Raw genomic sequence first — 56,877 nt, 5'->3', positions numbered from 1 at the left:
CGACTTGTCGGGCAGCTCCCGGCTGAAATAGGTGGCCGCGCCGATCCCGGAGATCCCGGCTCCGATGATCACCACGTCGAACTCCTCGACGGCGTCCAACACCTCAGCTGTCATGGCGTTTCCTCGCTGTTCCTGTGGCGGTTGCCTCACTGTCGCCAGCCAGGACCGCCTGCGAGAACGACAGCGGGCACCTCTTTCGCCAGGACTCGGTGCACGATGCACAGGCGGACCGGGCAGCTGCGCCCCTACGGTGTCCGACGTTCGGGCGGAGGCCCCGGTCGAGCCCGGGGCCCGGCCCTTCCGGGAGGGCGGTCGGAGACGACCGTCCAGCGGCGTCTTGCTGCCGCTGCCATTGCGGGAGCAAGTCCGGGGTGGTAGAGGTTTCCCCCTGCTGTTTAGTGGTACTAAACAGCAGGGCCGTGGTCATGCGGGGAGACCGAACCCGCTGTCGTGACGACCTCGCCGCGTGCCGGGACCCACAGGTGTATCGAGCCGCGGGGTATCGCCGCCGTCGCTCCCACGATCGCCGCCGTCGCTCCCACGATCGCGGCCGAGCGGAAGCGGCCGACGACCCTGAACCCGCACGGGGCCGCGTCTTCTCGGGCGGCAGGAGCCGCCTCCTGCCGCTCCGGCTCAGCCACCGCGAGGGAGTCGCACCTGTTCGTTCGCGCAGGCGTACCGCTCCACGCACGCACTCCTTCACCCACCCACGACGAGCCGGTACCGGCCCGTGAGCCGAAAGGTGATCGCGATGACCGACCTCTCCAAGACAGGGCACGCCGAAGCACCCGGCGGTGAAGCGGGATCGGGCAACCCGCTCCACCGTGGGCTCGGCGTGTCGCAGATCGTGTTCATGGTCGTCGCCGCGGCGGCACCGCTCGGCCTGGTGGCCGGCGGGGTGCCGCTCGCCTTCGCCGTGAGCGGCAGCCCGGGGATGCCGCTGTATTTCGCGCTGTCCACCGTGCTGCTGCTGGTCTTCGCGGTCGGCTTCACACTGATGGCCGGACGGGTACGCGACGCGGGCGCCTTCTACGCCTACGTCCAGGCGGGGCTCGGCCGCATACCCGGCCTCTCGGCAGCGACCCTCGCGCTCTTCTCCTACACGCTGCTTCTCGTCGGGGTGAACGCCTATGTCGGGGTCGCGACGAGCAACGTCATCGAACGGTACGCCGACGTCGGCTCCCCGTGGTGGGCCTGGGCGCTCGTCTCGCTGGGCGTCATCGCCTTCCTCGGCTATCGCGACATCGAGCTCAGCGCCAAGGTGCTCGGTGCCGTGCTGGTGCTGGAATTTCTGCTGCTCCTGGTCATGGACGTCGGCATCGTGGGCCACGGCGGCGCCCACGGCCTCACGGCCGAGCCGGTGTCGCCCTCGATCGTGGGCACCGGCTCCCTGGGCCTCGGCGTCATGTTCGCCCTCTTCGGGTTCATCGGCTTCGAGGCGACGGCCGTGTTCCGCAACGAGGCGAAGGACCCCGACGTCACGGTCCCGCGGGCGACGTACGTCGCGATCCTGGTGATCGGAGCCTTCTACTCGTTCACCGTGTGGGCGATCGTGGTGGGTTCCGGCGTCGACGCCGTGGTCGGAGCCGCGCAGGCCGACCCCGAGGGCCTGGTCCTCACGCTGACGCGGAGCTACGTGGGGTCCGTCTGGGCCGACGCCATGCAACTTCTGCTGATCACAAGCCAGTTCGCTTGCGTACTGGCCTTCCACAACGTCGTGACGCGCTACCAGTTCGCGCTGTCTCGGGCCGGCGCGCTTCCGGCGTCGCTGAGCGTCGTCCACCCCCGGCACCGCGCGCCGTCGGCGTCCTCGGCCGTCGCCTCGGCGGTCGCGTTCGTCACCACGCTCGTCGTCGCCTCGCTCGGCCTCGACCCGATCGGGGACCTCTACGCGTGGTTCTCCGGCGCCGCCACGCTCGGCATCGTCCTGCTGATGGCGGCCACCAGCCTCGCCGTCATCGGCTTCTTCCGGCGCGCCGACGGGCGGCAGCCGGTGTGGCGTACGGTCGTGGCCCCTGGCGTCGCCTTCCTCGGCCTGGCCTGTGTGGTCTGCATGATGGTCGCCAACTTCGCGCTCCTCGTCGGTACCACTACGGGTGCCTGGGTGATCGGCGGGCTCGTCGCCCTCTCGGCCGTGGCCGGCGCGGTGCAGGCCCTCGTCCTGCGCGCGCGCCGACCGGCTGTCTACGAGCGACTCTGAGCGACGTGCCGGTCAGCTCATGAGCGCAAGGGCGCGGCCGGTCTGTGCACCGTGCACCGCCCTCGGAGGAAGCCGGTGCCCAGTGTCGTTCTCACCACGGCCGTGGCCTGTGACAGTGGGGTACCAGGCAACCGCCACCGGTGAAGTCCGGTTTCGCCGGCCACCGTGTCGTGGGCGGGCCGACCGAGGCGCCCAAGGGAGTGACGTTGAAGAATCGGACTGTCGTGGTGGGGCTCGGTGCCACTGGCCGGGCCATCGCCTCTTCCTTGCTGCGACGCGCGGACGTGGAGATCGTGGGAGCGGCGGACCGGGACCCCCGCGTGGTCGGTCAGGACCTCGGAGTGCTCCTCGGCGGCGTCGCGAACGGTGTCGTCGTCGTGAGCGACCCGGCCGAGCTGCCCGCCGCCGACCTCGCGATCGTGGCGACCGTCTCGGATCTCCACAGGGTGGCCGACGTCCTGCTGCCGCTGCTGGAGCGTTCGTACAACGTTCTGAGCATCTGCGAAGAGCTGGCCCATCCATGGCGGAGCCACCCCGATCTGGCCCGGCGGCTCGACGACACGGCGAAGGCGCACGGCGTGACCGTCCTGGGCAGCGGGGCGAACCCGGGCGTCCTGATGGACACCCTTCCTCTCCTCCTGACCGCACTGACCCAGCGTGTGGAGAGCGTGCGGATCCGCCGGCGGACGAACATGTCACGCTACGGCGCGATCCTGTCGAAGTTCGGCCTCGGTCTGACCATGCGCGAGTTCGCGACGGCTCGCAGCCGGGGCGAGGTCGTCGGGCACCACGGCTTCGAGCAGGCCATCGGGGCGCTCGCGGCAGGGCTCGGATGGGATCTCGACTCGGTGGACGTGGGAGAGGTCGAACCCGCTGTCGTGACGACTTCGCCGCGCGTCGGGGACCACATGCGTATCGAACCGGGGCAGATCGCGGCGGTCACTCACGCCGCCCGGGGCGTGCTCAAGGGCGAGGTGGTGATCGATCTGGAGATCACGTTCGGGTTCTTCGAGCCGGCCGATGAGGTGGCCGCGGGCGACGATTACCGGATCGTCGGGGAGGAGCAGATCGTAGACCTCCGTTCCTCCGTGGGCTTCGATTCCTTCCTCAGCACCGTCGCGGCAGCGGTCAACGCCTCCACCGCGGTCGTCGAGGCGCATCCCGGTCTCCTGACCATGGGGGACCTGCCCGCCCGTTCGGTCGCGGCCAAGGGAGAGCGGCGAGCGGGCCGGGCCTCACTCGGGGCCACGACTTCTCAGGACTGAGACGGAGACGCAGAGGACGGAGAACCTCCTGTTCGCCGTCTTCACGCGTCTCGCCGAAGAGCCGCCCGTCACCGTCGATCCGCCGGACGGGAACGGGGGCTCGGGCGCGCTGCCGAGCACGCCACGACGCGGAGTACGAAGTGGGGCGGACGCCCCACCTGGAAGGAGATCGGGACAGCATGAGGACCGACAGCACGAAGTACACCAGCTTCACCGGCTGGATCGACCCGCCGGACGACGTGCGGCCCGCGCTGGACGGTGATCTCACCTGCGACATCGCCGTCATCGGCGGCGGGATGGGTGGCATGGCGGCCGCCCTGCGCCTCGCGGAGCGCGACCAGGACGTGGTCCTGCTGGAGGCCGAGTTCTGCGGCTACGGCTCGGCCTCGCGCAACGGCGGTCAGATCGCCGGGGCGCCGGGTGGCGACCTGCGGATGCTCAGCCTCCAGTCCCCGAAGAAGATGCCGGTCATGGCCAAACTGGCGGAGCACGCGGGCCGCTATGTGGAAGACCTCATCACGAGGCACGACATCGACTGCGACTACGTGGCGAACGGCCTGGTGTGGGGTGCGGTCTCACCCCTCATGATGCTCAGGGTGCGTACCCAGGCGGCGATCCTGCGCGCCTTCGGTGGGGGCGGAACCGTCGGCAGCAGGGAGGAGCTCGGCCTCCCCGCCGGCTTCGTGGGCGGGATGCGGGAATCCATCGGCGGGATGCTGAACCCGGGCAAGCTCGCTCGTGGTGTGCGCCGCGCGCTGCTCGCGTCCTCGGCCAAGGTCTTCGAGCGGACGCGGGTGAGCGATGTCCGGCGCACAGGCGGCATCGTCGAGATCACGACACCGCACGGCACCGTGCGGGCCAACAAGGTGCTGCTCGCGACCAGCGTCTACGGCGGTGAGTGGGACATCACGCCCAAGAACCTCGCGACGCCGCTGTACGTCATCGAGATCGAGTCGGAACCCATCGCGCCGGAGCGGCTCGCCGCGCTGGACTGGACCAGTCGGTCCGGCATCATCACCCAGCACCAGTTGATGACCCACTACCGGCTCACCGAGCGCAACACCATCGTCTGTGGGGTCCGCAAAGCGCAGCGAGGCCAGACCTACCCGCTCCCGGACCGGCTCCCGGACCCCGCTGTCGTGCGGGACATGGGGAAGGATCTGGCCAACCGGTTCCCGTCGCTGTCCGACGTGGCCATCGAGCGGGCCTGGGGCGGTTGGATCGGCATCAGCCCGGACTGGCTGTCGGTCGCCGGGCAGGTGGGTGACAACGTCTTCTACGCGATGGCCTGCAACGGCCACGGCCTCTGCCAGGTGCCGTACGTGACCCACCAGCTCGCCGACTACATCGTCGACGGTCAGATGTCGGACGACCTCGCCGGCATCTGGTCGGACGCCCCGAAGTACTCGCCGTCGATGTCGCTGCTGATGCAGCCGTTCGTCCTCCGGGCCATCTGGGGGCTGGACCGGTTCAACGACTTCTTCAACGGCAGCAGGACACGGGCCCGGCGGGCGCTCCGTCGTGCCAGGCGCGGGGGTTCCTGAGGGTTGGGGCGACGCCTGCTCCGTGACGGCGCGGTGTGAGATCGCCATCCGCTACGACAACACCGCCGGGTCCTGCGAAGCAGCCGTCGCCCTCGCATCACTCCTCATGCGGACCCGGCATTCGACGCCGGGACCTAGGCGGGTTCTCGCGCGGCGCGCGGCAGGGGAGGCGACAGGACCCAGAGGACCTCGCTCACCGTCGTACCCGGATTGTCGAACTCGTGAAGCGTCTGGCCGGAGAACGAGGTGGACACCCCGGCCGACAGCATCCGGGTCTCGCCCCCGACGATCAGACGGGTCGAGCCGCTCAGCCCCATCGCGAAGATCGTGGCGGTGTCGAGCCGATAGGGGCCTCCGGTGCCCCCGCCTGGCTCGATCACGGAGCGGAAGACCTGGAACGCCGTGGTGTCGGCGGGCGTGAGCAGGTACTCGGCCACGCCCTCACCGCCCATGTCGATCCGGCTTCCGCCGGCCACGACGTGTTCGTCGGGGCACCCGAACAGCTCCCCGACCCCGATCCGCAGCACCTCGCAGACGCGCAGCAACGTGGGGACGGACACGCTGGTGAGCCCACGCTCCAACTGGCTCAGAAAGCCCTTGGTGACCTCTGCCCGGTGCGCGACCTCCGTCAACGACAACCCGCGGTCGAGCCTGATCTTCCGGAGCCGCGCACCCGTGGACGCTTCGAGGGCGGCGGCGCCGCGTTCCGCTCCTTCTGCTGTCCCGCCGTCACCGATGGACATGGTGTGCTCACCGCCCGTCCCGAGGCCGAGGTCGTGTGCCTGTCAGGTGACGGGCCGACCCGGACGAGTCCTCTCCGTGGCACGAGGCTAAGGCATGCGCGCCAGGGGCGGTCGGTGCGCCCCTGCGCAGGGGGAGGGGGCGATGGTGTCGAACCCCTTGTGGTGCCGACGAGAGCGTGGTAAATCTGCCGCCGTTTAGTGGGAGTAAACAGCGGCCGAGGGCCCGCGCCTGCGTCGGCGGCCAGGTGGCCGACGAGCCCCTCACCTGTCTGGGACACGGCATGTCGGGAGCCTCGGCTCCCCGAGAGCAGAGGGACACTGAGAACATGGAAGAGCTGTGGCCCCCGCCCTCGCGTGAGGTCGCCGATGCGATCAGGTCCCTGTGTCAGCGCCTGCTGACGGAAACGGATGCCCTGATCGACTCCTTCGCAAGGCCCTCTCTCGTCGCCCAGAACGATCCCGCTCTCCTCGCGGACGCATCGCTGGTCGAGGAGGATCGCGCGCTCAACCGCTCTGAGGTGGTCCAATGGTTGACCGCAAACGTTCAGCAACCGGGGCGGAGGGTAGAGCCCTACGTCAGCCCGAGGACCACGGCGTACATCAACGATCTCGTCTCCCGGGGCATCGCGCCCGACTTCGCCGGTGCCTGGCGCGTGGCCTTGGGGATCGGCTGGCGGCGATGGCTGGAGGAATGCGTGGCGGACTGCGCGGACCCCGAGCATCTCGTGGGGGTCCTGGACGTGACGGCGCAGTCGCTGGTGCAGTACGCCCTCGACTCCGTCGCTGCCCTGCGGCAAGCCGGCCTCGCCGCGGCGATGGGGAACACGGATGCAGAGGGGATCGCACTGATCCAGCTGATCGCCAGTGGGGCGCCGATGGCGGAGGACCTCGCCGAAGGACGCCTGCGCTACCGGATGGCGCGGTGGCACGTGGGCCTCGTCCTCTGGGTCGACGATCCCCAGGAGGCCGACGCCCTGGACGAGGCGATCGCCGCCGTGCGCTGCTCCGCCGGAGGTCGAAGCGCCCTGGTGGCACGCGCCAGCGCCACGTCGCGGTGGATCTGGCTCTCGGGGGAAGCCGTCCCGGACCTTCACCACGTGGAGAAGGACCTCGCGGCGACCGACGCGGTCCGTGCGGCGGTGGGAAGGCCGGGACGCGGTCTCGAAGGATTCCGCTCCAGCCACCAGGACGCCCTCGCGGCGCAGGCGCTCGTGATCCGGCTGGGTTCCGACCGGCGGTTCACCGCCTACGCCGACGTCGAGCTGATCGACGCGCTCACGAAGGATCGGCCCGGCGCACGCCGGTTCGTCATCAACACCCTCGGGCCGTTGGCCGAAGCCGACCCGGCGCTGCGGCAGGCACTGCTCACCTACGTGCAGTGCGGCTTCAGCACCACCCGGGCGGCCGCCGACCTCTACGCGCACCGCAACACCGTCGAACGGCGGGTCTCACGCGCCAACGAGCTCTCGGCCGTCAAGGTGGAGGCCAACCCGACCCACGTGGCGGCGGCACTCCTGGTGCTGGACATCGCGCCTGACATCGTGACGGTCGTTCCGAGCTGAGCTCACACCACGCAGCTGCGGTGCTCGAGCTTCCTTGCCCAGGGAAGAGCCCGGAAGGGCGAGACGGGGAAAGGCGGGCAGAACCGCCCGGGCGCCCGGACGGTGCCTGGGCGGCCTGCCTTCGCCAGTGGCATTCCTTCCGGAACGTTTGCGATCGACGGCGAGGGCGACGCTGACACCGCCGCCCAGAGGCCGACGTCGCATGTCGGCCTCTGGGCGCAGAGCGCCCAGGTGCCCTCCGCGCGTGCGTCAGGGGTCGCACGTAGCGTCCACGATGCACGTCATGCACAGTGACCTTGAGTCCGTTTTGTTCCCGTCAGGCTACTGACCTGCGGTTTTCCTTAACCTGTTTTGGCTCTACATGTTTGCGATGACGCATCACGTGGAGTGAGTGGCGATCCTTGAGCCTACTGGAAAGGGACGCTGACCTGCGTCTTTGCCGAGCGTGCATGATGTGCGTTACGTGCGTTACGGGCGATATCTTGACGCATATCTGACGCACGTGACGCACGGTTGACGCACGGACGGGTCGGTTTCTGACGTGCCGTCATGCGTGATGGGCGACCGCCGAGTGGAGCCCCCGGCTGTATGGCGGTGGGCACCTTGAAGGGGGCGGGGAGATCGGCTGCCGAGCTGTTGGCCGCCCCCGCCCATCCGCCTCTGGGCAGTAACGTTCCGTGACACTCGGTGGAGTGTCCGGTGCGTGTCGTCTCATGGGCGGTAGGGGGCGGGGGAGGCCGACGCATCCGGGGGTTTCTGCGGTGGATCAGAGGTCGAGGACCAGGCGGTCGCTTCTGGCTCGGGAGACGCAGATCATCATGGTGTTTCCTGCGGCGTGTTCCTGGTCGGTCAGGACCGAGTCGCGGTGGTCGATCTCCCCGGACAGTACGGTGGTCTCGCAGGTTCCGCAGATTCCTTCCTCGCACGACGTCATCACCGACACACCGGCATTGCCGACTGCCTCAAGAATGGACATGTCCTCGGAGACCTTCAGCGTCGTGCCGGACTGGGCGAGTTCCACCTCGAAGGTCGTCAGCGGCCCGGCGGTGACGTCCTTCTTCGGGGCGAAGCGCTCCAGGTGCAGAGATCCGCTCGGCCACTTCTCGCAGCCGGCCTCGACCGCCGCGAGCAGCGGTTCCGGGCCGCAGCTGTAGACGGCTGTCTTCCGTTGCGGCTTGCCGAGCAGCGAAGGCAGGTCCAGGAGCCCGTACTCGTCCTGCGGCCGCAGGCTCACCCGCTCTCCGTACGTCCGGCGCAGGGTCTCGCCGAACGCCATCGAAGCCCGCGTACGGCCGCCGTAGACGAGGCGCCAGTCGGCGCGGCTCGCGTGGACGGCCGCGATCATGGGCAGGATCGGGGTGATCCCGATTCCTCCTGCGATGAACAGGTAGTTTTTCGCCTTGACGAGCGGAAAGTGGTTGCGGGGCCCGCGTACGCGCACCGGCTCGCCCTCCGTGAGTACGTCGTGCACATGGCTCGATCCGCCCCGGCTTTCCGGTTCGCGCAGCACAGCGACCTGAAGCCGGGACCGGTCCGCCGGGTCTCCGCACAGTGAGTACTGCCTGACGAAGTCGGCTCGCAGTATCAGATCGATGTGTGCTCCCGGCTGCCATTCCGGCAGCGTACGGCCTTCGGGGTCGCGCAGCGTCAGCAGCACCACACCTTCGGCTATCGTCTCCTTGCGTTCCAACACGAGGTCGAGTTCGACCTCGGTGCTGAGAGTGATCATGCTCGGCCTTTCATTTCTTACGGGTGGCGATTCGGTGGTCGGCTTTCTTTCCTGGCCGATCAGGAGGGGAAGCAGCGGCCGAATGCGCGGAGCAGTCGAGGGGGGCCCTGCAGCTTGATCTGGCGCCGCACCAGTGCCCAGGCGAGCATCGTCGGTTTGGTGAGGAAGCGCAGCCAGGTGGCCGTGTCGGCGGTGATCTTGAGGTCTGGCTCGCCGTGATGTCCGTCGGTGATACCGAGTTCGCGGTCGCGGATGGTCACGGTGATCTGCCGGGACTCGTCGCCGGTGAAGGTGAAGTGGTAGGTGGCGGACATGTCCTTGGCCTGTTCGCGCTGGAAGATCAGCGGCATGCCTTCCACCAGGCCGTCGATGCTGTTCGCGCGCAGGCTCATTGCCACGTGCTTCGTCTGCTTGTTGGGGAACTTCTTGGCCACGTGCTGCTCGGCGTCGGAACCGGGGACGACGTAGACGGTCTCTTCCTTGTCCACCAGGGGGCGCACGACCTGGGTGAGGTGTGATTTGCGATTGTCCAGCCAGGGTCCGATGACGTCTTCGCCGGCCGGGCACACCGACATGCAGTAGGCCGCTTTGTAGTTGGCGCCGAAGGACAGGCTCTGCCACATGGACGCGCTCTCGCTGTCGCTCACGCGCGAGCGGTAGTCGTGGGCGTCACGGCTTTCGGCGACCTGTTCGGCCCAGTCGCCGAAGCCACCCATGAACTCACGGTAGTTGTGCGTGTAGCAGGCGGAGAAGTTGAAGTGGCCGTCGGACGCGATCGCCCCGGTCGGGCAGGCTGTCACGCACAGCTTGCATTCCAGGCAGGGGTTGTACTCGATGGCCTGGGAGACGTCGCTGACTTCGGCGTCGATGAGGATGGTGCCCAGCAGGATGAAGTTGCCGAACTTGGGGTGGATGACGTTGCGGTGGATTCCCATCTTGCCGAGTCCGGCCGCCACGGCGACCGGCTTGTGCGAGACGACCCATGTCTTCCTGGGGAACTTGTCCATCTCCATCGGGAAACCCATCGCGGGGTTGATGGCGCGCACGCCCATTGCTTCCAGCTTGGCCACCATGTGCCGGCCGACCTCGTTGGTGTGGTCGCCGGTGTGATGGAACTCCAGGTTGGCCACCGAGCGCGCGGGAGTGCGGATGTTCTCCCGGTTCATTCGGGTCACGAAGCTGATCAGCACGCGGACGCCCGGCAGGGCGGCTTCCAGGTCCGCTCGCTGGTCGGCGATTTCCGGCCGGTCGATCTCGACGAAGCCGACGTCGTCCGCACCCGCGTCGAGACACAGCTGCCTCAGCCAGTCCGCATCCAGCGGCTCCGCGGGCCGGGCGACGCCGTGGTCGTGCCGCTGGCGGACCTTGAGGACGGTGGGATGGGCGTCGAGCTTGTTGTTGCCGGCCATCGTGCCTCCTTTCCTGTTCTCTCATGTCGTGTCAGGTGCGCGGTGGCCGCTCGTGCGACCCCGTCGGGCACCTCGGCGTGGGGGAGGGCCTGAGGTGGCAGACCCCTGGAGCGCGCGACGGCTCAGGCGGCTGCCGCCAGCTTCTGGATGCGCGGATGGTTCTCCAGCACCCATCGCACGGTCTTCGGCCGGCGCCCGAGCAGGGTGTGCAGCTGGTCGGTGACGCCGCGGTACCCGCCGCCGCCGATCAGTCGGGTCAGGGTCTTCATGTGCTCAGCGGTGTGCGGAAGTTCAGCCAGGGCGGTGTCCACGTAGGTCTCGTTCCAGCTTTCGACCTCTTCGGGGACGTACGTGACCGGACGTCCCAGCGCGGCGCCGAAGTCCTCCGCGAACCCGTGCATGTCCTTCCACTCCGGACCGTTGAGCTCGTACGACTTCGAGATGTGCGGCGCAGGGTCGGCGAGGATCCTCGCGCACACCTCTGCCACGTCGTAACCCGCGATGGGTGCGAGCCGGTGGTGGCCGAAGGGCAGGCGCAGTTCGCCGTTGGCCAGCGGCTCCAGCGCGAGCCAGGTCATCAGGGGGTTCTCGACGAACATGGCAGCCCGTACGTGGACGGTCGGGAGGCCGGACCACTCCAGCACCTGTTCGGCGATCCAGTGGGCCCGCTGTTGCGGCGACCAGTCCGTGACGAGTCCGCCGAGCCATGAACGCCGCTCCGCCTCCGGCGCGGTCATCCTCTCGAAGCTCATGAACGACTGCTCGTACTCGGACATGTTGACGAAGACCTCGATGTCACCTTGTGCCCGCGCCGCCGCGGCCATCAGGCTGACGGCGTCGGCGTAGTACGGCGACAGGCTCATGCTGAAGTAGACGCCTCGGCAGCCCTGCAGCGCGGCTGTCACGTCGGCGATGGTGAGCAGGTCTCCGACGAAGACATCGGCCCCGGCCCGGCGGAGCGCGTGCGCGCGTTCGTCATCCTGTCGCACGAAGGCGCGTACCGGGTGGCCTTGTTCGAGCAGCATGTCGACCATCGTTCGGCTCACGCCGCCGATATGGCCTGCGGCTCCGGTGATCAGGACGGGCTTGCGCTCTGACATCAATGCGTTCCTCTGTCTGGTGGGGTGGGGAGCCGGCTGCTGCGCGGAACACCGGGGGCGTGTGCCTGGGCGTTCGCGCCGTCGCTCAGCGCGGCGGCGGGCCGGCGTGGCGGTCGGAATCGTGGGGTCGACCGTCGCCGGCCATGGTCGATGAGGGCGAGGTCGTGGTGTTCGGCGCCCGCCTGCGCGCGGGCTTCGGGTCCGGATCCGGTCGGACCGTGCCGGGCAGGCGGATTCTGCGGAGTGTCATCGGAGCGATGCGCTGTCGACGCGGCCGAGGAAGTCCAGGAGTGCGGCGTTGACCTCGGCCGGACGCTCCTGCTGCGTCCAGTGCCCGCAGCCCGACAGCACCACCACGTCGTGCAGTTGGGGCGCGACAGCGGTCAACGGGTTGCCCGAACCACCCTCGCCGCGGAACATCGCGCTCAGCGAGCTGCCGCCGTCCGGACCGCGCAGCGAGGTGACCATGTCGCGGTCCCCCACGATGTACAGGGCGGGGACGTCGATCTGGCGCCCCCGGAAGGGCGCGAGCAGTTCGTTGTTGCGCTCGATGTTCCGGTACCAGTTGAAGGCTCCGGTGAACGCCTGCTCGCCGTGGAGGGCGAAGTCCTCGGCGTACGCCCGTATGTCCTCCTCCGTCAGCCACGTCGGGAGTGCGGGCGCCTGCGGCATGGTGTCCAGCAGACCGAGGCCGTCGGGTATGACCAGCGGGCGGGGCTCCTTGCCGAGCGGGTTGTCGCCGGAGGCGCCGACCAGGAGGCGGCGGAGGGATTCCGGGATGTCCTTGGCGAACTCGGCGTCGGCGACTCCCGGTTGCTGGAAGTACACCTGGTAGAAGCCGTCGCCGTACTGGGTGCGGGTGATCGAGGGCGGGACCATCCCGCCGGGAAGGATCGGCGGGATGCTGAGCCCGGCCACCGCGCGGACCTTGTCGGGGCGCAGCATCGCGGCGGTCCAGGCGACGGGTGCGCCCCAGTCGTGGCCGATGACGACCGCCTGCTCCTCGCCGAGCTCTTCGATCAGGGCGATCACGTCGCCGACGAGGTGGAGCAGGGTGTACGAGTCGACGTCCGGCGGCTGCTCGCTGCGGGCGTAGCCGCGCTGGTCGGGGGCGACGACCCGGTATCCGGCGGCCGCGAGCGCCGCGAACTGGTGGCGCCAGGAGTACCAGCTCTCCGGCCAGCCGTGCAGCAGCAGGACCAGCGGCCCCTGCCCCTGCTCGGCGATGTGCAGTCTGACTCCGTTCACGTCGATGAAGCGGTGGGTGAGCGAATATTCCACAGGGATTTCCCTTGACGTATGAGGGTGCGTGCTCAGTTCTTCAGCTGCGCGTACAGGGCTTCGAGGTCGGCGGACAGTTGCGACTTGACCCAGCGGGTGGTGTCGTCGGCCAGGACCTCGTGGGCTCCTGCCTCGATGCCGTCGAGCGCGGCCACGGCGACGTCGCGAGGGTCGGCCTTGGACACGTCGAGGCCCGCCGTCATGTCGGTGTCCACGTAGGCCACGTGGAGTCCGGTCACCGTGATGCCGCGCGGCCGCAGCTCCAGGCGCAGCGAGTTGGTCTGCGACCACAGGGCAGCCTTGGAGGCGCTGTAGGGCGTGCCGTCGGCCAGCCAGGACAGGGCGGAGTGGACGTTGAGGATGCGCCCCCCGCCGTTGCGCTCGATGATCGGCGCGAAGGCCCGGGTGACCAGCAGCGGCCCGTAGAAGTTGGTCTCCAGGTCCCTGCGCACGTCGTCCATCGGGGAGTCGAGGTACGAGGCGCCGACCGAGGCGCCGGCGTTGTTGATCAGGACGGTGACGTCCTGGGCCTGCTGGGCGGCGGCCGTCACGGAAGCGGGGTCGGTGACCTCAAGAGCCAGGGGAACGGCATCGGGGTGCGTCACCGTGCGGGGGTCACGGGCCGTGGCGTAGACCTTGCCCGCTCCGCGTCGGTAGAGCTCTTCAACCAGCATCTTGCCGATGCCCCGGCCGCCTCCGGTGACGAGGACGGCGGCGCCTTCGATTGCTGTCACGTCTATCTCCAAGAAGTAGGAAACCGATCGGTTTCACCACCGTAAACCGATCGGTTTCTTGACGCAAGCGCCGCCGCCCTTCGGTGGCGGCGCAAGGACCCCTCCAGTGCCGCCGACGGGCAAGTCGCGCCTCGGGCCGCGAGTTGGCCTGGTGTCCGGTGGGGATTGTCTGGGTGACATGGCGTCGGTCATCTCGCCGAGGCGGTCCCTGGCGCTTCTTGCCGCGGCGGAACCGCCGGCAGGACGATGTGGGACGGCCCGGTGGCGCCGTGGAAGATCTACTGCTGGGCCACGCAGGCCGTGGTCTCGTGCCGCACCGGGCACCTCGCCGCCGCCGTCGTGGTCGACCTGGTTGCGCAGTCCGGCGACGCGGCAGGACCGCGCTCTGTCGGGCTCCCGCCGGGAATGCTCGCAGCCGAGCTCGGGAGGTCATCCCGGGCGGACGCGGGAAACCGCTCGGCGAGTAGTTCTCCGCAACCGTTGTTCATCAGACCGTCGAGATCCGGCACAAACCCAGCGACGCTGCTCACGAGCCCGTGGAGGTCAATGCAGTGACGTCGCATCAGGAGCGTCACCCGTGCGTGAGGGATGAGGGCGCGGTGACATCGAGCTCGATCACGCCACCGCGCGTCCCACAGTCGTCCTCCGGATCGGACCACTGGGCATTGCCGAATTGACTGCCGTCGATCAGGCCGACGGAGCCGTTCGGGCCGGGAAGGGCGGCGGTCCACCGTACGGTGTCGTCACCGTCGCGTCGCTCTTCATGCGTCCACGGTTCTCACACGCCCTCGGAGGCGAACCGGCCCCGGGTGTCCTGAATGACCCTCGGGGGGCAGGTGTCAGCCGGCCAGGCGGTTGAGCTTGCGGATCTGCCTGTCGAAGACCCCGGCGGGAGCCATGCGGCGCAGCATGCGCGCGCGACCGGCCATGGGGCCGGCGGTGTAACGCAGCTTCGGCTTCGGGTCGGTCGCCGCCGCGACGATCGTCTTGGCCACGACGGCGGGGTCGTCGCCGTCCTTGATCGCGTCCACCATCAGGCGGTCGAAGGCGTGCCGCTGCTTGTCGTAGACCGGCAGGGGCGTGTCGGGCCGGGGGCTGTTGGACTCGAATCCGGTGCTGGTGTAGGCGGGTTGGACGAGAAGCGCTCGGACGCCCTGCTTGCGGACCTCGTGGTCCAGGGACTCGGTGTACCCCTCGATGGCGTGCTTGGACGCGGCGTAGACGGCCATGTATGGCGAGGGGAGGAAGCCGACCACGGAGGACACGTTGATGATGCGTCCACGCCCCCGGGCGCGCATGTGTGGCAGGACCGCCTTCACCATGCGCATCACCCCGAAGACGTTGACGTCGAAGACCGCCTGGGCCTGTACGACGGAGTTCTCCTCGGCCGCGCCCATCAAGCCCGTACCGGCGTTGTTGACCAGGACATCGATCCGTCCGAACCGGTCGACCACCTGCTGGACCACGGCTGCGGCCGACGCGTCGCCCGCCACGTCGAGGTCGAGGAAGGTGACGCCGTCGAGCGGTGTGACGCGGGATGTGTCGCGGCTTGTGCCGACCACCTCGAACCCCGCTTCGACCAGCGCGAGCGCGGCTGCCTTCCCGATGCCGGATGACGCGCCCGTCACGAGGGCCACCGGTCGATGTGTGCTCATCATGTACTCCCGGACACATAGAAAACCGATCGGTTTCCTCAACGGTAAACCGATCGGTTTCAGAGTGCAAGGGCGGAGGCGGGCCGGGCGGCGCAGGCCGACGGCCGGCGGCGGTCTACCCTGAGGGGTGCATCGCTCACGACGCCCGCTCGGGGAGGCGACGCGTCAGCGCACGCCTGCCGCGTCGAGGATGGTGGCCACCGTGGGGGCGATGAGCCCCGTGAGGTTGTCGGCTCCGATCCCCGCTCGGGCACTGGCGCCGTCGAAGACGAGGCTGAGCTGCCGGGCCAGTAGGTCGGGGTCGCCGGCACCGCCCTGCTCGGCCTCGGTGCGGAAGAAGGACGTCAGTCCTCCCTTGACCCGGCGGGCCACTTGGCTCGCCGGGTGACCCTGGTCCTTGAGTTCGATCTGCACAGCCAGGTACCGGCAGCCCCGGAACTCGGGCGCGCCTGCCTGCGCCTCCACCTGCTCGAAGACGTGCAGGATCCGCTCGCGCGGCGAACGATCGTCGTCCGCCGCGGGCAGGAGGGTCGCTACGAAGGCGGAAGCGCGCTCCTCCAGGCTCGCCGCCAGGAGTTCATCCTTGCTCTCGAACAGCTGGTACATGGAGCGTTTCGACACCCCCGCCGCCTTACACAGCGCCTCGATACCGATGCCGACGCCGTCTCGGTAGGTGAGCGTGGCTGCCGCCTCCAGCAGCCGGTCTCGGGGACTTGGCTTCACTTCGGTGCTCATATGGTGAGGTTAACTCGATTCCAGCCGGAAGAAAACCGATCGGTTTACGGAACTGGATGGAGCGATCTTCGGAGTCGCCCACAGTCGAGCGGGCGTGTGGGCGTGGTGGGCGTGGCGCGCCGCGAAGAGGTGACCCCCGCCCACCATGACCGCCCTGCCGCCGACATCGGCCCCCGTCCCCGCAACGCCTCGGAGCGTCCGGGCTCAGTGGGCGATCACGGGCTCACCCTCCGACGGCGCCAGAGCCCGGTTCGGTATCAGCAACGCCGAGAGCACTGCGCCGATCACGAAGATCCCGGCGCCCCACGCCAGGGTGGCCGTGTAGCCCTCGACCCCGGCCTGCGCCGCGGTCAGCGCGCCGGGCTTGTGCGAGGACAGGTAGTCCGCCGTGGCTGAGGAGGCGATGGTGGTCAGCAGCGCCGTGCTGATCGAGCCTCCCACCTGCTGGCTGGTGTTGATCAGCGCTGAGGCGACCCCCGTGTCCTCGTGGTGCACGCCTGCGGTCGCCCCCTGGAACGCGGTGGTCATCACCGCGCCGATGCCGAGACCCAGCAGGATCATCCCGGGCATGATGTGGGCAACGTAGGTGCTGTCCAGGGCGAGCCGGGCCAGCAGGGCCATGCCGGAAGCGGAGACCAGGAACCCGGCGGTGATCACGAGCTTCGGTCCGAGCCTGGGCAGCAGCAGCGACGGCGCCGTGGTCGACGAAGCGACGATGCCCGCGACCATCGGCAGGAACGCCAGACCGGCCTCGATCGGCGAGTAGCCGATGCTGGCCTCCAGGTAGTAGGTCAGGAACAGGAAGATCGAGAACATCCCCATGCCCAGGACGAACACCGCCAGGAACGCACCACCGCGGGTCCGGTCCAATATCACTCGCAGCGGCAGCAGCGGATGCGCGACCCGGGACTCCAGCCACACGAACACCGCGAGCAGCACCACGCCGCCCACCAGGGAACCGAGGCTGACCGGGTCGGTCCAACTGGTGGATTCGACGTGCGCGAAACCGTAGACGATGGCGAACAGCGCGGCGCTGACCGTGAGGGTGCCCGGGATGTCGATGCGGGGCCGCTCGGTGACCGCAGGCTTAGCCAGGAGCAGCAGCGCACCGAGGAGCGCGACGCCCGCGAAGATGACGTTCACATACATCACCCAGCGCCAGGACGTCCATTCGGTCAGCATGCCGCCGAGCAGCAGCCCGACCGCGGCACCTGCACCGGACAACGCACTGAAGACGCCGAACGCCTTCGGCCTCTCGGACGGCTGGGTGAAGGTCACGCTGAGCAGTGAGAGGGCCGCGGGTGCCAGCAGCGCGGCGAAGAGACCCTGTGCCACACGCGCCCAGACAAGGACTTCGAAGCTGCCGGCCGCGCCGCCGACCACGGACGCGCCCGCGAAACCGACTAGACCGGTCACGAAGGTGGTACGCCGACCGAACAGGTCACCGAGTCGGCCGCCGAGCAGCAGCAGGCTGCCGAACGCCAGGGCGTAACCCGTGATCACCCACTGCCGGCTGCCGTCGCTGAAACCGAGGTCGTGCTGGGCTGCGGGCAGCGCGATGTTCACGACGGTCGCATCGAGCGTGACCATGAGCTGTGCCGTGCCCAGCACGACAAGCACCCACCAGCGCATGGCATGCGAGCCGCGGCGGCCCGAGTCTGTCTTTCCGGAGGCGGGCGCCCCGCGGTCGATGGTGGTGCTCATTTTTCCCCTTGGTTGCTGATCATGGGCTGACCGTCGAATGGAAACCGATCGGTTTCCATCTAGGGAAACAGATCGGTTTCCTCGGTGCAAGCGAGGGGAGCGGGGGGACGGTCCCACGATTCGCATTCCGGGGACCACCACACACGCCATCGCCCCCCCGCAGGACGTGACGGCCACGAGGGGAGCTGCGCTTACCTCAAGGCGCGCAGCGGTGCCCCCCTGGTCCTGCTGCACACCGTGCGCACCCAGGCCGAGCACTACCGGCTCCTCATCCCGCTCATCGCGGACCGGTACACCGTGTACGCCCTCGATCTGCCGGGGATGGGCTACTCCGAGATCGTGCCCGGCGCGTCGTACGACGAGCCGGCCATGCGCGCGGGTGTCAAACGGCTCCTCGCCGAACTCGACCTCCACGACGTGACGTTGGTCGGGGAGTCCATGGGGGCGGCGCTCGCTCTGACCACCGCGGCGGATCTTCCGGAGCGGGTACGGCGCGTCGTCGCGGTGAACACCTACGACTACCGGGGCGGTATCGCCCGGTCCGGTCTCCTCGCCCGTGTGGTGGTCAGCGCTGTCCTCACGCCGGGAGTGGGCGCGGTGATCGCCAGGGTGGAGCCCAAGGCCGCCTTCGGCAAGATCCTTCAGGGTGGCCTCGGCGACAAGAGCGCACTGCGGACTACGCGGACGAGCTCCTCCAGGTGGGCAGCCGTCCCGGCTACCCGACCGTCGACCGGGGCGTGTACCAGAACCTGCCCAGCCTCATCGCGGCCCGCTCGCGCTCCCCCGAGGTCAAGGCCCCCATCCACCTCGTCTACGGGGAGAAGGACTGGTCCCGGCGGTCGGACCGGGAAGCCAACAGGGACCTGCTCCCGGCCGCCGAGTTCACGCAGGTGCGCGGAGCGGGCCACTTCATCACCCTGGAAAGACCCGACGTCCTGGCCGACCTGCTGAACGCGGTGGCGTGATCGCGTCGAGGTGGCAGAGTCGGGAAAGCCGACGAGACCGCCCTTGCCTCCTTGAGTGGTGACCTTCAGGGGCTGTAGTGATTCCATGCCACAGCGCCGAGATCCACCTGTACACGCTCCGCGGCACGGGCCGCCGGCGAGATGAGGATCTCCGAGGCTGGGAGACGGTGGAGCCGGTGTTGTGGCAGCCTGCCACTGGCCCCACAATCCATGGCGGCAGCGCTACGCCCGAGAGGGCAGCCGTTGTGGCCCCCGCGGACTCGCGCCGGCCATGTCGCCGACGCGGACGCCGGGGCGGGCAAGGTGTCTCCCCAGCCGGAGCTTCTGGGCGGCCTTCCCGCTTGCGAGGTGGCTCTGCCTCGGCTTGCGTCAGACCTTCTCGGCGGTGACGCGTGAATGCTCGGCGGTGAGCATGGTGATGTCCTCGACGTCGGACGTCAGGATGGTGATTCGACCCGGGTGGGCGAGGGCGGTGGCGCAGAGCATGGCGTCGATGGCGTACTTGTGGCCGTGCAGTCCGGCCGTGCGCAACAGGGTGGCAGCGGACTGGGCGATCGCCTGGGTGACCGGCTCTACCCGAAGGCGGGACAGCGTCCACTTCAGCGCAGCGTCATTGATCCGGGGGTGGATCACCTCGACGAGGACCGCGGCCGAGGTGATCACGGGAAGGTCGGCGTCGCGGGCGGCGGTGAGCCACTCATGGATCTCACGGTCGCGCTGCACGGCTTTGGCCAGCCCCTCACTGTCCAGGACGAGTGCGCCGCTCACGCGGCCGCCCCGGCGCCGGAGGAGGTGCCGCCGGTGAGCCTGGTCCGCTTGGCAGCCACGGCCCCGGGATCGGCGGGGCCGTGGGCCTTGTCGAAGTCGGCGATCAGTTCATCCAGGTTGTCGCGCTCGATCTGCCGTTGCGCGGCCTTTTCCAGGTAAGCGGACACGCCTCGCTTGCCGACCCGCTCACGGATCGCTTGGAGGGTGCCGGCGGTCAGGGAGACGGAGATGCCGCTGCTGGGGCCGTCGCCGGGAGGGAAGTCGGTGTCGTCGTCAGCCATGACGCGAGTATGGCATTTCGAATGCCATACGGCGAGATTCTCGGTGGTGTGGAGTCTGGAATGGTGCCCGAGCGTGCGTCAGAGGGTCGCACGTAGCGCCCATAGTGCACGTAATGCACATTGATCTTGAGTCCGTTTTGCGTCTGGCGTGCCGTTGACCTGGGGTTTTCCTTAACCTGTTTCCGGCTCTACATGTTTGCGATGACGCATCACGTGGAGGCGTGGCGATCCTTGAGCCTGCTGGAAAGGGACGCTGACCGGCGCCTTTGTCGAGTGTGCGTGATGTGCGTCACGTGTGTCACGGGCCATGTGGAGGGGTGAGCAGGCCGGCTGGTGAGTCCGTGGCCGACCTCCTGGTTCGCCTTTCAGTCGTGACGTTCCGTGACGCAGGGCGAGGCGTCGAGCGGACGTCGATCGTGCCGGGTGCGGGTGCTGTGAGGCGCGCTCCTTCGCCGACGCTAAGGTATGGCGCCGTACTCGGCGGATCTATCCACTGAAGAGGTGGGAATGGGGCTCATGGACGCGGATCACGCGGAGCTGGTCGTCGCGGCGCAGGCCGGTGACGACCGGGCGCGCGAGGAGCTGATCGCCGCGTACCTGCCGTTGCTCTACAACATCGTCGGGCGAGCGCTGAGCGGACATGCCGACGCCGACGACGTCGTACAGGAGACCCTGCTGCGTGTGGTGCGCGACCTGCCCGCCCTGCGTGCCCCGGAAAGCTTCCGGTCCTGGCTGGTGTCCATCACGCTCCGCCAGATCAATACCCACTGGCACCGGCAGCGCACTCTCGCCGACCGGACCACGGTCATCGACGAGGCACTCCGGGTGCCGAACGTCGGCGGCGTGCTCGAGGACGTGACGATCCTGCGCCTGCGCATGTCGGACGAACGCCGTCATGCGGTCGAAGCCGGCCGGTGGCTCGACCCGGATCATCGGGTGCTGCTGTCGCTGTGGTGGCAGGAATGCGCCGGCTTGCTGAGCCGTCAGGACATCGCTGACGCGATGGGGCTCAGTGTCGCCCACACCGGAGTTCGCGTGCAGCGCATGCGCGAGCAATGGGAACTGAGCCGGACGATCGTCGCCGCGCTGGAGGCGGACCCGCGCTGTCCGAGCCTGAACGAGACCGTCGTCGGCTGGGACGGTCTGCGTACGTCCGTGTGGCGCAAGCGGATCGCGCGGCACACCCGCGACTGCCCGATCTGCACGGCGACGACGGCAGAACGGGTTCCCGCCGAACTGCTGCTCCTCAGCCTCGCGCCGCTGGCCGTCCCGGCCGCACTCGTCGCCGCTCTGACCGCCAAGGGCCTGCTGTCGGGTGCGGCCGCGAACGCCGCCGGGCTGGCCACAGCACACGTCACCGCCGGCACGGCGACGGGAGGAGGCGGTCTGCACGGCACGCTGCTCGGCAAACTCCCCGCGGTGACCGCCCATCCGCTGGTGAGCCTCGCCACCGGCGCGGTGCTCATCGCCGGGACCGCCACCTACGCGGCCTGGCCCGACCAGGCGCCTCCGGTGCCCGGCGTCACCGCCGCTCCCACGGTCGCCGCCTCCACGAGCGGTACTCCCACGCCGATGCCGTCGCCCACCACCCCGCCGGCCATCCCGTCGGCCTCACCGTCGCCGGTGGGTCCGTCCGCCGTCCCAGGCACGGTTCCGCTGGGCGCGCAGTCACTGGAGTCCGTGGACCAGCCCGGCCAGTTCGTCACGTACGACGGCGGCTTCGCGGCGCTCGGCCCGGTGTCCGCGTCAAGCGGCGAGCGGGCACGGCAACGGGTCACCTTCACGGTCGTCAGCGGACTGGCCGACCCACGGTGCGTCACCTTCCGTGCTGCGGACGGCCGGTATCTTCGCCACCATTACCTCCGGCTACGCCTGAGCACCGACGACGGCAGCGCACTGTTCCGTGAGGACGCGACCTTCTGTCCCCGTCCCGGGGCGGTCGCCGGGTCGGTCACCCTGCACGCGCACAACTATCCCGGCTCGGTTCTCCGCCACCGCGACGGTGGCATCTGGCTCGACGGATCCGACGGCACACGGGCCTTCGCCGGCCAGGCTTCCTTCGTCGTGCGCAGGCCCTGGGCGTGACCACCCGCTCCTCGGGCGACCCGTCCGAGTCACGAAGACAGCTGGTGATCCTTCAGCACGATCCCGCACGGCTCCTGCACCACGCCGTGACCGGCGTTCACCGTTGATCAGTCCGGTCGCCCTCTCTCAGCGGGCGCGGCCGGCCACGGCGCTCGGCATAACGCTTTCCGCCTGCGAGATGCATCACCGGGCAATCCTGCGGGCGGTGCGACATTTCTGTTACGAGCCTGCGTGCTCGGAAGCCTCCTCTTCAGGGGTGTCCCTCCTGCTGCCCGCCATGACGTGCCGGCGCGGCAGGCCGACTTCCCCGCCTGACGCGTCCCCTGAAGAAAGTTCCTCCCATGACGCAGCACATCCATGAACTCCGGGCGACCGGTACGCAGGACCCCCGAGGAGAATCATGAAGGGCCTGCACCGGCTCCGCCGGCGTCGCCGAACAGTTGCGACAGGTCTGTCGGCCGCTGCGGTGGTGGCCGGTGTCGTGACGTTCCTCCCCAGCTCCGCCGGAGCCGCGGGCCTGGGTACCCAGGCGGCCCCCTCGGGTAGGTACTTCGGCACGGCTGTGGCCGCCGGCAGGCTCGGCGACTCCGCCTACACCGCGATCGCGGACCGGGAGTTCAACATGATCACCCCGGAGAACGAGATGAAGTGGGACGCCATCGAACCGTCCCGCGGCAACTTCCAGTTCGGCCCCGCGGACCGGATCGTCAATCGTGCCCTGGCACGCGGCCAGCGCCTGCGCGGCCACACCACGGTCTGGCACTCGCAGCTCCCCTCCTGGGTCGGCGCCATCCGCGACGCCGGCACGCTGCGCAGCGTGATGAACCATCACATCACCACGCAGGTGGCCCACTACAAGGGCAAGATCTACGCCTGGGACGTCGTCAACGAGGCCTTCGCCGACGGCGGCAGCGGCCAACTCCGCGACTCGGTCTTCCAGAAGGTGCTCGGCAACGGCTTCGTCGAGGAAGCGTTCCGCACCGCCCGCGCGGCCGACCCCTCGGCCAAGCTCTGCTACAACGACTACAACATCGAGAACTGGTCGGACGCCAAGACCCAGGGTGTCTACCGCATGGTCAAGGACTTCACGTCCCGCGGCGTGCCCATCGACTGTGTCGGGTTCCAGAGCCACTTCGGGGCGGGAGGCCCGCCGGCGAGCTTCAGGACCACCCTGGCCGGCTTCGCCGCCCTGGGCGTCGACGTCCAGATCACCGAGCTGGACATCGCCCAGGCCTCACCCACCCACTACGCGAACACGGTCGGTACCTGCCTGTCCGTGGCCCGGTGCACCGGCATCACGGTGTGGGGCGTCCGTGACAGCGACTCCTGGCGCAGCGGCGAGAAACCCCTGCTGTTCGACAACAACGGCAAGCCCAAGCCCGCGTACACCGCCGTCGCGCGGGCGTTCAACTCCGGTTCAGGTACCCGCCCGGTCACGCCTGCCGACGGTACCGGTGGGATCAAGGGCGTGGCCTCCGGCCGCTGTGTCGACATCCCCGGCTCCGCCACGGCCAACGGCACCCAGGCGCAACTGTGGGACTGCAGTGGACAGGCCAACCAGCGCTGGACCTACACCGCCGCCAAGCAGCTGAAGGCGCACGACAACAAGTGCCTGGACGCCAAGGGCAAGGGCACCGCCAACGGCACCCCGGTGGTCATCTGGGACTGCAACGGCGGCGCCAACCAGCGGTGGAACATCAACACCAACGGCACGATCACCGGCGTCCAGTCCGGGCTGTGCCTCGACGCCATCGGCGCGGCCACCGCGAACGGCACCAGGATCCAGCTGTACACCTGCGCGTCCGTCAACAACCAGAAGTGGGCAGTCCCGTCCGGGACGGGCGGAGGTACGTGTGCTCTTCCGTCGACGTACAAGTGGAGTTCGACCGGTCCCCTCGCGCAGCCGTCGAACGGGTGGGCCGCGCTGAAGGACTTCACGCATGTGACGCTGGGCGGCAAGCACCTGGTCTACGCGTCGAGCGCGTCGGGCACCTCCTACGGCTCGATGGCCTTCAGCCCCTTCACGAACTGGTCGGACATGGCGGCGGCCGGGCAGACCAGGATGAGCCAGAACGCGGTGGCGCCCACGCTGTTCTACTTCGCACCCAAGAAGATCTGGGTGCTGGCGTACCAATGGGGGGCATCGCCCTTCAGCTACCGCACGTCGAGCGACCCCACCAACCCCAACGGCTGGTCCGCGCCGCAGCCACTGTTCACCGGCAGCATCCCCCGCACCGAGTCCGGCACCGGTCCGATCGACCAGACGCTGATCGCCGACGACCGGAACATGTACCTCTTCTTCGCCGGTGACAACGGCAAGATCTACCGGGCGAGCATGCCGATCGGGAACTTCCCGGGCAGTTTCGGCTCCTCGTACACGACGGTCATGAGCGACACGGCGAAGAACCTGTTCGAGGCGCCGCAGGTCTACAAGGTCCAGGGCCAGAACCAGTACCTCATGATCGTCGAGGCTCGGGGTGCGAATGAGCACCGCTACTTCCGCTCCTTCACGGCCACCAGCCTGAGCGGTTCGTGGACCCCGCAAGCCGCCGGCGAAAGCAACCCCTTCGCGGGCAAGGCCAACAGCGGTGCCACCTGGACCAACGACATCAGCCACGGTGATCTGATCCGCACCAACCCCGATCAGACCATGACCATCGACCCCTGCAACCTGCAGCTCCTCTACCAGGGCAAGTCCCCCACCGCGGACGGCCCCTACGACCGACTGCCGTACCGGCCGGGTGTCCTCACCCTGCAGCGCTGACCCGCCCGACCCACGGTTGCACTAGGAGAAACCCCCCATGAACAACCCCACGAACGGCGGGCGTCGCGGACGTCACCGTCGTCGCAGGACCGCCACCGCCCTGCTGCTCGGTGTGCCCGCCACCGTCGTGCCGTACCTCCTGTTCGTGCAGGACGACTCGCAGGCCGCGACGGTCGACGGCAACGCCTACTACCGGCTGGTCTCCGTGCGCAGCGGCAAGGCGCTGGACGTCAACGCCTTCTCCACCGCCGACGGCACCCGCATCCAGCAGTGGACCGACCAGAACACTGCCAACCAGCAGTGGAGGCTGAGGTCCACCGGCGACGGCTACTACGAGCTGGTGAACCGCAACAGCGGCAAAGTGCTCGGCATAGCCGGCGGCTCGACCGCCCGGTCGGCCGCCGCCGAGCAGCAGACCGACAGCTCGTCACCCTCCCAGGAGTGGCAGATCGACACGGTGAGCGGTACCGACGCCGTCACGTTCACCTCCCGCGCCAGCGGCCTGGTCCTGGACGTCTCCGGAGGCTCCACGGCCCAGGGCGCGGCGATCATTCAGTATCCGGGCAGGGGCAGCACCAATCAGCAGTGGAAGCTGGTGAAGGCGGCCGCTGCCCCGACAGCCGCGGCCGGCCCGTACACATGGCGGAACGCCCAGGTGGTCGGCGGCGGTTACGTCACGGGGCTGGTGTTCAACCCGCGGGAGAAGGGCCTGCTGTACGCGCGTACCGACATGGGCGGCGCCTACCGCTGGGACACCGGTGCCGAGCAGTGGATCCCGCTGACGGACTGGGTCGGTGAGAAGGACTGGAACCTGCTGGGCATCGACGCGGTGGCCACCGACCCCGTGGACCCGAACCGCCTCTACCTCGCGGCGGGCACCTACACCAACGCGTGGGCCGGCAACGGCGCGATCCTGCGCTCCGCCGACCGGGGCCGCACCTTCGAGCGCACTGATCTGCCGTTCAAGCTGGGCGGCAACGAGGACGGCCGCGGGGCGGGCGAGCGGCTCGTGGTCGACCCCTCGGACAACGGCACCCTGCTGCTCGGCACCCGCAAGGACGGTCTGTGGCGCAGCACGGACAGCGGTGTGACGTGGCGGCAGGTCTCCACGTTCCCCGTCAAGAACGGGGCGAGCAGCGGCGCGGGCATCTCCTTCGTGACGTACGGCCCGGCCGGCAGCAGGACGATCTACGTCGGCGTCGCCGACAGGTCCACCTCCCTGTACCGCTCCACCGACGGCGGCAGCACCTGGCAGGCCGTCCCCGGGCAGCCCACCGGTCAGCTGCCGCAACACGGGGTGCTCTCCGGTGACGGCTCGCTGTACCTGACGTACACCAACAACCTCGGACCCAACGGCGTGACGGCGGGCTCGGTGTGGAAGCACACGCCGGCCGGCGGGGCGTGGAAGAACGTCTCCCCGTCCCAGGGCTCCTACGGGTTCTCCGGTCTGGCCGTCGACCCGCGCAGGCCGTCCACGGTGATGGTCACCACCCTCGGCCGCTGGTGGCCCGAGGACGAGATCTACCGGACCACCGACGCCGGCACGACCTGGAAGGCACTGGCCGACAAGTCGGTGCGGAACGCCTCGGCCGCTCCGTACGTCGGCACCCACACCGGGCACTGGATGACCGCCCTGGCCATCGACCCCTTCGACTCCGGGCACGTGCTGTACGGCACCGGCAACGGCATCCTGCGCAGCAAGGACGCCAATGCCTCCGACAGCGGCGGCACCAGCCACTGGGCCATGGGGGCGCGTGGCCTTGAGGAGACCGCGCTGATGGACGCGATCGCCCCGCCCGGCGGTGCCACCGTCATCACCGCCATGGGCGACCAAGGCGGTTTCCGCCACGAGGACCTGACCAAGGTGCCCGCCGGGCGGCTGAGCAACCCGATGATGACCAACAGCACCGACATCGACTTCGCCCAGTCCAACCCCTCGGTCATGGTCCGTGTCGGCCGCGGCGGCACGCGGGACGGTGCCTACTCCACCGACGGCGGCATCAGCTGGAACGGCTTCAAGACGGAGCCGGTGGCAGGCGCCCAGGACGGTCGTGTCGCGCTCTCGGCGGACGGCTCCGCCATCGTCTGGACCCAGGCCGGCCAGGGCCCGTACCGCACGACCGACAAGGGGACGAGGTGGTCGAGGGTCAGTGGCCTGGGCACCGGCGCCGTGGTCGTCGCCGACCGCTCCTCGGCCAGGACGTTCTACTCGCTGTCCGGCGGCACGCTCCACGTCAGCACCGACGGCGGAGCGACCTTCACCGCCCGGGCGACCGGCCTGCCCGCCGACGGCCGGCTCACGGCCGTCCCCGGCGTCGCGGGGGACCTGTGGATCGCCGGCGGTGGTCAGGGGCTGCTGCACTCCACCGACGGCGGCCGCACCTTCACCAGGCTCACCACCGTGAAGTCCGCCTCCGCCCTCGGCTTCGGAAAGGCCGCACGCGGCGCCTCCTACCAGTCTCTGTACATGATCGGCACCGTCAAGGACGTCACCGGCGTCTTCCGCTCCACCGACAAGGGCGCCACCTGGCTCCGCGTCAACGACGACGCCCACCAGTGGGGCAGCATCGGCGGCGTCGGCGTCATCACCGGCGACCCCGACACCTTCGGTCGCGTGTACGTCGGCACGAACGGACGCGGCCTTCAGTACGGCGACCCGTCCTGACCCCGCCGCGGGACCGGACGCACGTCCAACACACGAGCTGACGCGCTACCAGTAGCAGAAGGCCGCCCTCTTGACCGGTGCGACATACCGGTTGGAGGGCGGCTTTCGGGTCTGACAATCGAACGGCTCTGGCCCGTAGTCGGTGGTGACGTGGGGTGTCCGTCAGTGCAGGAGGATGCGGTGGCGAAGGAGGTCGAATCCGGCGCGTCCGTGCATGCGCGCGTAACGCTTGACGGTGTTGAGGGCCAGTTGCGGGCGGCGGGCGCGTTCGAGCAGGCCGACGCCCTGGCCGAGGAGATCGTGGACCTTGTTCCAGCGTTCGCGGGTGGACTGCTCGCGTACTCCGCCGGGGCGGGGCGGGTTGATGGTGGCCCAGCAGCCGGCGTGGACGCGGACTTCGAGCAGGACTTTGTCGCACAGGTTGCGCCAGAGGTGCCAGCGGTCGCTGACCCGCACCGCGTCGGGCAGAACGCGGCGGACGGCCCCGGCGTAGGTGGCCGAGCCGTCCCGGCACACGACCTCGACGCCGCTGCCCTGCTCGCGCAGCCAGGATTCCAGCGTCGCGGCCTCGCGGTCGGGCAGCACCGCGACACGCCTGCCGGTCTCGGCGTCCGTGATGATGGTGGCGTAGCGGTGGCGGCGCAGGGCGAAATCGTCCACGCCGATCACCCGCGGAACCGGTCCTTTCGGCACCGGCAGGATCCTGCCGTGCAGGGCGGAGCGTGAACGCCTCCCGTACGAGATCGCGGCCGTCGCCTTCGCGCGGCTCGACGCGTACGACGGCGCCGGGTCGGCGATCGTCCGGCACGAGCAGTACGACCGCTTCGTGCCCGGAGCTCACACAGGCGGGATCGCGTTCGCGGAGATGGCCTGGGAGTACCAGCGGGCGCTGGCCTTCGGGGTGCGCAGCTGGGTGGTGTAGTCGACGTGAACAGCGCCGAAGCGCTTCTGGTAGCCGTAGGCCCACTCGAAGTTGTCGAGCAGGGACCAGAGGAAGTAGCCGCGTACGTCGGCCCCGTCGGCGATGGCCTGGTGGACGGCCGCCAGGTGCTGGTGGACGTAGTCGATCCGCTCCTGGTCGTGGAAGAGGCCGTCCGCCGAGCGGATGTCGGGGAAGGCGGCGCCGTTCTCGGTGATCGCCAGGGGAAGGCCGGGGTGGGCGCGGGAGGTGGCCATGAGGAGGTCGTAGAGGCCGGTGGGGTCGATGGTCCAGCCCATGTCGGTGGTGTCGCCGGGCGGGAGGTGGAAGTTGACGTCCTCGGAGCCGGGCCACGGGGAGTGGTCGCTCTCGCCGTGGGCGTGGTTGACCGCGGCCGCTCCGGCCACCGGTGCGGAGACGACGGCGGGGGTGTAGTAGTTGATGCCCAGGAGGTCGATGGGGGCGCCGATGGCGGTCTCGTCGCCGGGCTTGACGAGGGTGTCCCAGTCGATGACGTGGGCGGTGTCGGTGAGGAGGTCGGCCGGGTACCCGCCGGAGAGCATCGGACCGGTGAAGACGCGGTTGGCTACGGCGTCGATGCGGCGGGCCGCGTCGAGGTCGGCCGGGTCCGTGGTGAGCGGGCGGACCTGGTGGAGGTTGAGGGAAACCGCGATCCGGGCATGGGAGGGCAGGGTCGCGCGCAGGGCGGTGGTAGCGCGGCCGTGGCCGAGGTTGAGGTGGTGTGCGGCGCGCAGGGCGAGGGCGGGGTCGGTCCGGCCGGGCGCGTGGACGCCGGAGCCGTAGCCGAGGAAGGCCGAGCACCAGGGCTCGTTGAGGGTGGTCCACAGTGCCACCCGGTCGCCGAGGACCTCGGCGGCCAGGGCCGCGTACTCGCCGAAGCGCTCGGCGGTCTCGCGTACCGTCCAGCCGCCCTCGTCCTCCAGCGCCTGGGGAAGGTCCCAGTGGTACAGGGTGGCGACGGGCTGGACGCCGGCGTCGAGGAGTTCGTCGACGAGTCGGCTGTAGAAGTCGAGGCCGGCGGCGTTGACGGGCCCCCGGCCGTCGGGCTGGACGCGCGGCCAGGCGAGGGAGAAGCGGTAGGCCTGGAGGCCGAGGTGGGACATCAGGGTCACGTCGGTGCGGTAGCGGTGGTAGTGGTCGCAGGCGATGTCGCCGGTGTCTCCGTCGGCGACCTTGCCGGGGGTGCGGGAGAAGGTGTCCCAGATGGAGGGGGTGCGGCCGTCCTCGGCTACGGCGCCCTCGATCTGGTAGGCGGCGGTGGCCGCGCCCCAGAGGAATCCGGGCGGGAAGTGCAGTCGGTCGACGGCCCTCGGGGCGGTGACGGGGGTGTTGACAGGGGTTGCGGACATGACGGGTCTCCCTGGTGGCAGAGGGGTTGTTGTGCGGAGAGAAGGAACGGGTCAGCCCTTGACGGCGCCTTGGGTGATGCCGCCGACGATGTGACGGCCGAAGAGCACGAAGACCAGGAGGAGGGGCAGGGTGCCCATGAGTGCTCCGGCCGTGATGACGGACCAGTCGGTCGACCAGCCGGTTCCCAGTCCGGCGAGGGCGACCTGGACGGTGGGGTTGGTGGAGCCGTTCATCACGATGATCGGCCACAGGAAGTCGTTCCAGGACTGGACGAACGTGAGCATGCCCAGGACCGCCATCGCGGGGCGGGCGACCGGGAAGACGACGTGCCAGATGACACGCAGCGAGTTGGCGCCGTCGACGCGGGCGGCTTCCAGGAGTTCGGTGGGCAGGGCCTGCGCGAGGAACTGGCGCATGAAGAAGACACCGAAGGCGGTGACCAGGACAGGCAGGATCAGGGCCCCGAGGTGATTGCCGAGTCCCAGGTTCCTGGTGAGGATGAACAGGGGTACGACGCTGAGCTGGGCAGGCACGGCGAGGGTGGACAGGACCAGGCCGAGCATGACCTTCTTTCCCCGGAATCGGAGTTTGGCGAAGGCGAAGCCGGCGAGGACGGAGAAGGTCACCGTGCTTGCGGTGACTGTCGCGGCGACGAGCGTGGAGTTGAGCAGGGCGACCCCCATGCCGCGCCCGCCGGCGTTGTTCCAGACGTAGGTGAGGTTCTCGAAGAGGTTGCCGCCGGGCAGCATCGGCGGTGGGCTGGAGACGACCGCGTGGCTGTCGCTGGACGCCGCGACCAGCGTCCAGTACAGCGGGAACAGCGAGGCCAGGGCCGCGAGTCCGAGGACGATGTGGGCGAGCGGCCCGGCCCGGTGCTGGCCGCCGGCCCTGCCGGCGCGGGCGGGCGGTCGCGCCGCCGTCCGGCGAGGGCGGTCGGACAGGGGTGTGGTGGTGGTCATGTCGTACTCCACGTCACTGGGAGGCGCGCAGGCGGCGGGTGATCAGCGCGTTGACGAGTCCGATGAGCAACAGCAGGCCGAACATGATCCAGGCGACCGCGCTGGCGCGCCCGAGCATGCTGGAGTGGAAGCCCTGGTCGTACATGAGGATCCCCAGGGTCTCGTACTGGTGGTCGGTGCCGCCCTGATGGCCGCTCTGGCCGCCGAACAGGTAGGGCTCGCCGAAGAGCTGGGTGGCTCCGATGGTCGAGACGATCACAGTGAAGAGGATCGTGGGGCGCAGGGCGGGGATCGTGACGTGCAGGAACTGTTGCCAGCGGTTGGCGCCGTCCAGGGCGGCGGCCTCGTACAGCTCGCGCGGCACGGCCTGCATGGCAGCGAGGTAGATCAGGGCGTTGTAGCCGGTCCAGCGCCAGGTGACGATCACGGAGATCGCGAACTGCGAGCTCCAGCGGCCGGCTTCCCAGTGCACGGGCCCGGCCCCGAACAGGCCGAGGAGCCAGTTGGCCATGCCTCCCTCCGGGCTGAAGATGAGGGCGAAGACGAGGGTGGCCGCGGCGACGGAGGTCGCGTACGGGGCGAGGAGAGCCGTGCGCAGGAATCCGCGGGCGCGGAGGCGGTAGTTGAGGAGGTGGGCGAGGCCCAGGGCCATCAGCAGCTGGGGGACGGTGGAGAGGATTCCCAGGGTGAAGGTGTTGAGGAGGGCGTTCCAGAAGTAGTGGCTGACCTGGCCGGTGAACAGGTCCGTGTAGTTGCGCAGGCCGACCCATTCGGCGCGGTCGACGTTGTAGAGGCTGACCTGGTGGAAGGACAGCCATCCGGTGTAGAGCAGCGGGAAGAGGCCGAAGGCGGCGAAGACGAGGAAGAAGGGTGCGACGAGGGCGTACGGCGTGCCCTTGGTGTCCCAGCGGTGGAGGCGGCTGCGCCAGGCCGAGGGGCCTGCGGCGTGTGCGGGGGGCGGCGGGGTGTCTTGCCGGTCGGCGGGGCCGTTGCGGCTCGGTGCGGTCGTGGAGGCCACGGGCGGGTTCCTTCGGTGGTCACGGCCGGTGTCGTCACCCAGGGAGAGGCGGCCGGCTCCCCGGTGGACCGGCCTCCTCCCCTGCGACGGAGGCCGAGGAGAGGCGTGGGACGAGGCGGGGCGTTACTGGATGGTGCTGTCGATCTGGCGCACGGTGGCGTTCCACGCCTCTTCGGGGCTCTTGCCGTTCTGTTCCATGAGCAGGACGCCGGTGCCGAACGCCCCGGTCAGGTCGCCCGCGCGGGGGCCGGTCTCGGCGGGCTTGATGGCCTTGGCGGCGGTGGAGAAGATCCGGCCGGTGGCCGCGTCGGGCCCGATGTAGGGGTTCTTGTAGCCGATGACGCCGGGCAGGTCATGGGCGGCTTGGTTGGCGGGGATGTTGCCGACCTTCTGGAAGACCTTCGCCTGCTGCTCGGGTGCGGTGAGCCAGGCGACGAGCTTCTTGGCCTCGTCGACGTGCTTGCCGGAGGCCGGCACGGCGAGGAAGGAACCGCCCCAGTTGCCTGCGGCCGGGGGCTGGGCGATGTTCCACTTGCCCTTGTTGGACGGACCGGAGAACTGCTGGATGTTGGCCTGTTGCCAGGAGGGGCAGACGGTGGTGGCGAAAGTGGACTTGGAGAACGCGGTCTGCCAGGGGGTGTCGAACATCTTCAGGCCCTGGCTGGTCCTGCCCTGGACGGCCTTGACGGCCAGGTCCCAGGCGGTCCTGACGCCGGCCGAGTCCTTGTAGGCGAGCTTGCCGTCCTTGTAATACTGGACAGGGCTGCTGGAGACGACGGCGTTGAACAGTCCGCTGGCACTGTCCATGAAGAAGGTGCCGCGGGGGGCCTTGGCCTGGTACCGCTTGCCTGTCTCGACGAACTTCGCCCAGTCGCCCGCCCAGAGCCTGCCGACCGCCTCGGGCTCGGAGGGGAGGCCCGCGGCCTTGAAGAGGTCCTGGCGGTAGCAGATGGCCATCGGGCCGACATCGGTGCCCAGTCCGATCGTCCTGCCGTCGGTGGTGGTGGCCTGCTCCCACTTCCAGGGCAGGTAGTTCTCCTTCTTGACGGCGGGCGCGTCGGACAGGTCGGCGAAGGCGTCGGCGAGGTCCTCGGACGTGGCCAGGGATATGCGGCCGACCTCGAGGGCCTGGACGTCGTCGAGTCCGCCGCCGGACAGCCGGGTCTGCAGTGCGGTCCAGTAGTTGCCCTCGACGGTCGTCGGGTTCTCCTTGATGACGATCTGGGGGTGCTGCTTCATGTACGCGTCGTACAGGCCGGCCTCCTTGTAGCCGAAGGTCCCGAAGGTGCCGACGGTCAGGGTGATCTTCCCGTCCGCCGAGGTGGAGCCGTCTCCGGAGGACGAGCAGCCGGTGAGGGCGAGCGCGAAGGCCACGGCCGCCGGGGCGAGGACCGCGGAGCGGCGGGTACGGGTGGGCGGCACGAACGAGCGGGACATGGCATCTCCTCGATGCGTAAAGGATGGAAGGGGTACGCCGGGCAGAGCCTTGCCTCTTCGGCGGCCGACGCGGAGGAACTTTTGGGAGCGCTCCCAAAAAAGGGGGTGACGGGACCTCGCCGCAGAGGTGGGCGGCGAGGTCGGCTCGTCAGGCGCTGGCGCGGATGACCAGACGCGTGGGGAGGATCAGAGGGGTGGGATCCTGGCCGTCGATGAGAGCGACGAGCATCCGCGCCATCTCTCGGCCGAGACCCTCTATGGGCTGGTGCACCGTGGTGAGCGGCGGGTCGGCGATCCGGGACACGGCCAAGTCGTCGAAGCCGATCACGGCGACGTCAGAGGGGACCAGGCGGCCGGCCTTGCGCAGCGTGCGCAGCGCCCCGGCCCCCATGTTGTCACTGGCGGCGAACACCCCGTCCAGGTCGGGATGGTTCGCGAGGAGCGCGGCCATGGCGGCGGCCCCGCTGGGCTCGGTGAAGTCGCCGCCCTCCGAGGGGTACGGTTCCAGCCCTGCCGCCAGCATGGCGTCCTGGTAGCCGCGATACCGGGCTCTCCCGACCTCGGTGTCCAGGCGCCCGCAGATCGTGGCCACCCTGGTCCGGCCGGCCGCGATCAGGTACTCGGTCGCCGCGCGCGCTCCGCCGACGTTGTCGACGTCCACGTACCACCGGGGATCCATGCCGACCGGTCGCCCGCCGAACACGACGGGCATCTCCGCCTCCTCGGCCATGCGGGACAGCGGGTCGTCCTCGCGCAGTGCCATCAGCATCACACCGTCGGCGCCCTTGGACCTCAAGAGCTGCTCCACGCGCCTGCGCCCCCGGTCGGATGCGGCCAGGCAGAGCATGAGGTGCAGATCGGCGTCCTCCAGGGCGGCCGATGCCCCCACGATCACCTGGGCGAAGAACGGGTCCGCGAAGATCGAAGGATCCTCCCCCGAGACGACCAGGGCGGCCGCGCCGGTCTGACGGGTCGCCAGTGCGCGGGCGGTCGGATTGGGTACGTAACCGAGCTGGCGGACGGCCCGTTCGACCGCCTCGCGCTTGGCACGGCTGACGTGCGGGGCGTTGTTGAGCGCACGGGAGGCCACCGACCGTGAGACACCCGCCAGTTCGGCCACCTCTTCGAGTGTCGACTGCCGGCGTGACACGCCTTCGGTCATGATCCGCCTCTCCTGTCACATCCAGAACACATGGAAGACTGGGAGCGCTTCCAGTTCCCAGACTGTAAAGCCTTCCCGCAGTTATGTGAAGTGCCGGTTAAGTGGACCCACTTGACAGGTGCGACAGGGCGTCACACGATACCGGCCACACCCCAGGGCGCCGAAGGCCATTCTGGGATCGCTTCAAATGGGAGCGCTTCCACGCTCAGGGGTGCCGTACCACCGCACTTCCTCAGTGCGCCGCCCGCTCGGGACGAGAGTGTGCGGCGCTCCCCCCTCAGGAATCGAGGTACCGCCATGCGCCGCAGCATCCGTGCCCTCGCGGCAGCCGTCATCGCGCTGCCGTTGGTGCTCACCGTCACATCGTCCGCCCACGCGGCGGACCCGACCACCATGACCAGCGGGTTCTACGCGGACCCGAACTCCAGCGCGAGGCAGTGGGTCGCCGCCCACCCCGGTGACGGCCGGGCGCCCGCGATCAACACGTCCCTCGCCAACACGCCCATGGCCCGCTGGTTCGGCGCCTGGAGCGGCACCATCGGCACCGCCACGGGGGCGTACGTGGGAGCGGCTGACCACTCGGACAAACTCCCCATCCTGGTGGCGTACAACATCTATCTTCGCGACTCGTGCGGCGGGCACTCCGGAGGCGGTGCCGCCTCCCCGTCCGCCTACGCGACCTGGATCGCCCAGTTCGCCGGCGGGATCGCCAACCGCCCGGCCGTCGTCCTCCTCGAACCCGACTCCCTCGCGGACTACGGATGCCTGAACCAGACTCAGATCCGCGAACGTCAGGGCATGATCAACGGCGCCCTCACCGAGTTCAACCGCCAGGCACCGAACACCTGGGTCTACCTGGACGCGGGCAACCCCGGCTGGGTGAGCGCGGCGACGATGGCCCAGCGCCTCCACGAAGCCGGCCTCCGCCAGGCCCACGGCTTCTCCCTCAACATCTCGAACTACTACACCACCGCCCAGAACACCGCCTACGGCAACGCCGTCAACAGCGAACTGGCCGCCCGCTACGGCTACACCAAGCCGTTCGTCGTCGACACCAGCCGCAACGGCAACGGCGCCAACGGCGAGTGGTGCAACGCGGCCGGCCGCCGCATCGGCACCCCCACCCGGTTGGGAGGCGGCGCCGAGATGCTGCTGTGGATCAAGGCTCCCGGTGAGTCCGACGGCAACTGCGGTGTCGGAACCGGTTCCACGGCCGGACAGTTCCTCCCCGAGGTCGCCTACAAGATGATCTACGGCTACTGACCTTCCGGCTCCTGTGGCTCGGTCTCCGCCGCCCCGCGACCGGGCCACAGGGCCCTTCTCATCCCCATCGCCCCTCGACCAGGAGCCTTCATGAAGTCACGCAGCCTACGGCGCCGTGCGACCACCGCCCTCGCGGCGCTCGCGGCCTGTGCCGCCCTCACCGCGACACAGGGACAGGCGCAGGCACAGGCCGCACCGGCCGGGGACACCCTCACCCCCACGACAAAGTTCTACGTGGACCCGCACAGCAAGGCCGCCAGGCAGGCGCTCACCGACCTGAAGAACGGCGACGTCACGAACGCGGTGAACATGGCCAAGCTCGCGAGCTGGCCGCAGGCCGAGTGGTTCACGGAGGGTACGCCCCACGAGGTTCAGGTCAAGGTCAGAAGCCTCGTCCGCCAGGCGCGGGTGGTGAACCGGACCCCCGTGCTGGTCGCCTACAACGTACCGGGCCGGGACTGCACCCAGTACTCCAGCGGCGGCGCCGCGTCCTCCGCCGCCTACCGGCAGTGGATCGACGCCTTCGCCGCCGGCATCGGCGACAGCAAGGCCGTCGTCGTGGTCGAACCCGACGGCCTGGCCCTCCTCCCCAGCGATTGCGGGCGGGACGTGGACCCGACCGGCGAACTCACGGCTGCCCGCATCGCCGATCTGGCGTACGCGGTGAGGACCATCAAGGCCAAGGCCCGCACCGCGGTCTACCTCGACGCGGGCAACGTCCTGTGGCGGCCCGTCGGCGTGATGGCCCAGCGACTGCTCGACGCCGGTGTGCAGGACAGTGACGGCTTCGCCCTCAACGTGTCCAACACCCACCCCACCGACCACAACGCGCGCTACGGCACCTGGATGGCCAAGTGCATGTGGTTCGCAACCGAAGGGCCCGAGCACGCCCGCGGCCGCACGGATTGGTGCGCCACCCAGTACTACTCGCCCGCCGCGCCCAACGACGGCACCCCCGGCAACGTGGTCGACTCCGCCGACCCCGCCACCTGGCGCTGGACCGACGCCTGGTTCGATCAGAGCGTAGGCACCCCGCCGAACAACGCGCTGCACCACTTCGTCATCGACACCAGCCGCAACGGTCTGGGCGCCTGGGTCCCGGAGCCCGGCAAGTACACCGGCGACCCGGAGATCTGGTGCAACGCGCCCGGTCGCGGCCTCGGACCCCGCCCGACCCCCGACACCGGCGTCCCGCTCGTCGACGCCTACCTGTGGATCAAGATCCCCGGCGAGTCCGACGGCAGCTGCACCCGCAACACCGGCGGCACGATCGACCCCGAGTACGGCATCGTCGACCCGCCCGCCGGCACCTGGTGGCCCGAGCAGGCCCACACCCTCGCCCGCAACGCGGCACCGCGGCTGACCTTCAACCGCTGATCTCCACCCCTTCCACGCCCGGCCCCGGGAGGCCACTCCCCGCGGCCGGGCTCACGCGGAAGCAGGGGGCCACGGTCATCGACGTCACCCAGGACCAGTCGTGGCCTCTGCCGGCGTGCAACTACCTCTGTCTCGGCGACCGCGCCGTCATCGGTTACGGCATGGCGGCGGACGTCCTGCGCCGGTTGCGCGATGCCGGGGTGACCGTGACCGCCGTCGACGGGGACGAACTCGTCAAGGGCCGCGGTGGCCCCCGTTGGATGTCCCGCCCCGTCTACCGCGCCCCGCAGCCCGCCACAACGGCCCGCCGGACACCCGGCGATCAGCTGTCGTGACCCGGGGCCGCCGCCTCCACCGTCGAAGCGGTCAGACGGCCCGGCGGTTGCCCTTGTCGTCGCAGGGGATCTGGGCGGCCGGGTGGTTGGCGAGGAAGTCGCGGGTGGCCTGCCGTTCCACCTCGGCGATCGCCGTCGGCCGCACGTCGATGATGCCGCCGAAGGGCCGGTCGACGTCCCGGATGACGATCAGCATCGTCGTCAGGAGCGCGGTGATCACCGTCAGGGTGATCACCTGGCCGCGGTTGTTCTTCCGGGGCAGACAGATGCCGAGGGCCAGCACGGTGATGAAGAGCGTGGCAAGCAGGAACCAGAAGATGGCGCTGGGGATGCTCGCGCTCGCCTGGGTGAGGCGTTCCTCGCGCTCCTCGGACCGCTTGCTGTCGGCGGCGATCAGCATGCCGAAGACCGGCTTGCCCTCCACGGCCCGGAACGTCTGCCGGAAGTCGGTCGACCACACGCTGGGTGCCGGCGAACCGTTGCCGTCGGACATGGCCGGCCATTCCTGTGTGCGTACGGCACGGGCGTAGCAGACGGCGGCGGCCTGGATCCGCGCCCGCTCGGCCGCGGGGGCGTACTCCGCCGTCTCCACCAGCTGGTCCAGGGCCCGGGCCTCCCCGCGCGAGGCGACTTCGGCCTTGCCGTAGGAGCCGTTGGCGGTGACCAGGACGAAAGCGAGCAGCAGAACGGTCAGCGTGAGCAACGGACCGACGAGATCCTTGACGGCCATGCCCGTGTCGTCGTCCTCGCTGAGCAGCCTCGGCCGCAGGAACCGGTTTGCCGCGAGCCCGGCGAGCAGGGCGATGACGGCGAAAACGATGACGAGGACCACGAGCGGCCACCTCCGAGGACGAGTCACGAATTCCCCTGCTGTCGGCAGGGCGCCGTGATCATGTCGTGATCCCCATCGCGACACAGCCGCAAAAACGATCACTCGCCTTCGAACGAGTGACCACCTTTCACCCAGGGGGATGTGGGGGTCGGTCTGCTCCTTCCTGGGCCGGCGATGTCACTCGCGGCTCGGCGCGAGGCGCGGCCTCCGCGAGTCAGTAGGACCGGGCGAGCACCGCAGGCGACGTCCGAACGGCCGGGGGATGTACCGTTCGTCGGGCCTGCGGTCAAGGGCGTCGCCCGGTCCTGGTCGATGGGGCTCGCCTCCCGTACCGCCGGGTGCCGAGCCGCTGGAAGAATCCTGGCCCGGTCGCGGGGCGCCCGCCAGGCGAAGTGGATTGCGTGTACGCGCGATGGCGCGATGACGCCAGGGCCGTCTCCGGGGGGACGCTGCGACAGAGCTGCCCGTATGCAGCACATACGAGAGGGGCGGGCCCGTCGGGGACCGCCCCTCTCGCATGTGTCGGCTTACTTGTCGATGGGCTGGAAGCCGCGGCGTCGGAGGCTGTTGCCGACGACGAAGACGGGGAGGAGTGCTCCAGGGCGCCCGCGAGGCGCAGCACGTCGGTCTCGTCGGTGCCGGGGGCGGTGTGGACCTTGATGAGGGTCATGCGGCCGGTGGTGACGGTGCCGGTCTTGTCCAGCCGCCGATGGCGAGCTCGACCTGGGCCGTGCCGTTGGCCGTCGTGGGGGTGCTCATGACTGCTGTCCTCGTTCCGTTTCGTTCGTGGGGCGGGTGCTGGGGACGGTCAGGCGCGACCGGCGTAGTCGTAGCCGGCGTCCTCGATGGTCTCTTCGATCAGCTTGTCGTCCGGCTCGGCCGACGTGTTGACGGTGATCAGGCCGGTGGAGATCTCGACCTGCACGGTGTCGACGGCGTCGAGCTCGCGCAGAGCGCCGCTGACGATCGCCTTGCAGTGACCGCTATTGACCCCGACGACCTTGTAGGTGGTGCTGTAGGCGGACCTGCGTTCCTCCTCCGTCGGTGATACCCCCAGGGGGTATTGCGTTGAGATATTTATACCCCCTGGGGGTATCTAGAAGCAACCGTGGGTCTCGCCCCACGGCTCGCGAAAATCTATCTTCGCCGCAGTAGACATTCGGCTGGTGTCTGACTAAGGTTTCTCTTGTAGCCCAGAGAGACAGCAGGGCCTGGCAGAGATGAACTGCCGGCCGAAGCAGTACGCGCAGTACCTGTAGGTGCAGTACGCAGGACGGTGCGGCGGTGGAGTTTCGAAGCCAGCGGAACGCAGGACGGCGACGGGACTGACGGCCGGACCGGGTGGCCCGCAGTGATCAGGGGCCGCCGACGCGGGACCGCTGTCATGGCAGTGCCGGTGCCCGCGAGTGAAGTGCGCATCACCAGCAGTGCGCAGTACCCGTGGTAAGCAGTTTCATCGAGGAAGAACGGAGGAGCCGAGCGCCATCAGGATCGCCCGGACCGGAACATGGGGTCCGGGTACCGCAGGACATCGATAGTGAGGTGGTCTCCGGTCAAGCAACCGCGATCCCCGTACGCCCGGCGGCGTCCCAGCCGGGTCTGCGGAAACAGGAAGCCGGCGCAGTATCAGAACCGGCAGATGGTGTAGCAGTTCCTTCGGGGTCCTGGTGCCTTATGGCACCAGGACCCCTCTAGGCGTTTCACAGAGAGGTGCAAATGACAGCAGACGACTCGTACGGCCGTCTCGACGACGACGACTACCCCGCCTACACGATGGGCAGGGCCGCCGAGATGCTCGGCACCACCCAGGGCTTCCTGCGTGCCATCGGCGAAGCCCGTCTGATCACCCCCCTGCGCTCGGAGGGCGGCCACCGCCGCTACTCCCGCTACCAGTTGCGCATCGCCGCCCGCGCCCGGGAGCTCGTCGACCAGGGCACCCCGATCGAGGCCGCGTGCCGCATCATCGTCCTGGAAGACCAGCTCGAAGAAGCCCAGCGCATCAACGCCGAGTACCGCCGCGCCGCCGAATCGGCGAAGCCGCCGACCGCGGACTGAGGCGCGTGCCGCGTCCGCCCGGGCGCCGTTCAGACCTCCGGTGTACGTGACCGGGCCCGCGCGGCGACAAGTGGCGCGGGCCCGGTCATCTGTCTCGGCGAAGTGAGGATGTGGGGCGCGGCGCGGGCAGAGTTCCTCTCGCCCTGAACTCCGCGGGCTTATCTACGTACTCGGATCGGCGCGGCATGCTACTGTCGATCTCACGTTGCCATCTAGGCTCCATTACTTCGAGCATCGTTTTCGGTGCTTTCGGCCGCTGGAAGCGTTTTGATATCCGGCGATCCCTTCCGGTCGGGCCGGCATCGCGGCCATCCGTCATCCGTGCGTCGCGGATCCGGGTGCGCTGCCCTCCACGAGGAGATATGACATGGCGTCCGGCACTGTGAAGTGGTTCAACGCGGCCAGGGGTTTCGGCTTCATCGAGCAGGACGGCGACGGCGCCGACGTGTTCGCCCACTTCTCGGGCATCTCCGCCCCCGGCGTCCTTGAGCTGCTCGAAGGCCAGAAGGTCGTCTTCGACATCGCGCACGGCCAGAAGGGTCCGATGGCCGAGAACATCGTTCCCGCCTGACGTTGACGCGCAATTCGTAGCTGGGGCCCGCATCCCTCGGGGTGCGGGCCCCAGCTGCAGTACTCACGACCGCACCGAATTCCTCTCCCGCACCCGGGGGAGAACGCACCGCAGGTCGCGCTCCACCCCGTATTTCTTTCCATGTATTCCACCGGCCGTTCTTGTGATTCCGCGCGCTGCACTTCCGCTGCGGGAATTCCTTGATAGAGCCGTATCAAGGAAGGTTCTGTATGAACCCCACTCGCACGAACAGCCGCTCCTCCCGCAGCCGCCGCGGAGCCGGCGCCCCCGTCTTCGGCTCCGGCGGGAACTCCGCCGCCGGCTCGGGCCGCGGCAGCCGCTTCGGCACGTCCGCCTCCAACCGTTCCGGAGCCGCGAACCGCTCCGGCGGCCCGAACCGCTCCGGAGGCCGCGGCAGGCGGCCCGTCGCGGTGCAGGGTGAGTTCGCCCTGCCGCAGTCGACCACCCCCGCGCTGCCGGCCGTCGAGGCCTTCGCCGACCTCGACATGCCCGCGGAGCTCCTTGCCGCGCTCGCCACGCAGGGCGTGACCGTGCCGTTCCCCATCCAGGGCGCGACGCTGCCGAACTCCCTCGCGGGCCGCGACGTCCTCGGCCGCGGCCGCACCGGCTCCGGCAAGACCCTCGCCTTCGGCCTCGCCCTCCTCGCCCGCACCGCGGGACAGCGCGCCGAGCCGCGCCTGCCCCTCGCCCTGGTCCTGGTCCCCACCCGGGAACTCGCCCAGCAGGTCACCGACGCCCTCACCCCGTACTCCCGCGCCGTGAAGCTGCGCCTGACCACCGTCGTCGGCGGGATGCCGATCGGCAGGCAGGCGAGCGCGCTGCGCGGCGGCGCCGAGGTCGTCGTGGCCACACCCGGCCGTCTCAAGGACCTCATCGACCGTGGTGACTGCCGCCTGGACCAGGTGGCGATCACGGTCCTGGACGAGGCCGACCAGATGGCCGACATGGGCTTCATGCCCCAGGTGACCGCGCTCCTCGACCTCGTCCGCCCCGAGGGCCAGCGCATGCTGTTCTCCGCGACCCTGGACCGCAACGTCGACCTCCTGGTCCGCCGCTACCTCGCCGACCCCGTCGTCCACTCCGTGGACCCCTCCCAGGGCGCCGTCACCACGATGGAACACCACGTCCTGCACGTGCACGGCGCCGACAAGCACCGGATGACGACGGAGATCGCGGCACGCGAGGGCCGGGTGATCATGTTCCTGGACACCAAGCACGCCGTGGACCGGCTCACCCAGGACCTCCTCGACAGCGGCGTCCGGGCCGCCGCCCTGCACGGCGGGCGGTCGCAGCCCCAGCGCACGCGGACCCTCGCCCAGTTCAAGACCGGGCACGTCACCGTCCTCGTCGCGACGAACGTGGCCGCGCGCGGCATCCACGTCGACCAGCTCGACCTCGTCGTCAACGTCGACCCGCCGACCGACCCCAAGGACTACCTCCACCGCGGCGGCCGTACCGCGCGGGCCGGCGAGTCCGGCAGCGTCGTCACCCTCGTCACCCCCCAGCAGCGCCGCGACATGAGCCGCCTCATGACGGCCGCCGGCATCGTGCCCCAGGTCACCCAGGTCCGCTCCGGCGAGGAGGCGCTCACCCGGATCACCGGCGCCCGCACCCCCTCGGGTGTCCCCGTGACGATCACCGCCCCGCCGGCCGAGCGGCGCAAGCGCCCGACCGGCCGAGGCCGGCGCGGTCCCGCTTCGGCCGCCCGGCGGGCGAGCGCCCGGCAGTCCGCCGCAGGAGCCGCCGCCTGAGCTCCAGGTGTTCCGGAAGTCGACCCACCCCCACAGGAGGCGCTTTGTGACGATGGTTCAGATGGTCCTTGCGGCGAACGCCGTCCCCGGGCAGGGCACGGAGACCGACGTACCGGACATGGACGGGCTCCGGGTCTCCGACGACATGACCGTCGAGGTGGCCCTGTCGGTCATGGCCGGTGCCCGCACCGGACACCTGCTCGTCTGCGACGACGACGGCCTCCGCACCGGCCTCGTCACGCGGACGCAGCTCACCACCGTCCGCGACAGCCCCGCCTACACGGACCGGGTGCGACTGCGTGACCTCCACGGCGACCGCGGGCCGTTCACCCTGCCCGCTCAGGGCGGACTCGCCCTCGCCCGCTGAACCGCCTCACCGCGGCGGAACCATCCCTCTCTCCTTCTCCCTGTGAGGCATCATGCGCTGTGTCATCGCCCGCTTCCCCTTCGACCTCACCAAGAGCGGCGTCCTGGAATCCATGAAGGGCGTAGCACCCGAGGAGGTCACCGGCGCGTCCGTGATCATCGGCCGCCGCACCTACCCCGCCAAGCAGGTCGGCCAGGTCATCACCCGCCAGGACCGTCGCGACTTCAGCGCCGACGAGGTCATGCGGGCCATGGCGAAGCTCGGGTTCACCTGCCGTGACCTTCCCCCGAGTGCCATGCCCGCGCGCGCCACCGACCCGCTCCAGCACGCGTCCGCGATGCTCGGCGCCCCCGCCGTCGCCTGACGGGACGTCTCACGAGGCGCCCCGCTGTCCGGTCCGCCGGACAGCGGGGGACGGTTCCCGTCAGTGGAGAGCGTCGGCCGGGGCCGAGATCTCCCGCTTGAGGATCTTCCCGGTCGCGCCCTTCGGGAGGGCGTCGGCGGTCCAGATGACACGGGGGTACTTGAAGGCGGCGACCTGGCCGCGTACGTACTCGCGCAGTTCCTCGGGGGTGGTCTCCGCCTGCGGGCGGAGGACGACGGCGGCGGCCACCTCCTCGCCGTGGGTGGGGTGGGGTATGCCGATCACGGCGGCCTCCGCGACGGCCGGGTGCCGGTAGAGGACCTCCTCGACCTCACGGGGGTAGACGTTGAACCCGCCCCGGATGATGACGTCCTTGCTGCGGTCGACGATACGGAAGTCGCCCGCCGCGTCCCTGGTCCCCAGGTCCCCGGTGTACAGCCAGCCCTCGCGGATCGTCGCCGTCGTGGCCTCGGGGCGTCGCCAGTAGCCCTTCATCACGTTGTGCCCGCGGATGACGATCTCGCCGATCTCGCCGTCCGGCAGCTCCGCGCCGTCCTTGTCGACCACCCGCATCTCCACCCCGTCGATGGGACGGCCGATGGTGCCCGGCACCCGGACGCGGTCGATGCGGTTGATGCAGGCCAGCGGCGACGACTCGGAGAGGCCGTAGCCTTCGAGGACGGCGCAGCCGAACTCCGACTCGAAGCCGTTCAGGACCTCCACCGGCAGCGGTGAGCCTCCGCTGACGCACACCCGCAGCGACGACACGTCGTGGCGGGTCCTGTCCTCGAGGCCGAGCATCAGGGTGTACATGGTCGGTACGCCGAGGAAGACCGTCACGCGGTCGTGCTCGATCACCGTCAGGGCGCGGGCGGGGTCGAAGCGCGGCAGCAGGGTGAGGCAGGCGCCGACGGACACCGCGCAGTTGAGCCCGACGACCTGGCCGAACGAGTGGAAGAGGGGCAGCCCGCCGAAGGTGACGTCGTCCGGGCCGAGGCCCAGGACCCGTACGGCCTCGTCGATGTTGCGGCGCACGTTGGTGTGGGTGAGCTCGGCGCCCTTCGGCTGTCCGGTCGTGCCCGAGGTGTAAAGGATCACCGCCGTGTCCTCGGCCGAGCGGTCCGTGGTGAAGTCGCCCCGCTCATGGCCCTGGAGCAGCTCGACGAAGACACCGGGGTCCACGCCGAGGTGGCGGACGCCCGCCCGCCGTGCTCCCTCCGCCGCCTCCCTCGACCCCTCGTGCCAGGTGAACAGGAGGGCGGCCTCGGCGTCCCGCAGACAGTGCTCCACCTCGCCGGCCTTGAGCATCGGGTTCATGGGGACGACGATCCCGCCCGCGCGCAGGATGCCGTAGTAGAGGACGGCGAAGACGGGAACGTTCGGGAGGAGCAGGGCCACCCGGTCGCCCGGCGTCACGCCGAGGGAGCGCAGATAGCCGGCGGTGCGCGCGCTGAGCTCGTCGAGGGCGGCGAAGGTCAGCTCCTCCTCGTCCAGCCGGACGGCCGGCCTGTCCGGGTACCGCGCGGCGGTGACGGGCAGGATCGCGGCGAGGTTGCCCCGGGCGGAGGCGGGGATGGCAGCGGTCATGGCGATCTCTCCTGGTGAGGACGGGCGGGCGGGCTCAGCGGACGGAGAACAACAGGGAGGCCGTGCAGGCCAGACGGGCGCCGAAGACGTCGATCCGGACCTCGGCATTGCGCTTGGCGTGGCGGAGGAGACAGGCCCGCGCGGTGAGGACGCCGGGCGTGGGAGCCTCGAGGCAGCTCAGGCTCGCGGACCTCAGCCGGACGGAACTCTCCGGCCCCATACGGAAGGTGAGCAGCGCGTACCCGGCGAGATCGGCGAGCTGGAGCTGGTCCGGTCCGGAGACGGTGCCGCCGGGCCCCTTCCTCAGGAACGCGGAGTCGGCCGTCATGGTCAGGGCGTCCGCGTCGACCTCGGTGACCGTGTGGTGCGGCGCGTGCTCGGGGAACCGGCTCCACATCAGCGCGTTCAACTGCTCGGCGTTCACGCCGCCTCCCGGTGGCCCGACGGGGCCGTCACCACGACCGCCGAGACCAGCAGGTCGCCCCGGGACAGCCACCGGCCGCGCAGCTCGCCGGGGAGCGGGCTCCCCGCGGTGGACTTCGCGATACGGGCCCGGAACCCGCCCGCGGCGGCGGCCCCCGGCGGCTCGGGGACCGCCCGGACGCCGTGCGGCCCGGTGGCCACCTGGGCGTCGTGCGGTTCCGTGGTCACGCCGGCGTCGGGCGGCTCCATCGTCACCTCGACGTCGTCGAAGCCGAGGCCCGAGCCCATCAGCGGGAACCACGTCTTGTAGACGGACTCCTTGGCGCTGAACAGCAGCCGGTCCCAGCGGACGCCCGGGTCGCGGTCGGCGTACTCGCGCAGCCACCGCCGTTCGGCGCCGAAGGCCACCACGTGCAGGACGTCGGGGGGTAGCGGGCCGTTCGGTTCGGCGTCGATGCCCAGGGCGAGGACGTCCCGGTCGCGGGCGACGGCCGCCGCCCGGTAGCCGGCGCAGTGGGTGATGCTGCCGACCGCCCCGTACGGCCACAGCGGTTCCCTGCGGCGTCCCCTGAGCAGCGGACCGGCCGGCAGCCCCAGGGAGGTGAGGGCGCGCCGTGCGCAGAGCCTGGCCGTGCCGAACTCCTGGCGGCGTCCCTGCCGGGCCGCGGCGACGAGTTCTTCCTCCTCGGGGAATAGCGGCGCCGGTTCCAGGTCGTCGAAGGCCTCGGCGCAGGCGACCCCGTCCGGCAGCAGGCTCTCCAGCATCAGGCGGCCTCCCCCGCGGGTACGGGGTGTTGCCGTGCCTGGACGAGGGCCAGCGCGGCCGACACCGCCAGCATCGTCAGACACAGCGCGAGGGCGAGCCGTGTCCCCGAGGAGACGCCGAGGCCCGAGACCACCGTGCCGAACACCGCCACGCCGAGCAGCCCGCCGACCTGGCGCATGACGCCGAGGAGCCCGCCGGCGGCGCCCGCGTGGGCCGGGTCGACCGCGTCGAGGAGGGCGTTGGTCATCGGCGGCGAGGTCGCTCCGGCCCCCAGCCCGATCGGCAGGAAGCACAGCAGGACCAGGAGCGGCGGCGCCCCGGGCCCGGCGACGAGCAACGCCAGGCAGCCCAGGGCTTCGAGTGCCTGGGAGAGGGTCAGGATCCGCCAGGTGCCGAGGCGGGCCATCAGCCGTCCCGCGACCAGGTTGCCGACCAGGGTGAGGGCGGTCAGCGGGACGAACATGAGGCCGGTGACCAGCGGACCGTGCGCCTTGAGCTGCTGGAAGTACAGGGTGAAGACGAAGACGATGCCGAAGAAGGAGGCGTTCATCACGAAGCCGGTGCCCACCGCCGTCAGCGCCGCCGGCGACCGTACGAGCGCCTGGGGCACCACGGGGTGCGGTGCGCGGATCTCGGCGAGGACGAAACCGGCCGCCGCGAGGCCGAGGACCACCAGCGCCCAGCGGCTGAGCGGCCCGTCCTCCACGATCGCGTAGGTGAGCGAGGCCAGGCCGATGACGGCGGTGACCTGCCCGGCGAGGTCGAGCGGGGCCGGCCGGGGCTCGGACGAGGGTGCCCGGCGCAGGGCGAGACCGAGCGCGCACAGGGGCACGTTGAGCCAGAAGATCGCCTGCCAGCCGAGGCCGCTGGTCAGGACGCCGCCGACGACCGGCCCCGCGGAGACGGCGACACCGCCGCTCATCGCCCAGAGGGTGATCCGGCGGGCGCGGGCGGCGGCGTCGTCGGCGGACTGCCGGATCAGGGCCAGCGAGGACGGCAGGATCAGCGCCGCCCCCAGGCCCTGGACCGCTCGGGCCGCGACGAGCCAGGAGAGGGAGGGCGCGACCGCGCACGCCACGGAGGCGGCACCGAACAGCGCGAGTCCGCCGCCGAGCGCCCGTACGGCCCCGATCCGGTCGGAGACCGCTCCCGAGGACAGCAGGGAGGCGGCGAAGACCAGCACATAGGCGTTGACGACCCACTGCATGCCGCTGATGCCGCCGCCGACCTGAGCGCCGATCACCGGCGCCGCGACGTTCACGACGGTGCTGTCCAGCATGATGAGGAAGAAGCCGAGGCAGGCGACGGCGACGCCGAGGGTGGCGCCGGACGGCCGCCCGCCGTCCGCCGTGCCTACCGTGCGGAGGGCTGCGCCGCCGCGACCTGGGACGCCCATGCGGTGATCCTCTCGATCAGTCCGTGGTGGTGCCGGATCCAGCGGAAGTGGTCCAGCGGACGCCCGGCGGCGTCACCGCGGCCATAGTGCCAACGAGTGATGTCGGCGCGCGGCATCTTGGCGCACAGATGGTCGACGGCCTCGGGCGGCGCGAGGCCGTCGTGCGCGACGTCCACCGCGAGGACCGGCAACGTCACCTGACGCAGCGCCTGTTCGTAGTCGGCGGCCCCGCCGGGAACCGTGTACCGGCCCGTACGCACCTGCCGTGCCCAGTCCCGGATCAGCCGGGCCGACTCCCGTCCGGCGAAGCCAAGGCGTTCGCCCGGCCAGTGGCCGAGCAGCGCGGCGGTCAGCGCGTACAGCTGGCTGAGCAGGAGCCGGCGCGGTCCCGCCAGGGGACCGAAGCAGCGGTACCAGGCGGAGCCGGACGCGACGAGCACCACACCGGCGAGGCGCGGCCGGCGGAGGCCGCAGTGGATCAGCCCGAGCTGGCCGCCGAGGCTGTGGCCGAGCAGCAGCACGGGCGCCTCCGGAAAGGCGGCGAACGTCTCCCGCAGGACGGCGCCGATGTCCTCCTCGACGATCTCCCGGTAGCCGAACCTGACCCCGCGCGCCGGTACGGGCAGGCTCTCCCCGTGCCCACGCAGATCGGTGGTGACCACGGTCATCCCCCGCCGGTGCAGGGCGCGGACGAGCGGGGCGTAGTTCCGCGCGGACATCCCCATCGCGGGCAGCACCACCACCACGGGCGCCCTGGGGTCGGCCTGTGCCAGCGCCCGCAGGGTCGACGTCGTGGAGTCCCGGGCGGTGATGTGCGCGAGTACCGGGATACGGGGATGCTTCACGCATCCTCCAGGTGCCAGCCGACCACTCCGGCGCCCCAGGTGATCCCGGCGCCGAAGGCGGCCACCCCGAGGAGACCGGAGCCGTTCATCCGGCCGGCCTCGCGGGCGTGCGCGAGCGCGATCGGGATGGACGCCGAGGACGTGTTGGCCACCCGGTGCACATTGAGGAACAGCCGCTCCTCGGGGAAGCCGATCTCCTTGGCGACGGCGTGGATGATCCGGGCGTTCGCCTGATGGGGTACGAAGAGGTCCAGGTCATCGCTGGTCAGACCCTGGCGTTCGAGCACCTCGCGGGTGGCCTCGCTCATCCGCGCGACCGCGTGGACGAAGATCTCCCGGCCGTCCATCCGCAGCACCCGGTCGTGGCGGTCCGCGTACAGCGAGGGGATCTGCTCCCCGTCGGAGCCGAGCACGAAGCGGGGGGCCGGTGCGCCCGGCACGTCGGTCAGCAGCACCGCTCCGGCGCCGTCGCCGAGGAGGACCGCCGTGGAGCGGTCGTCGCGGTCGGTGATCCGGGTCAGTGCCTCGGCCCCGCAGACGAGGACGGACTCGGCGCGGCCCGACTCGATCAGCGCGGTGGCGTGGTCGAGGGCGTACACGAATCCGGCGCAGGCGGCGTGCAGGTCGAAGGCCGCCGGGTGGGGCAGGCCGAGCCGGGCGGCCACCTCGACGGCGAGCCCGGGCGTGACCCGGTCCGGGGTGGTGGTGGCGACGACCACATGACGGACGTCGCCGGGTTCCCGCCCGGCGCGGCGCAGGGCGTCGCGGCAGGCGGCGAGCGCGAGGTCGGCGAGGTGCCCGTCCTCGGGCAGGAAGCGGCGCTCCTTGATGCCGGTGCGCCTGGTGATCCATTCGTCCGAGGTGTCGAGGTGGGTGAAGTGGCTGTTGGGCACGGTCCGCTCGGGCAGCGCGGCACCGATGCCGACGATCGCGACGGTCATCGCTCGGCCTCCTGTATCGCCCCGGCGGTCGGCGGGACCGCTCGGGAATTCCCCATGTGGACGGCGTGCATGCCGCCGTCGGCGTGCACGATCTCCCCGGTGACGGTGGCCGAGAGGTCCGAGAGCAGGAACAGCACGGGCCCGGTCAGCCGGGACACGTCGGCCCGGTCCCAGCCGAGCGGCGCCTCGGCCTCCCAGTGGTCCGCGATCCGGTCGAAGGTGCTGATGCCACGCCCGGCGACGGTCTCCACCGGGCCGGCGGCCACGAGGTTGACGCGGATCCCGGCCGGGCCCAGATAGAGGGCGAGGTAGCGGCAGACCGCGCCGAGCGCCGCCTTGCTGACGCCCATCCAGTCGTAACCGGGCCAGGCGGCCGTCGAGTCGAAGTCGAGGCCGACGACGCTTCCCCTTCCTCTGCCGAGGAGCGGGGCGAGGGATGTGGTCAGCGCGTGCAGCGAGTAGGCGCTCGTGTGGAAGGCGAAGGCCGCGCTGCCGGCGTCGGCGGTGAGGAAGTTGCCGCTGATCGCGCTCTGCGGAGCCGCCGCCACGGCGTGCAGGACACCGTCGAGAGCGCCCCAGCGGTCGTCGAGTTCCTCGGCGAGGCGCGTGAAGTCCTCGGGCCGGGTGACGTCGAGTTCCAGCACGTCGGGCGGTGTGCCCAGGGACGCGGCGGCCGACTCGGTGATCCGGCGGGAGCGGCCGAAGCCGGTCAGGACGACCTCCGCTCCGGCCTTTTGCAGCGCCGCGGCGGTGTGCCAGGCGATGGAGTCCTCGTTGAGCACCCCGGTGATCAGATAGCGGCGTCCTTCGAAGTCGAGCATCAGTCCTGGCCTTTCAGCGCGCCCGGGGAGGCGAGCACGAGTGCGGCGTTGTGACCGCCGAACCCGAACGAGGTGGAGAGGCCGAGCAGTGCCCCTCCCGGCCGGGGCGCAGACAGCCTCCGGGCCGTACGGATCAGGTCCAGCGGGCCGAGCCGCTCGTCCGGCTCGGCCAGCCCGGCCGTGGGCGGTGCGGTCGCGTGGCGGAGCGCCTGGAGCGTGACGACGGCCTCCACCGCGCCCGCCGCGCCGAGGAGATGACCGAGCGCGCCCTTGCTCGACGAGACCGGGATGGCGGGGAGTGCCGCGCCGAGTGCCAGCCGCAGGGCGTCGCTCTCCAGCCGGTCGTTCAGTACGGTGCCCGTGCCGTGGGCGTTGATGTAGGCGAGGTCCTCCGGCGCGGCCCCCGCCGCCGCCATGGCCCGGACGACGGCCGCCGCGGCGTGCCGGCCGCCGGGCTCGGGGGCGGTGAGGTGGTGGGCGTCCGAGGTCGCGCCGTAGCCGAGGACCGAGCCGAGCACCTCCGCGCCGCGCCGGGCGGCGCCCTCGGCGGTCTCGAGGACCAGCACGCCGGCTCCCTCTCCGAGGAGGAACCCGTCGCGCTTCCGGTCGAAGGGCACGGACCTGCCGGTGGGCGACAGCGCCCCGGCGTTGCGGAAGGCGGCGGCGACGAGCGAGGAGGTGGAGGCCTCCGCGCCACCGACGACCACGGCGTCCGCCGCGCCGGCGGCAAGCAGCCGCATCCCGGTGCCGACGGCCTGGGCGCCGCTGCTGCACGCGGAGGTGACGCAGAGGGACTCGCCGGTGAAGCCGTGGACCATCGACAGGTGCGCGGCGGCGGCGTTCGCCATCATCGTCGGCACCATGAACGGGGAGACGTACTCGTCGCCCTGCGTGGTGAACACGCCCTGCTGCGCCTCGAAGCTCGCCGTACCGCCGAGACCGCAGCCGATGACGGTGGCGATCCGCTCGGACGCGTACGGAAGTGCGCCGGCCTTCCAGCCGGCCTGCGCCAGGGCCTCCTCGGCGGCGACGAGGGCGAGTTGGGTGAAGCGGTCCGTGCGGCGCAGCTGCTGGCGGGAGAGGTGATCGCCGGGGTGGAAGTCCTCGCAGTACCCCGTGCCGCCGGACACCCCGCTCTGCCCGGCGACCGACCGTCGGTGCAGCACGTCGGCGCCGACGCCGAGGGGCGTGACCGCACCGACGCCGGTGATCACTGCTGTGGTCATTCGAGGCCGGCTCGGGTGCAGCAGACGGTCAGCAGCTGTCCGAAGGTCTCCACGTCGTCGAAGTCCTTGGGCTTCACGGGGACGCCGAGCTCCCGCTTGATGGACTGGCTGAGCTCGACCATGTCGAGCGAGTCGATCTCCAGGTCGTCGAGTGCGGCGTCGGGGACGATGTCGGAGCGGTCGACACCCAGCTCGATCAGGGCGTCGGTGACGAAGGTTGCTATGGCGGTGCGGTCGATCACGTCGGACATGTGTCTCCTCGTCGGGAACGGGCGCTGCGGGGCGCGGGGCGGGGCGTGACCTGGCCGGGGCGTGACCGGGGCCCGGCGTCACCGAGCGGCGGGGCGGGCCGGCCGGGCAGGTCAGGGCGTGACCGCGCCGGTCTTGCTCGCGTGGAAGGGGGACCAGTGCCACTGGCGCCAGTAGCTCTCGGAGATGTCCAGCCACTCCTCCAGACGCTGTTCGCTCTGCAGGAAGCGCGAGGTGTTCACCATCAGCCAGCTGTAGACGGCCTGGCTGTCACGGCAGCCGTTGCAGTCTCCGGAGGTGCAGCAGAACTGCAGCGTCTCGTAGTCGGCGCCCCACGCGGCGAAGCCGGGGATCACCGGGTTGCCGTTGGCCAGCCGGTCGGCGTGCGCCGGGAGGTCCACGCTGATGCTGGGGCAGACGTCGTATCCGAAGCGGCCTCCCCAGTGGGTGGTGCCGGTGATCAGCGTCCGGATGAAGTACGGGTGGCTGATCACGGCCTGCGGGTACAGGTCCCGAACGCGCAGCGCCTCGTCCAGGATCCGTCGCTCGTTCTCGATCTGGATCGGGTTCTCGGTGCCGTGCTCGCTGTAGAAGTTGAAGGTGACGATGTTGCCGTTCTCGGCGATCCTGCGCACGGTCGGTTCGATGTGGGCGACGCCGGCCTCGGAGAGCGCGAAGATGAACATGACCCGCGGGTCGTCCTTGTAGTGGGACAGCGCCGTGTCGAAGAGCCCGCTGAACTTTGAGCCGTTGACCCGGATCGCCCGAAGGTCGTCGTCGAGCGGTCCTCCGCCGAAGATGCTGACGGCGATGGCGATCTCCTCGAAGCCCTGCCTGGGCATGGGACGGAGGCCGTTGGTCGAGATGGTGATGTAGGGGAGCTGCTCGACGAAGGCCTCGACCCTGCGCGGTACGAGGGTGGGCTCGCCGCCGATCAGCGTCGCCTGGTTGACCCCCTCCTCGCGGAGCCGGGACGCGAAGGCGCGGATCTTGTCGACGTCCGACAGCTCGCTCACGGCGGTGTCGAAGCCACCCTCGAAGTACCAGCAGCCCTTGCAGCGGATGTTGCACGCGTTGGTGAGGTGGACTTCGCAGGACCGGACGGTGCGGCCGAGCCGGCGGACGCGGTGGAGGCGCGCGGCCAGGTCCGGGCGGTCCGCGAGGAGGGCGGCGGTGCGCTCCTTGGCCTCTCTGCGGCTCGGCGGACGCTCCGTGATGGTCACGGGTGTAGCCATGAGGTGGGCTCCTCTGTCGGGATGGACCTGCTGGGCAGTCACTCGGGGAGGGTCAGACCGAGCTTCTGGACGCGCGGGGTGACCTTCTCCCGCCACAGGTCGCAGGCCTCGCCGTTGGTGGTCTTGCGCAGCCCGAACTTCACGGCGAGCCGGGCCCGTTCGGAGCGGGGGCTGCCGAAGATCTTCACGAACGTCGGCCAGAGCCGGTCCAGTGCCCGCTGGAGCTCCTCGCGGCCCTCCTCGGTCTGCGCGAGGTTGCGGCAGACACGGGCGCCGTGGGCGATGTGCACCTTCTCGTCCAGGATGATGGTGCGGACGGCCTCGGCCCAGGGCTTGTAGCTGCTCTCCGCGAACTCGGAGATCATGACCATCGCGGTCTCCTCGCCGATGTAGGAGAAGATGCCGCGCTCGGCCCAGGTCGTACAGGTGTGGAGCGTCTGGTCGGCGAACATGGTGCGCTCGGCCAGCGTCTGGGTCTCCATGTAGCCGGTGTCCACGCCGATGTTGGCGAGCACCGCCTTGCCCAGCTTGTAGTGGTCGTACTCCTCGACCGCGCGCTCGGCGCAGACCTGGCGCTCCTCGGCGTTGGGGGCCAGGGGCAGGAAGACCTGGATGTAGTCGTCTCCGCCGGACAGCTCTCCCTCCGTGTTGACCATGATCTGCCGCAGCGCGATCTCGCGGTACTCCTCCGGCATGGCGAGAAACTCGTCCGGAGTTCTGACGACTACCGCCTCGCCGTCCAGCAGGGATATGCCCATGGTGATTGCACCTCGTCCGGAAATAGATGGCCGGGCACGACGGGAGCGTCATGCCGGGGCCGCGACTTGGAGGACTTCCGGTCCTGGGAGGCCCGCCGGTGGGGCCGGCCGCGGCCAGGACGCAGCAAACCTTCGGCCGCGAACGACTGGCTGGCAAGTGGTGTCTCAAAGGCGGCGTCGCAATCCAGCTGTAACGAACAGCGAGTGCGCGCCGGTCACGGAAGCGGGTCATATCGGGACCTAGCGGGGGTGCGTATCCGGACCAGACGCCCTTTTGCGACAGAGGGGGATCATGTCCATGGATTGGATGTTACGGAAGGGTAACTGTCATGCCGGCGCGAGATGTTCTGTCCTGCGGGGTGGAGGGTTGAATTCCGTAGATCGAATCGGTGTTGGACCGGAATATTCCGCACAGAAGAGCCTCATGGGTAAGAGGCGTCGTGGTTCAGCCGAAAATATCGCCCGAGCAGACAACGATCTTGACTGGTAGTCATCCCCTGGCCAGGGTGAAGCCCGGTTCAGACGCTGGAACTGAGCCAAACGCAGTCATTTCAGCCAGTCGACTCGTCCGAAAATTCGCTGGCAAAACGGCGGGCCGGCGCCCGTGGACCGGTTTGGAGTGCCATGAACGCGATCACCCGAGACGCCTTCGACACGGAGTTCCGCAGCTTCCTCTCGACCTTCGAGCTCGACGTCGACCTGGCCACCGTCACGGCCGAGGACAACCTCTTCGACCAGGGGGTGCTCGACTCCTTCAGCGTCCTGAGGGTCATCGCCCTGGTGGAGCGCCTGCGCGGCGAGCCGGTCGATCTGGAGCATGCCGGGATCGAGTCCTTCGCCTCGATCTCGACCATCTACGAGAGCTTCATCGTCAGCTGATGGGCCGTCACCGAGCCGTCCGCGAGGGGACGGCATGAGGAGCATCGCCTTTCTCTCCGCCGACTTCCTCGCGAACCCCTGGCCGGAGTACGCCCGCTTCCGCGCCGAGCGGCCGGTCTGGTGGGCCGACGAGATCCGGATGTTCTGCGTCTTCCGGCACAAGGACATCCGCACCTGCCTGACCAGCACGGACTACACCGTCGAATACCCCTTCCGGGTGAGCCGGCAGGTCTTCGGCGAGACCCTGCTCGACCTCGACGGACCCCGCCACCAGCGGTTGCGCCGCCCCCTGGCCGGGCTGCTGCTCGGCCAGCGCGACAACATCGGGTTCCGCGCCGCCGCCGAGGACAGGGCACGCACGGCGGTGGCCGCGCTGCGCCCGGACACCGAGCTCGACATGGTCCGCGGGCCGGCGCGCACCGTGCCGCTCACCGCCACCGCCACCTTCCTCGGGATCCCCCCGGAGCGGCACGACTGGCTCCTTCACACCGTGGAGTACCTGGTGAGCCATCTCGACGGCAGCAGCGGGGACTTCGCCCGCGCGTCCGCCCTGCGGGCCGAGCTGGAGGAGTACCTGCTCCGGCTGATCTCCACGGGGGCGCCCGCCCGGTCCATGCTCGGCGAGGTCCACTCCTGGGTCCGCGACGGCCGGATCACGGCGGCGGAGGCGGTCGGGCTCGCCACCCTCACCCTCGCGGCCGGCTTCGAGACCTCGACGGGCCTCATCTCCAACGCCCTGCACTGCCTGGCCCGGCACCCCGGTCACGCGGCCGGGGCCGCCTCCGACACGGGCCGGTTGCGGAGCTTCCTCAAGGAGACCCTCCGCTGGGAGCCGCCCCAGCACGACACCGTCCGCTTCGCCCGCCGGGACACCACGCTGGCCGGGGTGCCCGTACCGGCGGGGAGCGCCCTCAAACTCGTACTCGCCAGCGGCAACCGGGACGCCGAGGTGTTCGACCACGCCGAGGAGTTCCGGCCGGACCGGTCCACCCACGGCTCGCTGACCTTCGGCCACGGATCCCACTCCTGCCTCGGGACGCACATCGCGCTCGACGTGGCCGAGGCCTTCATCGGAGCCCTCCTCGCCCGCTTCCCCGGACTGCGGGCCGTGGACGACCCGATGCCGCCGATCACCGGCTCGACCTTCCGCAGGCCACAGGCCCTGCGGATGTGGCTGGGACCCAAAGGAGAGTCATGACTGTTCTCGGAGCACCCGAGGCCGCCGTCGACCGTGCGCGGCGACTGGCCGAACTGTGGTGCGCCGCGCTTGAGATCGGCTCGGACGACGACACCACGGGATCCTTCTTCGAGCTCGGCGGCTACTCGCTGCTCGCGCTCTCCCTCGCCGAGCGGATCGGCCGGGAGTTCGGCGTCGCCGCCCCGCGCACCCTGGTCTTCGAGTACGACTCCCTGGACCGGCTGCGCGGCTGGCTGGAGACGGCGGCCGAGGCAGCGGGCGAGGACGCCGCTTCCGCGCCCGCCGGGGACGCTGCTTCCGGGCGGGCCGGGGAGGCGCCCGCCGAGGACGCGGCTTCCGTACCGGGCACGGTGGGGGCTTCCGGGCAGGCCGAGGCGGTACGGGCCGGGGGTGCCGCTTACGTACCGGCCGGGGACGCGGCTTCCGTACCGGCTGGGGACGCGCCCGCCGGGAACGCGCCCGCCGGGGGTGCGCCCCGCGGGGACGCGCCCGCCGGGAACGCGCCCGCCGGGAACGCGTCCGCCGGGGGTGCGTCCGGCGCGGTCGCGGGCGCCGTGCCCGTCGGGACGGACCGCTTTCCGCTCAGCGAGCTGCAGCAGGCGTACCTCGTCGGCGAGCACAGCGGGCTGCCGCTCTCCTGCCCCGCCGTCTTCCACGAGGAGTACCACTGCGCCCCGTTCGACGTGGCGGATCTGCGGTCCTCGCTGACGGTCCTCGCCGAGCGCCACGGCATGCTCCGCGCCCGCTTCCACGACGACGGCACCCAGAGCCTCGGCCCGGTGACCGGCGCCTGTCCCGTGGAGTTCCACGACCTCACCGGGGCGGCTCCCGACGAGGCCGAACAGGCCCTGCGGGCAAGCCTCGCGGAGCTGCGCGCCGAGCAGCCGCCCCTGGAGTCCGGGATCAACCTCCGGCTGCGGGTCTTCGACCTCGGCCCGCTCTACCGCGTCCAGGTCTGGGGCCGCCTCCTCGTCTTCGACGGCCGGTCGGGAACCGTCTTCGCCGACGAACTGCGCACCCTCCTCGACGGCGGGTCCCTGGAACCGCTGGAGTACGACTACGCCGCCTACCGCCGTGCCGCCGAGGCCGAGCGGGACACCGACGCCTACGCGGCCGCCAGGACGTACTGGACCCGGCGCGCCGGCCGGCTGCCGGCCTCCCCGGTCCTGCCCCCGCGCCAGCCTGGCCGCTCCACGGACGACGGCCCGGTCACCCGCCGCTCGTTCCTCCTGCCGGCGGACGTCTGGGAGCGCTTCGGCGCACGCGTCCGCGCGCACGGCCTCACGCCCGCGACCGCGCTCGGCGCGGTCTTCTGCGAGATCCTCGGCCACTGGTCGAAGGACCAGCACTTCGTCCTGAACGTCATGTACGGCGAGCGGCGCCCGTACCACCCGCACGTCGACCGGGTGGTGGGCAACTTCTCCAGCACCCTGCTCCTCGAACGCGGGCCGCGCACCCCGGGCGGTACGTTCGCCGAGCGGGCCGCCGAGCTGCGCGACCGGCTGCACGAGGGCCTGGAGCACGGCGTGCTCGGCGGGGTCGAGGTCCTCCGCGCGGCCAAC

At 70.2% G+C, this 56,877-nt stretch carries 48 protein-coding genes and 3 pseudogenes (2 of these 51 running past the window's edge); 20 read left to right on the top strand and 31 right to left on the bottom strand.

The features are described from left to right. Positions 1-114: the start of a flavin-containing monooxygenase gene (locus ACFVYX_RS12765; RefSeq protein ID WP_389681348.1), read on the bottom strand. It extends 1,422 nt beyond the left edge of the window; the window shows 114 of its 1,536 coding nt (coding positions 1-114); it begins with the start codon at positions 112-114; its stop codon lies off the left edge, out of view. 637 nt (positions 115-751) lie between these two features. Between ACFVYX_RS12765 and ACFVYX_RS12760 the strand changes: the two genes are divergently transcribed. The 3 genes from ACFVYX_RS12760 to ACFVYX_RS12750 all read left to right on the top strand — a co-directional run bounded on the left by ACFVYX_RS12760 (position 752) and on the right by ACFVYX_RS12750 (position 5,009). Further along, positions 752-2,200, top strand: coding sequence for an APC family permease (locus ACFVYX_RS12760; RefSeq protein WP_389681347.1), 1,449 nt, complete (start codon positions 752-754; stop codon positions 2,198-2,200). 206 nt (positions 2,201-2,406) lie between these two features. Next, on the top strand, positions 2,407-3,465 hold the full coding sequence (locus ACFVYX_RS12755) for a dihydrodipicolinate reductase (protein ID WP_389681346.1): 1,059 nt from the start codon (positions 2,407-2,409) through the stop codon (positions 3,463-3,465). A 179-nt stretch (positions 3,466-3,644) separates the two neighbouring features. Next, entirely contained in the window at positions 3,645-5,009 is a 1,365-nt protein-coding gene (locus ACFVYX_RS12750; RefSeq protein WP_389681345.1) for an NAD(P)/FAD-dependent oxidoreductase, read from the top strand. A gap of 134 nt (positions 5,010-5,143) precedes the next feature. Here the strand turns inward: ACFVYX_RS12750 and ACFVYX_RS12745 are convergent, their stop codons facing one another. Next, entirely contained in the window at positions 5,144-5,752 is a 609-nt protein-coding gene (locus ACFVYX_RS12745) for a helix-turn-helix domain-containing protein (RefSeq protein WP_389681344.1), read from the bottom strand. Positions 5,753-6,078: 326 nt separating this feature from the next. Between ACFVYX_RS12745 and ACFVYX_RS12740 the strand changes: the two genes are divergently transcribed. Further along, positions 6,079-7,314: a PucR family transcriptional regulator gene (locus ACFVYX_RS12740; RefSeq protein ID WP_389681343.1), complete on the top strand. Its 1,236-nt coding sequence runs from the start codon at positions 6,079-6,081 to the stop codon at positions 7,312-7,314. Positions 7,315-8,080: 766 nt separating this feature from the next. On the opposite strand, the gene ACFVYX_RS12735 is transcribed toward ACFVYX_RS12740, so the two are convergent. From ACFVYX_RS12735 to ACFVYX_RS12700, 8 genes are all read right to left on the bottom strand, one after another. After that, positions 8,081-9,043: a PDR/VanB family oxidoreductase gene (locus tag ACFVYX_RS12735; RefSeq protein WP_389681342.1), complete on the bottom strand. Its 963-nt coding sequence runs from the start codon at positions 9,041-9,043 to the stop codon at positions 8,081-8,083. Positions 9,044-9,102: 59 nt separating this feature from the next. Continuing rightward, positions 9,103-10,452 carry an SCP2 sterol-binding domain-containing protein gene (locus tag ACFVYX_RS12730; protein ID WP_389681341.1) on the bottom strand — a complete coding sequence of 450 codons (1,350 nt, stop codon included), beginning with the start codon at positions 10,450-10,452 and terminating at the stop codon, positions 9,103-9,105. Positions 10,453-10,574: 122 nt separating this feature from the next. Then, positions 10,575-11,552 carry an NmrA family NAD(P)-binding protein gene (locus ACFVYX_RS12725; protein WP_389681340.1) on the bottom strand — a complete coding sequence of 326 codons (978 nt, stop codon included), beginning with the start codon at positions 11,550-11,552 and terminating at the stop codon, positions 10,575-10,577. 246 nt (positions 11,553-11,798) lie between these two features. Next, complete coding sequence (locus tag ACFVYX_RS12720) at positions 11,799-12,833, bottom strand: alpha/beta fold hydrolase (protein ID WP_389681339.1); 1,035 nt, start codon at positions 12,831-12,833, stop codon at positions 11,799-11,801. Between the two features lie 32 nt (positions 12,834-12,865). Next, positions 12,866-13,567 (bottom strand): SDR family oxidoreductase, encoded by a 702-nt coding sequence (locus ACFVYX_RS12715; protein ID WP_389681338.1) that lies wholly within the window; start codon positions 13,565-13,567, stop codon positions 12,866-12,868. An 839-nt stretch (positions 13,568-14,406) separates the two neighbouring features. After that, the gene (locus tag ACFVYX_RS12710) at positions 14,407-15,222 is read right to left on the bottom strand and encodes an oxidoreductase (protein WP_389681337.1); all 816 of its coding nucleotides are present in this window, start codon (positions 15,220-15,222) and stop codon (positions 14,407-14,409) included. 165 nt (positions 15,223-15,387) lie between these two features. Beyond that, entirely contained in the window at positions 15,388-15,957 is a 570-nt protein-coding gene (locus ACFVYX_RS12705; RefSeq protein ID WP_389681336.1) for a TetR/AcrR family transcriptional regulator, read from the bottom strand. Between the two features lie 204 nt (positions 15,958-16,161). Next, positions 16,162-17,661 (bottom strand): MFS transporter, encoded by a 1,500-nt coding sequence (locus ACFVYX_RS12700; RefSeq protein WP_389681335.1) that lies wholly within the window; start codon positions 17,659-17,661, stop codon positions 16,162-16,164. Between the two features lie 84 nt (positions 17,662-17,745). On the opposite strand from ACFVYX_RS12700, the pseudogene ACFVYX_RS12695 reads away from it, so the two are divergent. Together ACFVYX_RS12695 and ACFVYX_RS12690 are read left to right on the top strand one after the other, a co-directional pair. Continuing rightward, positions 17,746-18,345: pseudogene (locus ACFVYX_RS12695) on the top strand (alpha/beta fold hydrolase); the annotation flags it as partial. A 14-nt stretch (positions 18,346-18,359) separates the two neighbouring features. Beyond that, positions 18,360-18,626 (top strand): alpha/beta fold hydrolase, encoded by a 267-nt coding sequence (locus ACFVYX_RS12690; protein ID WP_389681551.1) that lies wholly within the window; start codon positions 18,360-18,362, stop codon positions 18,624-18,626. Between the two features lie 369 nt (positions 18,627-18,995). On the opposite strand, the gene ACFVYX_RS12685 is transcribed toward ACFVYX_RS12690, so the two are convergent. After that, complete coding sequence (locus tag ACFVYX_RS12685; protein WP_389681334.1) at positions 18,996-19,394, bottom strand: type II toxin-antitoxin system VapC family toxin; 399 nt, start codon at positions 19,392-19,394, stop codon at positions 18,996-18,998. Further along, positions 19,391-19,675, bottom strand: a complete 285-nt coding sequence (locus tag ACFVYX_RS12680) for a hypothetical protein (protein WP_389681333.1) — start codon at positions 19,673-19,675, stop codon at positions 19,391-19,393. The genes ACFVYX_RS12685 and ACFVYX_RS12680 overlap by 4 nt, the downstream gene beginning before the upstream one ends. A gap of 516 nt (positions 19,676-20,191) precedes the next feature. Between ACFVYX_RS12680 and ACFVYX_RS12675 the strand changes: the two genes are divergently transcribed. The 3 genes from ACFVYX_RS12675 to ACFVYX_RS12665 all read left to right on the top strand — a co-directional run bounded on the left by ACFVYX_RS12675 (position 20,192) and on the right by ACFVYX_RS12665 (position 27,189). Beyond that, entirely contained in the window at positions 20,192-21,760 is a 1,569-nt protein-coding gene (locus ACFVYX_RS12675; protein WP_389681332.1) for a sigma-70 family RNA polymerase sigma factor, read from the top strand. Positions 21,761-22,160: 400 nt separating this feature from the next. Then, on the top strand, positions 22,161-24,524 hold the full coding sequence (locus ACFVYX_RS12670) for a non-reducing end alpha-L-arabinofuranosidase family hydrolase (protein WP_389681331.1): 2,364 nt from the start codon (positions 22,161-22,163) through the stop codon (positions 24,522-24,524). Positions 24,525-24,561: 37 nt separating this feature from the next. Next, a complete protein-coding gene (locus ACFVYX_RS12665; protein ID WP_389681330.1) occupies positions 24,562-27,189 on the top strand; it encodes an RICIN domain-containing protein in 2,628 nt (875 codons plus the stop codon). 213 nt (positions 27,190-27,402) lie between these two features. Here the strand turns inward: ACFVYX_RS12665 and ACFVYX_RS12660 are convergent. From ACFVYX_RS12660 to ACFVYX_RS12635, 6 genes and pseudogenes are all read right to left on the bottom strand, one after another. Further along, positions 27,403-27,870, bottom strand: a pseudogene (locus ACFVYX_RS12660) (transposase); the annotation flags it as partial. A 156-nt stretch (positions 27,871-28,026) separates the two neighbouring features. After that, complete coding sequence (locus ACFVYX_RS12655; RefSeq protein WP_389681329.1) at positions 28,027-29,478, bottom strand: GH1 family beta-glucosidase; 1,452 nt, start codon at positions 29,476-29,478, stop codon at positions 28,027-28,029. A 51-nt stretch (positions 29,479-29,529) separates the two neighbouring features. After that, on the bottom strand, positions 29,530-30,438 hold the full coding sequence (locus ACFVYX_RS12650; protein ID WP_389681328.1) for a carbohydrate ABC transporter permease: 909 nt from the start codon (positions 30,436-30,438) through the stop codon (positions 29,530-29,532). 13 nt (positions 30,439-30,451) lie between these two features. Continuing rightward, positions 30,452-31,456, bottom strand: a complete 1,005-nt coding sequence (locus ACFVYX_RS12645; RefSeq protein WP_389681327.1) for a carbohydrate ABC transporter permease — start codon at positions 31,454-31,456, stop codon at positions 30,452-30,454. A 123-nt stretch (positions 31,457-31,579) separates the two neighbouring features. Next, positions 31,580-32,893 (bottom strand): extracellular solute-binding protein, encoded by a 1,314-nt coding sequence (locus ACFVYX_RS12640; protein WP_389681326.1) that lies wholly within the window; start codon positions 32,891-32,893, stop codon positions 31,580-31,582. Positions 32,894-33,041: 148 nt separating this feature from the next. Next, the gene (locus tag ACFVYX_RS12635) at positions 33,042-34,055 is read right to left on the bottom strand and encodes a LacI family DNA-binding transcriptional regulator (RefSeq protein ID WP_389681325.1); all 1,014 of its coding nucleotides are present in this window, start codon (positions 34,053-34,055) and stop codon (positions 33,042-33,044) included. A gap of 297 nt (positions 34,056-34,352) precedes the next feature. Between ACFVYX_RS12635 and ACFVYX_RS12630 the strand changes: the two genes are divergently transcribed. The 3 genes from ACFVYX_RS12630 to ACFVYX_RS12620 all read left to right on the top strand — a co-directional run bounded on the left by ACFVYX_RS12630 (position 34,353) and on the right by ACFVYX_RS12620 (position 37,030). Next, positions 34,353-35,318: a glycoside hydrolase family 6 protein gene (locus tag ACFVYX_RS12630; protein WP_389681324.1), complete on the top strand. Its 966-nt coding sequence runs from the start codon at positions 34,353-34,355 to the stop codon at positions 35,316-35,318. Positions 35,319-35,408: 90 nt separating this feature from the next. After that, on the top strand, positions 35,409-36,695 hold the full coding sequence (locus ACFVYX_RS12625; protein WP_389681323.1) for a glycoside hydrolase family 6 protein: 1,287 nt from the start codon (positions 35,409-35,411) through the stop codon (positions 36,693-36,695). Next, entirely contained in the window at positions 36,632-37,030 is a 399-nt protein-coding gene (locus ACFVYX_RS12620) for an arginine deiminase family protein (protein ID WP_389681322.1), read from the top strand. Before ACFVYX_RS12625 ends, ACFVYX_RS12620 begins: the two co-directional genes overlap by 64 nt. A 31-nt stretch (positions 37,031-37,061) precedes the next feature. Here ACFVYX_RS12620 and ACFVYX_RS12615 read toward each other — a convergent pair whose 3' ends face one another. Next, the gene (locus ACFVYX_RS12615; RefSeq protein WP_389681321.1) at positions 37,062-37,862 is read right to left on the bottom strand and encodes a hypothetical protein; all 801 of its coding nucleotides are present in this window, start codon (positions 37,860-37,862) and stop codon (positions 37,062-37,064) included. Between the two features lie 808 nt (positions 37,863-38,670). Then, entirely contained in the window at positions 38,671-38,919 is a 249-nt protein-coding gene (locus ACFVYX_RS12610) for a cation transporter (protein WP_389681542.1), read from the bottom strand. 659 nt (positions 38,920-39,578) lie between these two features. On the opposite strand from ACFVYX_RS12610, the gene ACFVYX_RS12605 reads away from it, so the two are divergent. The 5 genes and pseudogenes from ACFVYX_RS12605 (at position 39,579) to ACFVYX_RS12585 (ending at position 42,991) form a co-directional block, all read left to right on the top strand. After that, positions 39,579-39,917 (top strand): MerR family transcriptional regulator, encoded by a 339-nt coding sequence (locus ACFVYX_RS12605; protein ID WP_389681320.1) that lies wholly within the window; start codon positions 39,579-39,581, stop codon positions 39,915-39,917. Positions 39,918-40,284: 367 nt separating this feature from the next. After that, positions 40,285-40,488 carry a cold-shock protein gene (locus ACFVYX_RS12600; protein ID WP_389681319.1) on the top strand — a complete coding sequence of 68 codons (204 nt, stop codon included), beginning with the start codon at positions 40,285-40,287 and terminating at the stop codon, positions 40,486-40,488. A 230-nt stretch (positions 40,489-40,718) separates the two neighbouring features. Continuing rightward, positions 40,719-42,260 carry a DEAD/DEAH box helicase gene (locus ACFVYX_RS12595; protein ID WP_389681318.1) on the top strand — a complete coding sequence of 514 codons (1,542 nt, stop codon included), beginning with the start codon at positions 40,719-40,721 and terminating at the stop codon, positions 42,258-42,260. Positions 42,261-42,306: 46 nt separating this feature from the next. Next, a pseudogene (locus ACFVYX_RS12590) lies at positions 42,307-42,597 on the top strand (CBS domain-containing protein); the annotation flags it as partial. An 82-nt stretch (positions 42,598-42,679) separates the two neighbouring features. Continuing rightward, a complete protein-coding gene (locus tag ACFVYX_RS12585) occupies positions 42,680-42,991 on the top strand; it encodes an SCO5918 family protein (RefSeq protein WP_389681317.1) in 312 nt (103 codons plus the stop codon). Positions 42,992-43,051: 60 nt separating this feature from the next. On the opposite strand, the gene ACFVYX_RS12580 is transcribed toward ACFVYX_RS12585, so the two are convergent. The 11 genes from ACFVYX_RS12580 to ACFVYX_RS12530 form a co-directional block, all read right to left on the bottom strand. After that, positions 43,052-44,578 carry a long-chain fatty acid--CoA ligase gene (locus ACFVYX_RS12580; RefSeq protein WP_389681316.1) on the bottom strand — a complete coding sequence of 509 codons (1,527 nt, stop codon included), beginning with the start codon at positions 44,576-44,578 and terminating at the stop codon, positions 43,052-43,054. A gap of 34 nt (positions 44,579-44,612) precedes the next feature. Beyond that, positions 44,613-45,002: a hypothetical protein gene (locus ACFVYX_RS12575; RefSeq protein WP_389681315.1), complete on the bottom strand. Its 390-nt coding sequence runs from the start codon at positions 45,000-45,002 to the stop codon at positions 44,613-44,615. Further along, positions 44,999-45,766, bottom strand: a complete 768-nt coding sequence (locus ACFVYX_RS12570; RefSeq protein WP_389681314.1) for a 4'-phosphopantetheinyl transferase — start codon at positions 45,764-45,766, stop codon at positions 44,999-45,001. The genes ACFVYX_RS12575 and ACFVYX_RS12570 overlap by 4 nt, the downstream gene beginning before the upstream one ends. Then, entirely contained in the window at positions 45,766-47,163 is a 1,398-nt protein-coding gene (locus tag ACFVYX_RS12565; RefSeq protein WP_389681313.1) for an MFS transporter, read from the bottom strand. Before ACFVYX_RS12565 ends, ACFVYX_RS12570 begins: the two co-directional genes overlap by 1 nt. Next, a complete protein-coding gene (locus ACFVYX_RS12560; RefSeq protein ID WP_389681312.1) occupies positions 47,121-48,008 on the bottom strand; it encodes an alpha/beta fold hydrolase in 888 nt (295 codons plus the stop codon). The genes ACFVYX_RS12565 and ACFVYX_RS12560 overlap by 43 nt, the downstream gene beginning before the upstream one ends. After that, a complete protein-coding gene (locus tag ACFVYX_RS12555; RefSeq protein ID WP_389681311.1) occupies positions 48,005-48,949 on the bottom strand; it encodes a beta-ketoacyl-ACP synthase III in 945 nt (314 codons plus the stop codon). Before ACFVYX_RS12555 ends, ACFVYX_RS12560 begins: the two co-directional genes overlap by 4 nt. Further along, a complete protein-coding gene (gene fabI, locus ACFVYX_RS12550; RefSeq protein WP_389681310.1) occupies positions 48,946-49,770 on the bottom strand; it encodes an enoyl-ACP reductase FabI in 825 nt (274 codons plus the stop codon). The genes ACFVYX_RS12555 and fabI overlap by 4 nt, the downstream gene beginning before the upstream one ends. Beyond that, positions 49,770-50,996, bottom strand: a complete 1,227-nt coding sequence (locus ACFVYX_RS12545; RefSeq protein WP_389681309.1) for a beta-ketoacyl-[acyl-carrier-protein] synthase family protein — start codon at positions 50,994-50,996, stop codon at positions 49,770-49,772. The genes fabI and ACFVYX_RS12545 overlap by 1 nt, the downstream gene beginning before the upstream one ends. Beyond that, complete coding sequence (locus ACFVYX_RS12540; RefSeq protein ID WP_389681308.1) at positions 50,993-51,247, bottom strand: acyl carrier protein; 255 nt, start codon at positions 51,245-51,247, stop codon at positions 50,993-50,995. The genes ACFVYX_RS12545 and ACFVYX_RS12540 overlap by 4 nt, the downstream gene beginning before the upstream one ends. A 111-nt stretch (positions 51,248-51,358) precedes the next feature. After that, on the bottom strand, positions 51,359-52,480 hold the full coding sequence (locus ACFVYX_RS12535) for a radical SAM protein (RefSeq protein ID WP_389681307.1): 1,122 nt from the start codon (positions 52,478-52,480) through the stop codon (positions 51,359-51,361). A 38-nt stretch (positions 52,481-52,518) separates the two neighbouring features. Next, a complete protein-coding gene (locus tag ACFVYX_RS12530) occupies positions 52,519-53,238 on the bottom strand; it encodes a Phenylacetic acid catabolic protein (protein ID WP_389681306.1) in 720 nt (239 codons plus the stop codon). Between the two features lie 624 nt (positions 53,239-53,862). Between ACFVYX_RS12530 and ACFVYX_RS12525 the strand changes: the two genes are divergently transcribed. The 3 genes in view from ACFVYX_RS12525 to ACFVYX_RS12515 are tightly spaced (at most 34 nt apart) and all read left to right on the top strand, a layout consistent with a single transcriptional unit that may run on beyond the window. Continuing rightward, positions 53,863-54,117: a phosphopantetheine-binding protein gene (locus tag ACFVYX_RS12525; RefSeq protein ID WP_389681305.1), complete on the top strand. Its 255-nt coding sequence runs from the start codon at positions 53,863-53,865 to the stop codon at positions 54,115-54,117. 34 nt (positions 54,118-54,151) lie between these two features. After that, positions 54,152-55,315, top strand: coding sequence for a cytochrome P450 (locus ACFVYX_RS12520; protein WP_389681304.1), 1,164 nt, complete (start codon positions 54,152-54,154; stop codon positions 55,313-55,315). Continuing rightward, positions 55,312-56,877: the 5' end (the start) of an amino acid adenylation domain-containing protein gene (locus ACFVYX_RS12515; RefSeq protein ID WP_389681303.1), read on the top strand. 3,096 nt of this gene lie beyond the right edge of the window; the window shows 1,566 of its 4,662 coding nt (coding positions 1-1,566); its start codon is at positions 55,312-55,314; its stop codon lies off the right edge, out of view. Before ACFVYX_RS12520 ends, ACFVYX_RS12515 begins: the two co-directional genes overlap by 4 nt.

It is taken from the genome of Streptomyces sp. NPDC058326 (assembly GCF_042879855.1).
In the GTDB taxonomy this organism is placed as follows: domain Bacteria; phylum Actinomycetota; class Actinomycetes; order Streptomycetales; family Streptomycetaceae; genus Streptomyces.
Note: the sequence above shows the minus strand (reverse complement) of the source record. Positions and strands in the feature narration are given on the sequence as shown.

What these genes read in the sequence shown, in the direction of transcription:
- ACFVYX_RS12760 (WP_389681347.1), top strand. Translation starts at nt 752, where the DNA reads ATGACCGACCTCTCCAAGACAGGGCACGCCGAAGCACCCGGCGGTGAA.
- ACFVYX_RS12750 (WP_389681345.1), top strand. Translation starts at nt 3,645, where the DNA reads ATGAGGACCGACAGCACGAAGTACACCAGCTTCACCGGCTGGATCGAC.
- ACFVYX_RS12745 (WP_389681344.1), bottom strand. Translation starts at nt 5,752, where the DNA reads ATGTCCATCGGTGACGGCGGGACAGCAGAAGGAGCGGAACGCGGCGCC.
- ACFVYX_RS12740 (WP_389681343.1), top strand. Translation starts at nt 6,079, where the DNA reads ATGGAAGAGCTGTGGCCCCCGCCCTCGCGTGAGGTCGCCGATGCGATC.
- ACFVYX_RS12735 (WP_389681342.1), bottom strand. Translation starts at nt 9,043, where the DNA reads ATGATCACTCTCAGCACCGAGGTCGAACTCGACCTCGTGTTGGAACGC.
- ACFVYX_RS12730 (WP_389681341.1), bottom strand. Translation starts at nt 10,452, where the DNA reads ATGGCCGGCAACAACAAGCTCGACGCCCATCCCACCGTCCTCAAGGTC.
- ACFVYX_RS12725 (WP_389681340.1), bottom strand. Translation starts at nt 11,552, where the DNA reads ATGTCAGAGCGCAAGCCCGTCCTGATCACCGGAGCCGCAGGCCATATC.
- ACFVYX_RS12710 (WP_389681337.1), bottom strand. Translation starts at nt 15,222, where the DNA reads ATGAGCACACATCGACCGGTGGCCCTCGTGACGGGCGCGTCATCCGGC.
- ACFVYX_RS12705 (WP_389681336.1), bottom strand. Translation starts at nt 15,957, where the DNA reads ATGAGCACCGAAGTGAAGCCAAGTCCCCGAGACCGGCTGCTGGAGGCG.
- ACFVYX_RS12700 (WP_389681335.1), bottom strand. Translation starts at nt 17,661, where the DNA reads ATGAGCACCACCATCGACCGCGGGGCGCCCGCCTCCGGAAAGACAGAC.
- ACFVYX_RS12680 (WP_389681333.1), bottom strand. Translation starts at nt 19,675, where the DNA reads ATGGCTGACGACGACACCGACTTCCCTCCCGGCGACGGCCCCAGCAGC.
- ACFVYX_RS12675 (WP_389681332.1), top strand. Translation starts at nt 20,192, where the DNA reads ATGGACGCGGATCACGCGGAGCTGGTCGTCGCGGCGCAGGCCGGTGAC.
- ACFVYX_RS12670 (WP_389681331.1), top strand. Translation starts at nt 22,161, where the DNA reads ATGAAGGGCCTGCACCGGCTCCGCCGGCGTCGCCGAACAGTTGCGACA.
- ACFVYX_RS12665 (WP_389681330.1), top strand. Translation starts at nt 24,562, where the DNA reads ATGAACAACCCCACGAACGGCGGGCGTCGCGGACGTCACCGTCGTCGC.
- ACFVYX_RS12655 (WP_389681329.1), bottom strand. Translation starts at nt 29,478, where the DNA reads ATGTCCGCAACCCCTGTCAACACCCCCGTCACCGCCCCGAGGGCCGTC.
- ACFVYX_RS12650 (WP_389681328.1), bottom strand. Translation starts at nt 30,438, where the DNA reads ATGACCACCACCACACCCCTGTCCGACCGCCCTCGCCGGACGGCGGCG.
- ACFVYX_RS12640 (WP_389681326.1), bottom strand. Translation starts at nt 32,893, where the DNA reads ATGTCCCGCTCGTTCGTGCCGCCCACCCGTACCCGCCGCTCCGCGGTC.
- ACFVYX_RS12635 (WP_389681325.1), bottom strand. Translation starts at nt 34,055, where the DNA reads ATGACCGAAGGCGTGTCACGCCGGCAGTCGACACTCGAAGAGGTGGCC.
- ACFVYX_RS12630 (WP_389681324.1), top strand. Translation starts at nt 34,353, where the DNA reads ATGCGCCGCAGCATCCGTGCCCTCGCGGCAGCCGTCATCGCGCTGCCG.
- ACFVYX_RS12625 (WP_389681323.1), top strand. Translation starts at nt 35,409, where the DNA reads ATGAAGTCACGCAGCCTACGGCGCCGTGCGACCACCGCCCTCGCGGCG.
- ACFVYX_RS12605 (WP_389681320.1), top strand. Translation starts at nt 39,579, where the DNA reads ATGACAGCAGACGACTCGTACGGCCGTCTCGACGACGACGACTACCCC.
- ACFVYX_RS12600 (WP_389681319.1), top strand. Translation starts at nt 40,285, where the DNA reads ATGGCGTCCGGCACTGTGAAGTGGTTCAACGCGGCCAGGGGTTTCGGC.
- ACFVYX_RS12595 (WP_389681318.1), top strand. Translation starts at nt 40,719, where the DNA reads ATGAACCCCACTCGCACGAACAGCCGCTCCTCCCGCAGCCGCCGCGGA.
- ACFVYX_RS12585 (WP_389681317.1), top strand. Translation starts at nt 42,680, where the DNA reads ATGCGCTGTGTCATCGCCCGCTTCCCCTTCGACCTCACCAAGAGCGGC.
- ACFVYX_RS12580 (WP_389681316.1), bottom strand. Translation starts at nt 44,578, where the DNA reads ATGACCGCTGCCATCCCCGCCTCCGCCCGGGGCAACCTCGCCGCGATC.
- ACFVYX_RS12570 (WP_389681314.1), bottom strand. Translation starts at nt 45,766, where the DNA reads ATGCTGGAGAGCCTGCTGCCGGACGGGGTCGCCTGCGCCGAGGCCTTC.
- ACFVYX_RS12565 (WP_389681313.1), bottom strand. Translation starts at nt 47,163, where the DNA reads ATGGGCGTCCCAGGTCGCGGCGGCGCAGCCCTCCGCACGGTAGGCACG.
- ACFVYX_RS12555 (WP_389681311.1), bottom strand. Translation starts at nt 48,949, where the DNA reads ATGACCGTCGCGATCGTCGGCATCGGTGCCGCGCTGCCCGAGCGGACC.
- fabI (WP_389681310.1), bottom strand. Translation starts at nt 49,770, where the DNA reads ATGCTCGACTTCGAAGGACGCCGCTATCTGATCACCGGGGTGCTCAAC.
- ACFVYX_RS12545 (WP_389681309.1), bottom strand. Translation starts at nt 50,996, where the DNA reads ATGACCACAGCAGTGATCACCGGCGTCGGTGCGGTCACGCCCCTCGGC.
- ACFVYX_RS12540 (WP_389681308.1), bottom strand. Translation starts at nt 51,247, where the DNA reads ATGTCCGACGTGATCGACCGCACCGCCATAGCAACCTTCGTCACCGAC.
- ACFVYX_RS12535 (WP_389681307.1), bottom strand. Translation starts at nt 52,480, where the DNA reads ATGGCTACACCCGTGACCATCACGGAGCGTCCGCCGAGCCGCAGAGAG.
- ACFVYX_RS12530 (WP_389681306.1), bottom strand. Translation starts at nt 53,238, where the DNA reads ATGGGCATATCCCTGCTGGACGGCGAGGCGGTAGTCGTCAGAACTCCG.
- ACFVYX_RS12525 (WP_389681305.1), top strand. Translation starts at nt 53,863, where the DNA reads ATGAACGCGATCACCCGAGACGCCTTCGACACGGAGTTCCGCAGCTTC.
- ACFVYX_RS12520 (WP_389681304.1), top strand. Translation starts at nt 54,152, where the DNA reads ATGAGGAGCATCGCCTTTCTCTCCGCCGACTTCCTCGCGAACCCCTGG.